The organism is Cupriavidus pampae (assembly GCF_914271485.1).
GTDB lineage: Bacteria > Pseudomonadota > Gammaproteobacteria > Burkholderiales > Burkholderiaceae > Cupriavidus > Cupriavidus pampae.
Genome location: NZ_CAJZAG010000010.1, coordinates 228,733 through 285,877 on the forward strand (window position 1 = coordinate 228,733; position 57,145 = coordinate 285,877).

The 57,145-nt window shown below is 65.7% G+C and carries 49 protein-coding genes (2 of these 49 running past the window's edge); 27 read left to right on the plus strand and 22 right to left on the minus strand.

The genetic code is table 11. From position 1 onward, the window contains the following. Window positions 1-1,587, plus strand: the 3' portion of a protein-coding gene (locus LDO41_RS25055; RefSeq protein WP_223993217.1) for a glycoside hydrolase family 2 protein. It extends 951 nt beyond the left edge of the window; only the last 1,587 of its 2,538 coding nucleotides appear in the window; its start codon lies beyond the left edge, outside the window; its stop codon occupies window positions 1,585-1,587. A gap of 405 nt (window positions 1,588-1,992) precedes the next feature. Beyond that, complete coding sequence (locus LDO41_RS25060; protein ID WP_223993219.1) at window positions 1,993-2,721, plus strand: Crp/Fnr family transcriptional regulator; 729 nt, start codon at window positions 1,993-1,995, stop codon at window positions 2,719-2,721. 60 nt (window positions 2,722-2,781) lie between these two features. Here the strand turns inward: LDO41_RS25060 and LDO41_RS25065 are convergent, their stop codons facing one another. Then, window positions 2,782-3,807 (minus strand): DUF1839 family protein, encoded by a 1,026-nt coding sequence (locus LDO41_RS25065; protein WP_223993221.1) that lies wholly within the window; start codon window positions 3,805-3,807, stop codon window positions 2,782-2,784. 368 nt (window positions 3,808-4,175) lie between these two features. Between LDO41_RS25065 and LDO41_RS25070 the strand changes: the two genes are divergently transcribed. From LDO41_RS25070 to LDO41_RS25080, 3 genes are all read left to right on the plus strand, one after another. Continuing rightward, a complete protein-coding gene (locus tag LDO41_RS25070; RefSeq protein ID WP_223993439.1) occupies window positions 4,176-5,660 on the plus strand; it encodes a mannose-1-phosphate guanylyltransferase/mannose-6-phosphate isomerase in 1,485 nt (494 codons plus the stop codon). Between the two features lie 73 nt (window positions 5,661-5,733). Then, window positions 5,734-8,100: a polysaccharide biosynthesis tyrosine autokinase gene (locus LDO41_RS25075; RefSeq protein ID WP_223993229.1), complete on the plus strand. Its 2,367-nt coding sequence runs from the start codon at window positions 5,734-5,736 to the stop codon at window positions 8,098-8,100. Window positions 8,101-8,190: 90 nt separating this feature from the next. Continuing rightward, window positions 8,191-10,065 (plus strand): serine aminopeptidase domain-containing protein, encoded by a 1,875-nt coding sequence (locus tag LDO41_RS25080; protein ID WP_223993230.1) that lies wholly within the window; start codon window positions 8,191-8,193, stop codon window positions 10,063-10,065. Between the two features lie 52 nt (window positions 10,066-10,117). Here LDO41_RS25080 and LDO41_RS25085 read toward each other — a convergent pair whose 3' ends face one another. Further along, the gene (locus LDO41_RS25085; RefSeq protein WP_223993236.1) at window positions 10,118-11,032 is read right to left on the minus strand and encodes a glycosyltransferase family 2 protein; all 915 of its coding nucleotides are present in this window, start codon (window positions 11,030-11,032) and stop codon (window positions 10,118-10,120) included. Window positions 11,033-11,257: 225 nt separating this feature from the next. Between LDO41_RS25085 and LDO41_RS25090 the strand changes: the two genes are divergently transcribed. Genes LDO41_RS25090 through LDO41_RS25105 form a run of 4 tightly spaced genes read left to right on the plus strand, consistent with a single transcriptional unit; the run spans window position 11,258 to window position 15,934 of the window. Beyond that, window positions 11,258-11,839 (plus strand): SCO family protein, encoded by a 582-nt coding sequence (locus LDO41_RS25090; RefSeq protein WP_223993237.1) that lies wholly within the window; start codon window positions 11,258-11,260, stop codon window positions 11,837-11,839. A 48-nt stretch (window positions 11,840-11,887) separates the two neighbouring features. Continuing rightward, a complete protein-coding gene (locus tag LDO41_RS25095; protein ID WP_223993238.1) occupies window positions 11,888-13,819 on the plus strand; it encodes an RICIN domain-containing protein in 1,932 nt (643 codons plus the stop codon). Beyond that, window positions 13,819-14,241, plus strand: coding sequence for a hypothetical protein (locus LDO41_RS25100; protein WP_223993239.1), 423 nt, complete (start codon window positions 13,819-13,821; stop codon window positions 14,239-14,241). Before LDO41_RS25095 ends, LDO41_RS25100 begins: the two co-directional genes overlap by 1 nt. 22 nt (window positions 14,242-14,263) lie before the next feature. After that, on the plus strand, window positions 14,264-15,934 hold the full coding sequence (locus LDO41_RS25105) for a hypothetical protein (protein ID WP_223993241.1): 1,671 nt from the start codon (window positions 14,264-14,266) through the stop codon (window positions 15,932-15,934). A 69-nt stretch (window positions 15,935-16,003) separates the two neighbouring features. Here the strand turns inward: LDO41_RS25105 and LDO41_RS25110 are convergent, their stop codons facing one another. The 3 genes from LDO41_RS25110 to LDO41_RS25120 are packed head-to-tail and all read right to left on the minus strand — an operon-like array spanning window position 16,004 to window position 19,841. Further along, entirely contained in the window at window positions 16,004-18,256 is a 2,253-nt protein-coding gene (locus tag LDO41_RS25110) for a polysaccharide biosynthesis tyrosine autokinase (RefSeq protein WP_223993442.1), read from the minus strand. Next, on the minus strand, window positions 18,256-18,741 hold the full coding sequence (locus LDO41_RS25115; RefSeq protein WP_223993243.1) for a low molecular weight protein-tyrosine-phosphatase: 486 nt from the start codon (window positions 18,739-18,741) through the stop codon (window positions 18,256-18,258). Before LDO41_RS25115 ends, LDO41_RS25110 begins: the two co-directional genes overlap by 1 nt. 11 nt (window positions 18,742-18,752) lie before the next feature. Further along, window positions 18,753-19,841, minus strand: coding sequence for a polysaccharide biosynthesis/export family protein (locus tag LDO41_RS25120; protein WP_223993444.1), 1,089 nt, complete (start codon window positions 19,839-19,841; stop codon window positions 18,753-18,755). A gap of 282 nt (window positions 19,842-20,123) precedes the next feature. Between LDO41_RS25120 and LDO41_RS25125 the strand changes: the two genes are divergently transcribed. Beyond that, window positions 20,124-20,882, plus strand: coding sequence for a ChbG/HpnK family deacetylase (locus tag LDO41_RS25125; protein WP_223993245.1), 759 nt, complete (start codon window positions 20,124-20,126; stop codon window positions 20,880-20,882). 10 nt (window positions 20,883-20,892) lie between these two features. On the opposite strand, the gene LDO41_RS25130 is transcribed toward LDO41_RS25125, so the two are convergent. The 4 genes from LDO41_RS25130 to LDO41_RS25145 all read right to left on the minus strand — a co-directional run bounded on the left by LDO41_RS25130 (window position 20,893) and on the right by LDO41_RS25145 (window position 25,278). Then, window positions 20,893-22,074, minus strand: coding sequence for a glycosyltransferase family 4 protein (locus tag LDO41_RS25130; protein ID WP_223993247.1), 1,182 nt, complete (start codon window positions 22,072-22,074; stop codon window positions 20,893-20,895). Then, window positions 22,071-23,225, minus strand: coding sequence for a glycosyltransferase family 4 protein (locus tag LDO41_RS25135; RefSeq protein ID WP_223993249.1), 1,155 nt, complete (start codon window positions 23,223-23,225; stop codon window positions 22,071-22,073). Before LDO41_RS25135 ends, LDO41_RS25130 begins: the two co-directional genes overlap by 4 nt. A 28-nt stretch (window positions 23,226-23,253) precedes the next feature. Beyond that, on the minus strand, window positions 23,254-23,877 hold the full coding sequence (locus tag LDO41_RS25140) for a WcaF family extracellular polysaccharide biosynthesis acetyltransferase (protein WP_290370915.1): 624 nt from the start codon (window positions 23,875-23,877) through the stop codon (window positions 23,254-23,256). Window positions 23,878-23,985: 108 nt separating this feature from the next. Further along, on the minus strand, window positions 23,986-25,278 hold the full coding sequence (locus LDO41_RS25145; protein ID WP_223993251.1) for a glycosyltransferase WbuB: 1,293 nt from the start codon (window positions 25,276-25,278) through the stop codon (window positions 23,986-23,988). Window positions 25,279-25,485: 207 nt separating this feature from the next. Between LDO41_RS25145 and LDO41_RS25150 the strand changes: the two genes are divergently transcribed. Further along, the gene (locus LDO41_RS25150) at window positions 25,486-26,880 is read left to right on the plus strand and encodes an oligosaccharide flippase family protein (RefSeq protein WP_223993253.1); all 1,395 of its coding nucleotides are present in this window, start codon (window positions 25,486-25,488) and stop codon (window positions 26,878-26,880) included. On the opposite strand, the gene LDO41_RS25155 is transcribed toward LDO41_RS25150, so the two are convergent. From LDO41_RS25155 to LDO41_RS25175, 5 genes are all read right to left on the minus strand, one after another. Then, complete coding sequence (locus tag LDO41_RS25155; RefSeq protein ID WP_223993255.1) at window positions 26,849-28,309, minus strand: hypothetical protein; 1,461 nt, start codon at window positions 28,307-28,309, stop codon at window positions 26,849-26,851. The genes LDO41_RS25150 and LDO41_RS25155 overlap by 32 nt on opposite strands. Before the next feature lie 10 nt (window positions 28,310-28,319). Then, window positions 28,320-29,321: a GDP-L-fucose synthase family protein gene (locus LDO41_RS25160; RefSeq protein WP_223993257.1), complete on the minus strand. Its 1,002-nt coding sequence runs from the start codon at window positions 29,319-29,321 to the stop codon at window positions 28,320-28,322. Continuing rightward, window positions 29,314-30,513 (minus strand): GDP-mannose 4,6-dehydratase, encoded by a 1,200-nt coding sequence (gmd, locus tag LDO41_RS25165; RefSeq protein ID WP_223993259.1) that lies wholly within the window; start codon window positions 30,511-30,513, stop codon window positions 29,314-29,316. The genes LDO41_RS25160 and gmd overlap by 8 nt, the downstream gene beginning before the upstream one ends. A gap of 164 nt (window positions 30,514-30,677) precedes the next feature. Continuing rightward, window positions 30,678-31,604, minus strand: coding sequence for a helix-turn-helix transcriptional regulator (locus LDO41_RS25170; protein WP_223993261.1), 927 nt, complete (start codon window positions 31,602-31,604; stop codon window positions 30,678-30,680). A 707-nt stretch (window positions 31,605-32,311) separates the two neighbouring features. Next, a complete protein-coding gene (locus LDO41_RS25175; RefSeq protein ID WP_223993267.1) occupies window positions 32,312-32,620 on the minus strand; it encodes a hypothetical protein in 309 nt (102 codons plus the stop codon). 667 nt (window positions 32,621-33,287) lie between these two features. Here LDO41_RS25175 and LDO41_RS25180 point away from each other — a divergent pair. Both LDO41_RS25180 and cynS read left to right on the plus strand, forming a co-directional pair. Beyond that, window positions 33,288-33,434 (plus strand): hypothetical protein, encoded by a 147-nt coding sequence (locus LDO41_RS25180; RefSeq protein WP_223993268.1) that lies wholly within the window; start codon window positions 33,288-33,290, stop codon window positions 33,432-33,434. Window positions 33,435-33,490: 56 nt separating this feature from the next. Next, entirely contained in the window at window positions 33,491-33,934 is a 444-nt protein-coding gene (gene cynS / locus LDO41_RS25185; RefSeq protein ID WP_223993269.1) for a cyanase, read from the plus strand. A gap of 87 nt (window positions 33,935-34,021) precedes the next feature. Here the strand turns inward: cynS and LDO41_RS25190 are convergent, their stop codons facing one another. Continuing rightward, window positions 34,022-34,186, minus strand: coding sequence for a hypothetical protein (locus LDO41_RS25190; RefSeq protein ID WP_223993270.1), 165 nt, complete (start codon window positions 34,184-34,186; stop codon window positions 34,022-34,024). A gap of 324 nt (window positions 34,187-34,510) precedes the next feature. Between LDO41_RS25190 and LDO41_RS25195 the strand changes: the two genes are divergently transcribed. Continuing rightward, window positions 34,511-35,278 (plus strand): phosphoribosyltransferase, encoded by a 768-nt coding sequence (locus LDO41_RS25195; RefSeq protein ID WP_223993447.1) that lies wholly within the window; start codon window positions 34,511-34,513, stop codon window positions 35,276-35,278. On the opposite strand, the gene LDO41_RS25200 is transcribed toward LDO41_RS25195, so the two are convergent. The 4 genes from LDO41_RS25200 to LDO41_RS25215 form a co-directional block, all read right to left on the minus strand. Beyond that, window positions 35,275-35,775 carry a LeuD/DmdB family oxidoreductase small subunit gene (locus LDO41_RS25200; protein WP_223993271.1) on the minus strand — a complete coding sequence of 167 codons (501 nt, stop codon included), beginning with the start codon at window positions 35,773-35,775 and terminating at the stop codon, window positions 35,275-35,277. The genes LDO41_RS25195 and LDO41_RS25200 overlap by 4 nt on opposite strands. Before the next feature lie 46 nt (window positions 35,776-35,821). Beyond that, entirely contained in the window at window positions 35,822-37,108 is a 1,287-nt protein-coding gene (locus tag LDO41_RS25205) for a 3-isopropylmalate dehydratase large subunit (protein WP_223993272.1), read from the minus strand. Next, window positions 37,105-38,079: a tripartite tricarboxylate transporter substrate binding protein gene (locus LDO41_RS25210; RefSeq protein ID WP_223993273.1), complete on the minus strand. Its 975-nt coding sequence runs from the start codon at window positions 38,077-38,079 to the stop codon at window positions 37,105-37,107. The genes LDO41_RS25205 and LDO41_RS25210 overlap by 4 nt, the downstream gene beginning before the upstream one ends. Window positions 38,080-38,179: 100 nt before the next feature. Continuing rightward, window positions 38,180-38,965, minus strand: a complete 786-nt coding sequence (locus LDO41_RS25215) for a GntR family transcriptional regulator (RefSeq protein ID WP_223993275.1) — start codon at window positions 38,963-38,965, stop codon at window positions 38,180-38,182. A gap of 636 nt (window positions 38,966-39,601) precedes the next feature. Here LDO41_RS25215 and LDO41_RS25220 point away from each other — a divergent pair. From LDO41_RS25220 to LDO41_RS25255, 8 genes are all read left to right on the plus strand, one after another. Continuing rightward, on the plus strand, window positions 39,602-41,116 hold the full coding sequence (locus tag LDO41_RS25220) for a hypothetical protein (RefSeq protein ID WP_223993285.1): 1,515 nt from the start codon (window positions 39,602-39,604) through the stop codon (window positions 41,114-41,116). 191 nt (window positions 41,117-41,307) lie between these two features. Beyond that, window positions 41,308-41,766 carry a hypothetical protein gene (locus LDO41_RS25225; protein ID WP_223993289.1) on the plus strand — a complete coding sequence of 153 codons (459 nt, stop codon included), beginning with the start codon at window positions 41,308-41,310 and terminating at the stop codon, window positions 41,764-41,766. Then, a complete protein-coding gene (locus LDO41_RS25230) occupies window positions 41,763-42,476 on the plus strand; it encodes a C39 family peptidase (protein WP_377742882.1) in 714 nt (237 codons plus the stop codon). Before LDO41_RS25225 ends, LDO41_RS25230 begins: the two co-directional genes overlap by 4 nt. An 11-nt stretch (window positions 42,477-42,487) precedes the next feature. Next, window positions 42,488-43,684, plus strand: coding sequence for a hypothetical protein (locus LDO41_RS25235; RefSeq protein WP_223993290.1), 1,197 nt, complete (start codon window positions 42,488-42,490; stop codon window positions 43,682-43,684). Between the two features lie 63 nt (window positions 43,685-43,747). Next, window positions 43,748-45,190 (plus strand): acetate kinase, encoded by a 1,443-nt coding sequence (locus LDO41_RS25240; RefSeq protein WP_223993291.1) that lies wholly within the window; start codon window positions 43,748-43,750, stop codon window positions 45,188-45,190. Window positions 45,191-45,383: 193 nt separating this feature from the next. Further along, window positions 45,384-45,896, plus strand: coding sequence for a DUF1269 domain-containing protein (locus tag LDO41_RS25245; RefSeq protein WP_223993292.1), 513 nt, complete (start codon window positions 45,384-45,386; stop codon window positions 45,894-45,896). Between the two features lie 254 nt (window positions 45,897-46,150). Next, complete coding sequence (locus tag LDO41_RS25250) at window positions 46,151-47,296, plus strand: ABC transporter substrate-binding protein (RefSeq protein WP_223993293.1); 1,146 nt, start codon at window positions 46,151-46,153, stop codon at window positions 47,294-47,296. A 47-nt stretch (window positions 47,297-47,343) separates the two neighbouring features. After that, the gene (locus LDO41_RS25255) at window positions 47,344-48,144 is read left to right on the plus strand and encodes an SDR family oxidoreductase (RefSeq protein WP_223993295.1); all 801 of its coding nucleotides are present in this window, start codon (window positions 47,344-47,346) and stop codon (window positions 48,142-48,144) included. Here LDO41_RS25255 and LDO41_RS25260 read toward each other — a convergent pair. Beyond that, window positions 48,126-49,010, minus strand: coding sequence for a LysR family transcriptional regulator (locus LDO41_RS25260; RefSeq protein WP_223993297.1), 885 nt, complete (start codon window positions 49,008-49,010; stop codon window positions 48,126-48,128). The genes LDO41_RS25255 and LDO41_RS25260 overlap by 19 nt on opposite strands. Window positions 49,011-49,364: 354 nt before the next feature. Here LDO41_RS25260 and LDO41_RS25265 point away from each other — a divergent pair, with 354 nt between their 5' ends. From LDO41_RS25265 to LDO41_RS25275, 3 genes are read left to right on the plus strand one after another with little or no spacing between them, the layout of a single operon-like run. Then, window positions 49,365-50,726 carry an acyclic terpene utilization AtuA family protein gene (locus LDO41_RS25265; RefSeq protein WP_223993299.1) on the plus strand — a complete coding sequence of 454 codons (1,362 nt, stop codon included), beginning with the start codon at window positions 49,365-49,367 and terminating at the stop codon, window positions 50,724-50,726. A gap of 13 nt (window positions 50,727-50,739) precedes the next feature. Beyond that, a complete protein-coding gene (locus LDO41_RS25270; protein ID WP_223993300.1) occupies window positions 50,740-51,084 on the plus strand; it encodes an AtuA-related protein in 345 nt (114 codons plus the stop codon). Window positions 51,085-51,125: 41 nt separating this feature from the next. Then, the gene (locus LDO41_RS25275; RefSeq protein ID WP_223993304.1) at window positions 51,126-52,100 is read left to right on the plus strand and encodes a Bug family tripartite tricarboxylate transporter substrate binding protein; all 975 of its coding nucleotides are present in this window, start codon (window positions 51,126-51,128) and stop codon (window positions 52,098-52,100) included. A gap of 106 nt (window positions 52,101-52,206) precedes the next feature. Here LDO41_RS25275 and LDO41_RS25280 read toward each other — a convergent pair whose 3' ends face one another. Beyond that, on the minus strand, window positions 52,207-54,264 hold the full coding sequence (locus LDO41_RS25280; RefSeq protein ID WP_223993305.1) for a ParB/Srx family N-terminal domain-containing protein: 2,058 nt from the start codon (window positions 54,262-54,264) through the stop codon (window positions 52,207-52,209). Between the two features lie 275 nt (window positions 54,265-54,539). On the opposite strand from LDO41_RS25280, the gene LDO41_RS25285 reads away from it, so the two are divergent. Next, window positions 54,540-55,256 (plus strand): NADPH-dependent F420 reductase, encoded by a 717-nt coding sequence (locus tag LDO41_RS25285; protein WP_377743180.1) that lies wholly within the window; start codon window positions 54,540-54,542, stop codon window positions 55,254-55,256. 29 nt (window positions 55,257-55,285) lie between these two features. On the opposite strand, the gene LDO41_RS25290 is transcribed toward LDO41_RS25285, so the two are convergent. After that, complete coding sequence (locus tag LDO41_RS25290) at window positions 55,286-55,675, minus strand: GNAT family N-acetyltransferase (protein ID WP_223993309.1); 390 nt, start codon at window positions 55,673-55,675, stop codon at window positions 55,286-55,288. A gap of 84 nt (window positions 55,676-55,759) precedes the next feature. On the opposite strand from LDO41_RS25290, the gene LDO41_RS25295 reads away from it, so the two are divergent. Next, a protein-coding gene (locus tag LDO41_RS25295) for an AMP nucleosidase (RefSeq protein ID WP_377743177.1) crosses the window boundary here: on the plus strand, window positions 55,760-57,145 show its 5' portion. Its footprint extends 102 nt past the window's final position; only the first 1,386 of its 1,488 coding nucleotides appear in the window; the start codon lies at window positions 55,760-55,762; its stop codon lies beyond the right edge, outside the window.

Consider the following 57,145-nt stretch of genomic DNA (forward strand, 5'->3'; position numbering starts at 1 on the left):
CGCGTCAATGGCCAACGTGTGTTCTGCCGCGGCGCATGCGTGTCGAGCCATGATCTGCCGGGTCTTGCCGATACCGACGAGGCGGTCGCGCGCTGGCTGCGGCTGGCACGCGACGCCGGGGCGAACATGGTGCGCGTGAGCGGCGTGACGTGCTATCCGGGCGAGGCGTTCTATCGCCATTGCGACGCGTTGGGTCTGATGGTCTGGCAGGACTTCATGTTCGCCAACTTCGACTACGGCAGCGCGGCCGACGCAAGCCCCGCGCTGATGGACGATGCCGCGCGCGAGGTGGCACAGTGGCTTGGCTCGACGCGCGCGCATGCCAGCCTCGCGGTGCTGTGCGGCGGCAGCGAAGCCGAGCAGCAGGCCGCGATGATGGGCGCCTCGCGCAATGACTGGCGCCAGCCGCTGTTCGATACGCTGATTCCCGCTCTGGTGGCCGAGCACCGCCCCGATCTGGTCTATGTGCGCAACTCCCCGAGCGATGGCGCGTGGCCATTCCAGCCCGATACCGGCGTGACGCATTACTACGGCGTGGGGGCCTACCAACGTCCGCTGTCGGATGCCCGTCTCGCCGGTGTGCGCTTTGCCTCCGAGTGCCTGGCGTTCGCTAACGTGCCGTGCACACGGACGCTAGCCGAGGCCGGTCTGACCCAGCCGCTGCACGATCCGCGCTGGAAAGCACGCGTGCCGCGCGATGCCGGTGCGGCGTGGGACTTCGAGGATATCCGCGACTACTACCTGCGCGCGCTCTACGACGTCGATCCGCCGCGCCTGCGCTACGAGCAGCCCGCGCGCTACCTCATGCTGTCGCGCGCGGTGGTGGCCGAACTGATGACCGAGGTGTTTGGTGAATGGCGTCGTGCGGGATCCTCCTGCGCGGGCGGATTGGTGTGGCAGTTGCAGGATCTATTGCCCGGACCCGGCTGGGGCATCGTCGATGCCCAGGCGCGGCCCAAGTCGGCCTGGCATGCATTGCGTCAGGTGTGGCAGCCGTTGCAGGTCATCCTGACGGATGAGGGGCTCAATGGGTTGCATATCCACCTGATCAACGAGGCCGACTCACCGAAACAGGTACGCCTGTCGCTGCGCTGCCTGCGCGACGGCGAGGCGATCGCGGCCCAGGCTTCGCTCGATGTCACGCTGGCACCGCGGGAGACGCGCCATCTGGCGGCCGCGGCGCTGCTCGATCATTTCTTCGATTTCACCTACGCGTATCGCTTCGGGCCGCCCGCGCACGACGTGGTGGTGGCCACGCTACGCGATGTTGCCGGCGCGCCAGTCAGCCAATCGGTCTACCTCCCCGATCGACGCGCGTCCGCTCTGCGCGATCCGGGTCTGCATGCCACCGTCACGCAAGAGGACGGAGAGTGGTGGCTCACAATCGGTACGCGGCGCTTTGCACGCTGGGTGCATGTGGATGATCACGCGATGGTGCCGGAGCAGGATTGGTTCCACCTCGGTCCCGGTGAGTCGCGTCGTGTCCGCCTGAAGCATGATGCCGCCTCGGCAGGCGGCGCACCCGTCATCCCTTCGGGCGAGATCAGTGCGCTGAACGCGCAAACGCCGGTGTTCTACCAAGGCTGATCTCAACCTTCTCCACCTCTCCCGCCAAGCCACGCCGGCATTGGCGGGACGACCCTCACACCGCTCTCCTGACACCCGCGCCCATCCTCCACGAGGATGTACCGGGCGCGCGCCGTCTCCGCCATTTATCTCCATACACCTACCAAAGCATGATCGTCCGACCTATCCGTCTGCCTACTGTCGGTTCTGTGCGGCATGACACTTAATACAGACACAGCAATAACAAATAAACCGAGCCAACAAATCGGGAAATTTGGGACAGGAAGCACGGGTGGCAGCCGCGAGGTTGCCGGGCATTTCGTCAGTCATCGAGACACGGTGGAGCGGCGGAATCGGGTCACACGTCTTGCAGGTCTTGCGGACGTGCCGATATCGCTTTTCCCAGGGTCAATGGGAGAAGGAAAAATGATCACGCATCGGTCGGACCTGCATGTCAATCATTTGCTTAACGCGCTGCCCCGCTACGAGTGGGAAGCCCTCTCGCGACACTTCGAACTGGTACGCCTGCGTGCCGGCGAACTGCTGACCGATTCGGGCCAGCGCATCGTGCACGTCTATTTCCCGACCACTTCGGTGGTGTCGCTGCTCTCGTTGCTCGAGGATGGCGCCACGGTGGAATTCTCCGCGGTGGGGAACGAAGGGCTGGTGGGCATTCCGGTGGTAACCGGCGGCGACACCATGCCAAGCCGCGTCGAGGTGCGCAGCCCCGGCTTTGCGTATCGCATTCCGGCACGTGTGCTGCGCGCAGAGCTGGCCCACTTGCCCACGCTGCAGCGCGTGACGCTGCTCTACGTGCAGGCCGTGCTTACGCAGATCGCTCAGACCGCTGCCTGCAACCGCCACCACTCGCTCAACAAGCAGTTGTGCCGCTGGCTGCTGCTGGCGATCGACCGCATGAGTTCCAATGAGCTGGTCATCACGCAGCAGGTGATTGCCAACATGCTGGGTGTGCGCCGCGAGGGTGTGACCGAGGCTGCCGGCAAGCTGGAAGACCTGGGCCTGATCCACCATAGCCGCGGGCATATCACCGTGCTGGACCGCTGCGGGCTCGAGCGCCATTCCTGCGAGTGCTACAAGCTGGTCAAGCGCGAGTACGACCGGCTGCTGCCAGCGCTGGCTGGCGTGCATGCGTGATGTGGCGTGGGGCGAAGGTGCCGCGGCTACGCGCTGCGACACTTCCGCCCGCGCGGCGCCTTACTCCCGTACGAGGTCGGCGCAACCGAACGATTGCAGCAGCCCCTGAGTGACATGCGTATAAGCGCTCTCGAGCGTGTCCAGGCATTCGCCGCACGCATCGGCACGTCCCCGCGCGACGGCGCGAGCCAGACGAAACTGCAGCACCTTGCATTCGGTGGCGATCGACGCCGCGTAGGTGAGGATCGATGCCGGCACGCGGTAGCCGTGTTCCCCGAGCCACGTCACGCCATGCGCGAGCATCTCGAAGTTGGCGCCGAGCTGGCGCGGCAGATTGAAGCCATAGTGGTGGAAGTAGGCATCGCCGCGCGCCAGAATCGCGCTCACGTGGTCGTCGAATACCTCGCGCCAGCGGGTGACCGGATTGACCTCGGGCAGCCGGCCAAGATGCCAGCGCATCTGTTCCGCCGCCGCATTGGAAAGCGCGCGCCCGGCCAGCGGTGGCCGCACGCGCTTGACGCATTCGACGTACGGAAACAGGAGCAGCGTGTTGTCGCGCAGCGCGGGCTCCAGTCGCAGCAGGCCGCGATAGTCCTCACCATCGACCGTATAGCGACCAAGATTGTGAAAGTAGGAGAGCCGCTGCGCGAGCGGATCGATGCGCTCGATGGCGATGGTGGTCTTCACATGGCTGCGGCGATAGGCGGTGGCGCGCGTGTCTGGCAGATAGAAGCTGTCGACCTCGACCAACACGGTGTGCCCACGCCCGACCTGCTCGGCGATATGCGCCTCGAGCGTGTCGTAGATCGCCATCTCCTGCACCACGGTGCCGTAGATCTGCTCGAGGTCGGCCGCCGGGTACTTGAAGAAGGTGAAGTGATCGCCTTCGAAATCCTGCATGACGGTGAATGCAAGCGCCGCACGTGGGTCGAGGCCCCAGCGATACAGCAGTTCGATCCACAGGTCCATATAGCAGTTGGTCTCCTGCCAGATGGCGTCATCGCCATGGAGGTTGCCGGGGCGTGGCGTGTTCTCTCGCGGGTCGATACCCGCGGGCTCCAGTACCGTGTCGATGGCTTGCTCCATTCTTGTCTCTCCGCAACGTTCGAGTCAGCGGCTGTCGTGTTGAGTGCATCGGATTGCAGCACCTGCGCGCGCGCGCATCTGTTCGCTGTCCAACGGATTGCACCGCACCGCGCGGCGGCAACGCGGGGCGTACGTGGCACAGGAGGGCGTGTGCGGAATCGAACAGTAGTCCGCCATGCACGTTCCTACACTGGGCTGCATCTCCCCCGCATTCGGGGCGGGGTTGCTTGGGTACCCATTTCTGCGTGCGCGCAGGAGACATCATGAGAAATCGCAGTCAGGACAGGATCGGGCCGAAGCTTGCGGTACAAGCCGTGGTGCAGGCGGCGACGCAAGTGGACGTGCAGGCATCGGTCGATCGCGCGGTGATGGCCACGCCCCTGCGCGCGGTGCTGCAGCCGGTCATCCTGGCCGGCGGGTCGGGCACGCGGTTGTGGCCGCTGTCGCGCGAGAAACATCCCAAGCAACTGCTGAACCTGGTGGCCGAAGATACGTTGCTGGAAGCCACCGCGCTGCGCCTGGAAGGCGTAGCGGCGCGCACCGGCCGGCCTGCGGGGCTCGATGCGCCGCCGATCGTCGTGTGCGGCGAGGAACATCGCTTCATGGTGGTCGATATGCTCAAGCGGCAGGGCAAGCGTGCGCGCGTGGTATCGGAGCCGTGCGGCCGCAATACCGCGCCGGCGCTCACGGTGGCCGCGCTGCAGGCGCTGGTTGCCGCAGGCGAGCATGGTGACGCGGTGCTGGTGGCCACGCCGGCCGACCATTGCGTGACCGATACCGAGGCGTTCCGCAATGCCATCGCCATAGCGGTGCAGCACGCCGAGCGAGGTGCCATCGTCACGCTCGGCGCGCGGCCCACCGCACCCGAGACCGGCTTCGGTTATATCCACGCCGGCGCGGCGGTACCGCCGGGCGGCTTCGTGATCGACCGCTTCGTCGAAAAGCCACACCTGGAGCTCGCGCAGCACTATGTCGACTCCGGCGAATACTGGTGGAACTGTGGCGTGTTCGTGGTGCTCGCATCGGTCTGGCTGGAAGCCGTCAGCAAACTGCAGCCCGACATGTATCGACAGTGCCGTGCCGCGTGCCAGGGCGAGGGCGCGAGCACGGTGTCAGGAGATGTGCTGCAGCTCGAGCGCGAGGCCTTCGATGGCTGCCCCTCCGATTCGATCGACTATGCCGTGATGGAGAAGCTGGACGCACTGCCCGGCATCACCGGCATGCTGGTGCCGCTCGATGCGGGCTGGTCCGACGTGGGCTCATGGGCCGCCATCTGGGATATCGCCGCCAAGGACAACGCCGGCAATGCGTTCCGCGGCCGCGTGCTGTTCGATGGTGCCACATCATGCCTTGCGCATTCGGAAGGACGCCTGATCGCCTGCGTTGGCGTACAGGACGTGGTGGTGGTGGAAACCGCGGACGCGGTACTGGTGGTCGACAAGCATCACGTGCAGGACGTCAAGAACGTGGTGCAGCGCCTGCGCATCGAGCACGGCGCCGAAGTGGTCAACCACCGCAAGGTGCAGCGGCCGTGGGGCTGCTATGACTCGATCGACCATGGCGAGCGCTTCCAGGTGAAGCGGATCGTCGTCGATCCGGGCGCGAGCCTGTCGCTGCAGATGCACTATCACCGCGCCGAGCACTGGGTGGTGGTGCGTGGCACCGCGCGCGTGACGTGCGGCGATACGGTCAGCATCCTGTCGGAAAACCAGTCCACCTACATTCCGATCGGCACGCTGCATCGTCTCGAGAATCCGGGCAAGACGCCGCTTGAAATCATCGAGGTGCAGTCAGGCGCGTACCTCGAAGAAGACGACATCGTGAGATTCGAAGATAACTACGGACGCAAATAGGCACCACCGCCCAGTTGCATGGCCCGTAGGGAGGGCTGGCGCGGCACGCCAGGGGGAGCATTACGTGAATACCATGTCATCTGCCGGCGCCATGCCGGCCCCGGGGGGGATAGCGCGCAGGCGCGGCATGCACGTGCGAGCGTGGATGGATCATGCGGGCTGGATCGTCGCGGCGGGTTTGCTCGGCGCGGTGATTGCCGGCGTGGCCGCCATCTCGCGTCCCTATGTCTATCGCGCGCACACGCTGATCCAGATCCGCCAGAACGAGGTTGACACCGATGCCGCCAAGCGCACCGCGCCATTCGACGCGGGCATGCTGCGCAGCCGCTCGGTGGTGGGGCCAGTGGTCGAGCGCATGCGGCTCGATGTCTCGGTCGAACCGGTGCGCGCGCCGCTGATCGGCGGCGTGGCCGCGCATCTTGCCGAGCCCGGTCGGCTCAGCGGACCGTGGCCCGAACGGCTGGGCTACGCATGGGGCGGCGAGCAGCTCGAGGTGCGCGCGTTCGACGTGCCCGACGCCATGCTCAATGTGCCGATGGTGCTAGAGGTGCTGCCCACCAATACGTATCGCATGTGGCTCGATGGCAAGCCGCTGCTGGAAGGCAGTGTGGGCGAGCGGGTACAGGCCGGTGGCGTGACGTTCCAGGTGGCGCGCATCGATGCGCATCCCGGCACACGCTTCACGGTGACGCGCCACGACACGGCGCAGACCATCGATACGATTGCGCGCGACCTTCGCATCGACAGCGACGGCAGCGATTCGAGCACGATCCGCATCGCGTGGGAGACCCCCAGCCGCACCGCGGTGGCACCGCTCGTCAATGGCATCGCGGAGTCGTATATCGGCGAACAGGCCGGACTGCGCCGTCAGGAAGGGGCCGCCGCCATGGCGTACCTGACCGGTGAATTGCCGCGCGTGCGGGACGAGCTCGAACGCGCCGAAGCGGCGCTGACGCGCTACCGCGCCAAGGAGGGTTCGATCCAGCCAAGCCAGGACGCGCAGTCCTACCTCAACGGCAGCATGGATTACCAGCGCCAGATTGCGCTGTTGAAGCTCGAGCGTACCAAGCAGCTGCAGCGCTTCACCGAGGAATCCAACGAGGTGAAGACCGTCGACAACCAGATCCAGCAGTTGACGCGTGAACGGCGCGACATGGATGCCAAGCTGCAAAATCTTTCGGTCAACGAGCGCAAGTCGGTGGCGCTCACGCGCGACGTCAAGGTGGCCGAAGATACGTATCTCGGCTTGCGCAACCGGCTCGAACAACTGTCGCTGGCGAATCTGGACCGCGCGTTGCCGATCCGCGTGGTCGATGCCGCGCTGATGCCCGCGGCGCCGCTTGGCATGGGTACCGGCCCCCTGACCGCAGGGGGTGCCTTGCTGGGCGTCTGCCTGGCAATGGGCATGGTCTCGTTCCGCCAGCGCGTGAAGCCAGTGGTTGCCAACGTGGGCGATGCGGAGGCCAGTCTCGGGCTGCCGATGCTCGGCGATATCTGCTACAGCCGCGAGCAGGTGGAACTGGAGCGCATGCTGGCCTCGCGCACGCAACAGTGGAACGCCGAAGCGCTGCGCCTTGGGCATCTGGCCTCGCCGCCGCCCGGGCGCGATCTCGTCGATGCGCTGCTGTACGACGAGGACGAGGACCTCGATGCGCTGCCGGGCATGGCGCTGCATGACCACTTCCTGCTGGCACGCAACGCGCCGCATTCGATGGCGGTGGAGGGGCTGCGTAACGTGCGGGCCGCGCTGCACTTCACCATGCTGGCGGCTGCCGGCAGTCCGCGGCCGGCACGCGCCAACGTGATGGCAGTGACCAGCCCCACCGCGGGCGCGGGCAAGACCTTTGTGTCGGTGAATCTGGCCGTGCTGTTTGCCGAGGCGGGCAAGCGTGTGCTGCTGATCGATGCGGATCTGCGTCGCGGACGTGTGGCGAGCTGGTTCGACCAGTATCCCGAACCGGGTCTGGCCGAGGTACTGGCCGGTCATGCGGAGCTGTCGGAGGCGGTACGTCCGACCATCGTCAGTGGCCTGTCGGTGCTCTCGGCCGGCGTGCCGCCGGTCAATCCGTCGGAACTGCTGATGCACCCGTCGTTTGCCGAGTGCCTCGATACCTGCGCGGGACGCTTCGACCTCGTGATGATCGATACCACGCCGGTGCTGGCCGTGGCTGACGCCATGCTGGTCGCCAACCTTGCCGGCTCCACGCTGCTGGTGCTGCGTGCGGAGTCGACGTTGCCTTCACAGGCCGAAGAAACGCTCAGGCGCCTGGCGCGCGCCGATGCGCGGTTGCTGGGCGGGATTCTGAACGGCGTGACGGCCAAGCGCAGCAATCGCGCCGCGTTCGGCACCATGAATCCGTATCTCGGCATGCCGCTCGCCGGCCCGGCCGAACCCAGGCGTATCGGCCATGCCGCCGCCGAAGAGGAAGGCAGCCACTGACACCATAAACCGGCGAGCGTACCCATTTCTGCGTACAGACCTCGTGTGCGCATCGCCGGCGGCTGCTCAGCGGCCGCACCAGGAGAGCCGATGCAACGGGTCATATTCGACGGCTGTGCAGGATGGCTGCACACCGGCAAGGGGGACACTTCCGCGTTGCGGGACACCGGCGTGGTGTTGTGCGCGCCACTGGGCCATGAAGCGATGTGGGCACACCGCGCGTGGCGCCATCTGGCCGATCAACTGGCCGCGGCGGGCGTGCCGGTCCTGCGCTTCGATTACTACGGTACCGGCGATTCGGCCGGTACCTCTGCCGAACCCGACCTGATCGCCCGCGCGGTGGTCGATATCGCGGCTGGCGCCGCACTGCTGCGCCAGCACGGCGCGGTGGAGAACGTGGTGCTGTGCGGGCTGCGCATGGGCGCGTGTCTCGCCGCCCTGGCTGCGGAGCGCACGCGCGCATCGGGTCTTGTCATGCTGGCTCCGGTCGCCTATGGCCGCGCCTATCTGCGCGAAATGCGTGCGCTCCATGCGGGCTGGCGCAACAGCGCCATCCCCGAACTGCAGCCGCCCGCGACGCCTGCCGGCGATATGGATGTGCTCAGCTTCCGCCTGCCTGCCGCGACGGTCGCCGCGATTCAGGCGCTGCGGCTCGACACACTCACCGCGGCACCCGCGCCGCGCGTCCTGATGCTCGACCCCGGACCGGAGCAGATGTCGCCCGCACCGGCGCTTGCCGGCCAATTTCGTGCATTGGGCGCGCAGGTGAAGCTGGATGGGTTTGGCGAGTACCCACTGATGATGCGATCGGCCGAGTTCGCCGAGGTACCGACGCGCGCGTGGGTATCGGTGGTCGATTGGATGAAGGATGTCTCGCGGGCCAAGGTGTTTGCCGCCGCGGCACCGTTGCCGCCGGTAGGCACATTGAGCGTTGACGGCGCGATCGAGCAGCCGGTCCAGCTTGGCAATGGACGCCTGTTTGGCATGCTGTGCACGCCTGAGCAATCCAATGCCAACACCGTGGTGATCTTTCCCAATACCGGTGGCAATCATCATGTTGGCGATGGCCGCATCTTCGTGGAGCTATCGCGGCGTCTGGCGCGCCATGGCGTGGCCGCGTTGCGTCTCGATGTCTCGCAGCTCGGTGACAGCGCGGGCGCCGCGCGCACGATGAATCTGACGGCCATCTATTCGCGTACGGCCCGACACGACGTCAGCATCGCCATCGATGGCATGCGCGCGCGGGGTTATAGGCGCATCGTGCTGGCCGGTGTCTGCTCGGGGTCCTTCCTCAGCCTCCATGCGGCGCTGGCCAACCCCGCTGTGACCGGACTCGTGCTGGCCAACCTGGTCAAATTTCGCTGGGACGCCGCCGACGAGGCCGAAGCCTCGGACGATCTCCGCTCGGCACGCGTGTATCTGGCCGCCGCCTGCAAGTGGGAAAACTGGCGTCGTCTGCTGAGCGGCCAGCTCGATATCGCGCGGATCGTGAGCGCCACCCTGCGCCGGCTCCGCCATCGCGCACGCGAGGCGGGCACCGCGGCGAGCACGCAGGGCAGCAGCGAGAGTGCGGTGTCCGATTTCGCCTGCGGCGCGGTGCGCGAGCTGAATCGACGCGGCGTGCGCACGGATTTCATCTATGGCAGCAGCGATGTAGGCCTGCGCGAAGCGCGGCTGGGTTTCGGCAGGCAGATGGAGGCGATCGCGGCCATGCCGGATATCAGTGTGCGGCTCCTGCCCATGCTCGATCACTCGCTGTTCCTCGTGGCGAGCCGCGAGGCCTTTGCCGAACAACTGCTGGCGCATGTGTTGCGCGTGCAGCAGGCACCTGTGCGGGTGGCGCGGGCGCAGGAGACGCCAGCGCGTGTGGTGCGGGAGCCATCGCGCGGCAACGTGCGGCCACCGCGCCCGGTGCGCGCGGTGGCGCAGACCGCGCGCGGTCCGGTGGCCAAGCAGAAGAGCTGAAACGGAAAACGCCGGCTAGAAGGCCGGCGTTGCCTGTAGCGCCGCGCTTTTGTCAGAGCTCGGCGCTACGCTCGGGCCGGCAGTGTCCGGACATCAGTTCGCGCAGGCCCAGCAGGTTGCCCGCGAGACGCCCGCGTCGGTCGATATGCGCTTCCGGAAAGAAAGACTTGCCGCTGTTGGCCAGCAGCGCGCGCAGGGTATTCGCGAACGCTTCGCGCGCGGACAACGCGCCTTTCTCATGCAGGTACCACACGTTGACGATCTGCGAGAAGCCAAGGCGTTTGCCGGAGGTGCGACCGCCCGAGCGTAGCCCGAGGTGCACCCCACGCGCGGCGTGCACGGCGAGGAGCTGGCCCCGGTGCCCCACGGCACGCGAAAAATCCATGTCCTCGAGCCAGCCATACAACACCAGCCGCTCGTCAAAGCGTAGCTCGCCGATCGCGGCGCAGCGATATGCCATGTTGCAGCCATAGAGCTTGCTGACCGGCACCAGCCCGCCAGCTGGCGCATGCGCGGCATCGTCGGCTAGCAGGGCGGCGGCCTGATCCCAGTCCAGTGCATCGCTTTGGCTACTGGCGCCGTCGTGGATCACCGCGCCGGTCACGCCAACCGCATTGGGACGTGCGTCGAAGCCCTCCACGCAGCGCGCCAGCCAGTCCGGCGCGGGCACAAAGTCGTCGTCGAGGAACACCACGATGTCGGTCACCGGCAGCACCCGCTCCAGGCCGCGATTGCGCTGCGCGGGCAGCCCGGCAGGGCCGAACAGATACTCGGTCGGTAACGTGGTGGACAACGTGGTGTCCACATCCTCCGTTGTGCTGGCCGAAACCACCACGAGGTCCGGTCTTCGTGTCTGCGCCTCGAGCAGCCGCAGCACATGCGGGATGGCGTCCCGACGTCCCTTGGTGGCGATGATGACGGCAATGCGATGCGCGTGCGGCGTTTCTGGTGCGTGTTGTGGATTCACGTTTGCTCCCTGGGCTCTACGTGTTATTGGACTCGTTATGCCAACTATGAGAACGATGGTTCGCCGGAATCGGTCTGTTTGACCACCTAACAGGATGTTGACAGAGCGGCATCACCCCACATGCAGGTTTTGTGCGCCAGCGCACGGATGACGCACCATCCGGCTCGCAAGATGACGCGATGGTCGGTGCTGCATGCACCGATGATTCAAGGCTGGAGCGTATCGATGAGCTGGACCCGCCGTGCTTGGCTGCGCAGCATTTCCGTCAGTGCCCTTGCCGTCGCCTCACGCGACCTCGCGGCGCATCTTGGGACGGGGCCGGTGGACCCGCTGGTAGCCGCGCCCGATGTGTGGGTGCTCGATGTCAACGGCCAGCGTCGCCGTTTGCCAGAGTTGCTGCGTGGCAAGGCGACCGCGGTGCAGACCATGTTCACCGGCTGCAGTTCGATATGTCCGCTGCAGGGCGCGATGTTCGCGGCCGTGCAGGAAGGCCTCGCAAGCAACGGCGGGCGGCGAACCAAACGCCTGCTCTCGCTGAGCATCGATCCCCTTGGCGATACCCCGAAGTCGATGCAGCAGTGGCTGCGCCAGATGAATGCCGGTCCGTCATGGGCCGGCGTAATTCCGGTCGATGACGCGCGCGACTTGCGAAGTGTGCTGGCGGGCCGACCACCGGACGCCAATCTCGATCGACATTCCACCCAGGTCTACTTCTTCAACGCGGCGGCGCAGCTGTGCTGGCGCAGTCCGTCGCTTCCCGAGCCAGGGGACGTTGTCAGTGTCCTCGATCACCTGGCCAATACCTAAAGCCAAGACACCATGACGTCCATATGGGTTCACTACAGGGGAACCATCATGAATTCTCACTCCCGCAACTGGTTGCCCCTCGTATGGCTACCGAAGTGGATCGGCGCGTGCCTGCTGCTGCTGCTGTGGGGCGCACCCGCGCACGCGCAGTCGGCGCCGGCCCCTATCAAGCTGAGCGGCACGAATCTCTGCCTCGATATCTCGGGTGGCGTGACCACCAACGATGCGCCGGCGATCATCTGGACCTGCCATGGCGATGCCAACCAGCAATGGATACTGACCCCCTTCGGGAGCCAGTATCAGATTGCGCCGTCGCATAGCGGCAAGTGCCTGGATATCCAGTACGCGAGCACGGCGAACAACGCGCCTGCGCTGCAGTGGACGTGCAGCGGCACGACCAACCAGCGCTACACGCTAAAGGCGCAGAACGGTGGCTATGCCATCGTGGCCGCGCACAGCGGCAAGTGCCTGGCGCCCGGCTCCGCGGCCGACGGTCAGGCGGTGGTGCAGAAGACCTGCAACGGCGCCGTCATACAGACCTGGACCATCACCGTCCAGCAGGCCACGGTGCTGCCGTCGAAGTGGTCCGCACCCGTCACGCTCCCGCTGGTACCGGCGGCGGCGGCGAATCTGCCCAACGGACGCATTCTGGTCTGGTCGGCATACGATCGCTTCAACTTTGGCGGCAATAGCGGACAGACCTACACCGCGATCTTCAACCCGGCCAACGGCACATCCACCGAGAAGCTGGTGACCAACACCCAGCACGACATGTTCTGCCCGGGCACCGCCAACCTCCCGGACGGCAGGATCCTGGTCAATGGCGGCAGCAGTGACAGCAAGACCAGCATCTACAACCCCACCACCAACGCCTGGACCGCAGGGGCCAATATGGTCCGCGGGCGCGGCTATCAGGGTGCCGTCACGCTCAGCAATGGCGGCGTGTTCACCGTGGGTGGATCGTGGAGCGGCAATATCGGCGACAAGGATGGCGAGACCTGGCAGCCGACCACCGGATGGCAGCTCAACAGCGCGATCTGGGACGACTACATCCTGACCGGCGATGCGGGTGGCATCTATCGTTCCGACAATCACGCCTGGCTGTTCGCGGTGTCCAACGGCCGCGTGTTCCATGCCGGTCCGAGCAAGCAGATGAACTGGATGGATACCACCGGTGCTGGTGGCGTGACGTCAGCCGGAACGCGCGCCGCCGATGGCGATGCGATGAATGGCAATGCGGTGCTGTACGACATCGGGAGGATCTTCACCGTGGGCGGCGCACCCGACTACGAGAACTCCAATGCCACCGCGAATGCGCATGTGATCGACATCCGCACCACCACCCCGGTGGTGCGCAAGGTCGCCTCGATGTCGTATGCACGCGCGTTCCACAACAGCGTGGTGTTGCCCAACGGGCAGATCGTGGTGGTCGGCGGACAGGCATGGCCGGTGACCTTCAGCGACGATGGCGCGGTGCTGGTCGCCGAGCTGTGGGATCCGGCCACCGAGAAGTTCTCGCGCCTGGCCTCGATGGTCACGCCGCGCACCTACCACAGCGTGGCGTTGCTGTTGCCAGACGGCCGTGTGCTGAGCGGCGGCGGCGGCCTGTGCGGCAGTTGCACGACCAACCATCCGAACGTCGAGATCCTGACGCCGCCGTACCTGCTCAAGGCCGACGGCACCGCGGCCACGCGGCCGACCATCACGGCGGCGCCGGCTGACGCTTATCTCGGCACCACCATCGTGGTCAATGCCACTGCCGGGATGCAGTCGTTCTCACTGGTACGGCTGTCCTCGGTGACGCATTCGGTCAACAACGAGCAACGCCGCGTGCCGCTGAACTTCACGGTCGGTACCTCGGGCGAGTACCAGCTGCAGATTCCGGCCGATCCGGGCGTCGCGGTGCCTGGCTACTACATGCTGTTCGCCATGAACGCCGCCGGGGTACCCAGCGTGGCGGCGACCGTGCGCGTGCGTTGATGCGCGTAAGCGCGCAGGTGCGCAGGCTGGCGTGGCTGCTCGCCACCGCCAGCCTGTGGGTACAGGCTCAGGCGGCGGTCGGCGCCGCGCAAGGGCAAAGGATCTTTCAGGGCGAGGTGCCGGTCGCCGCGCATATGCGCGGCGAAACGCGCCTGCTGCCGGTGGCCGCGGTGCGCTGCATCAACTGTCATGCGGCGCCACGCGGCGCCGAACCGCTCGGCCCGCGATTGACCGCGGATTTCCTGCTCACGCTGACCTCGCGCCGCGGCGGGCCGCCCACCGCCTACGATCGCAACGGCTTCTGCAACGCACTGGCCACCAGCGTCGATGTGGGCGGCGTGCTGCTGGCCAAGGCCATGCCGCAATACCAGCTCGCGGATGCCGACTGCACCGCGCTCTGGTCATTCCTGTTGACGCAGTGAACCCTATCGATAAGGACATGGCATGCGCAGTCTTCGCAGAAGTTTTCTTGCCAGGCTAGGCGTGATCGGCGGCACAGGTGCCGCGCTGGCGGCAGCGGGCACGCCGCGTGGCGTGCTGGCCCGCACCGCGGACGAGGGACCGGGTCAGCGCGTGGTATCGGTGGCCGAGTTTCCCGGTCTGGACCCGAGCGGGCGTACGCCATCGGATGGCGCCTTCAGCGGCGCATTGCGCAACATGGCCACGCAGGTGCGCCAATCCGCCTTCGGTGAGAATCCGAACCTGATCGGTGGCAAGCGCATCGTGCTGCCGCCTGGTACGTATCGTCTGACGCGGCCCGGCGCGTTGTTCGATTCCGCGCTGCTGTCCGGGCGCACGCAGGGCCTGGTCATCGAAGGCGATGGTCCACCCGGGTCGGTGGTGATCCTGTATGAGCCGCGCGGTGCAGGCGCATTGATCCGCAATCAGGACAAGGCGCTGGTCGTACGCTTTCGCAATCTGCAGTTCCACGGCAAGGCGCCCGACAACGACCTGATCGACAGTGTCAGCGCAGGCGGCGCGCAGGACTATGCCTTCGACGATTGCATCTTCACAGGCAACTGGCGTTACGGCGCAAACCTGACCGGCGAGAACTGCAACAGCGAATGGAAGTTCTGGCGCTGCGCATGGGCCGGGACGTGGAAATCGTTTCTGTACGTGGGCAAGGACAACACCTCCGACCAGTTCCTCAATTACTGGTTCGATCATTGCAAGTACTGGTCCTCGAGCAACTGGATCGACATGCAGCGTGGCGGCAATGTGAAGATTACCGATACCGACGTCAGTGGCTACGAGCCCACCAGTCAAACCTACCTGTTCAACCTGCGTGGCAACAACCATGCGCTTGGCGTGTGCTCGTTCAAGGCGGAGGGGTTGCGGGTCGAGCAGAAGTCGCGCAATGCGGCGGTCATCTACTGCGAGTGGGAGCAAGGCAATATCGGCTTCAAGGATTGCGACTTCGGCTCGCAGGCGTACCAGCCTTTCGCGGCCGGCACGATCGGGGCTGTGTTCTCGCCGGGCAATACCGCTGGCGCGCAGGTCGTGTTCGACAACTGCGCGATCATGGGCAAGCATCAGTACAACGCCGGCCAGGGTCCGGCCGGGCAGGGCCGGTCGGTGTACCGAAACTGCGACTTCCTCAACTACAAGCATCCGGACGAAGCCGTCGGTTTCTCGGAGGCAGGCAATCAGCTAGGCCGGCGCCGCGTGGTGACGATGGAAGGCTGCCGTGGCGACTCCAGCGGCGGCGTATTTGCCGATGCCGAGATTGGCTGGCATGTGTCGGCGTCCGCCACGGTCAGGACCAAGGTAGTGTCGTTCAAGAATGCATTCGGCAGACTGCCATCGGCCGCCGATGGCGCGCAGACCGTGGTGCTGCCGATGAATGCGATTGTCACGCGCGTGATTCTCGATGTGCCGCCCGGTGCGGCCTCGTCGTCGGGGGCGGGTGTCTATACGGTCCAGAGCGGCGGGAAGACGCCCACGGTGCTGGCGACGCTGCGTATGCAGACGTTCTCGGCCGGCGGGCAGACCGATCAGCGCACCGTGTTCCGCTGCAATACGCGCGAGCAATGCACGCTCACGCTGGTGGCCGGGGCCGGCACCGATCAATCGCCGGGGGGCGGTGCGGTCGCGCTGGTGGAATATATCGGCTGAAGTCGCTCGAGAAAAGGCAAAGGGGCTGAGTCTTGCGACTCAGCCCCTTGTTCATTGGCGCTTTTTGCTTTACGCGCGCTTGGCCTGCTCGCTGCCGTAGCGGTTCAGGTAGCGGTACTTGCCGAAGCGGTAGTGGGCGCGATACCAACGTCCTTCCACCTTGAGACCGTTGAACAGCACGCCCTTGATCTCGCCGCCGGCCTGTTCGATCAGGCGCCGCGCCGCAGTCAATTCGCTGGCCGTGGTGGCATCGGCGCGCGCCACCAGGAACACCGCACCGGCCTTGGGCGCCAGGATGCTGGCGTCCGACGCGGCCAGCACCGGCGGCGTGTCGATCAGCACGAGGTCGTAGCGACCGCGCAGCGTGGCCAGCAGTCGGTCCATGCCCGGGCTCTGCAGCAGGTCCGCCGCGAGCGGCGGCACCGCGCCGGTGGAGATGAAGTCGACGTTCGGTGCTACGTTTTGCTGGATTACCTCGTCGAGGTGCGCGCCGGTGGTCAGCAGCTCGGTCAGGCCCGGCTTGCGCGTCGCATGGAAGCGGCTGTTGAGCTCGCCTCGCCGCAGGTCGCCATCGACCAGCATGACCTTGCGGCCTGAGGCGGCGGCGACCACCGCGAAGTTGGCCGAGAGGAACGACTTGCCCGCGTCGGGCGCCGGCCCGGTGAACACCACCACATGGTTGTCCGGCGCGTTGAGCAGCGCGAACTGCAGCGCGGTGCGGAAACTGCGCAGGCTCTCGATTGCCGGATCGTCGGGCTGCTGCAACGCCAGCACGTCGTTCGGGGCCGCCTTGACGCGTGCGAGGCGCGCCTGCTGCGGGCTCATCGGGATGGTGGCATAGACCGTCATGCCGCATTGCGATTCGATCTCGTCAGCATCCGTCACGCCACCGTCGAGCATGCGCCGCAATGCTACAACCAGCAACGCCGCGAGGATCGCCAGCGCCGCCGACGTGCCGGCGATCAGCGCGCGATTGGGACGCACGGGCTTGAGCGGCACCTCGGCGGGATCGACCAGGCGCGCCGTACCGACCTTGCTGGCCTTGACCAGCCGCAGTTGCTGTACGTCGTTGAGCAGCGACTGGTAGAGCTCGGTATTGACCTTGACGTCGCGCATCAGGCGCAGCACGTTCTGCTCGACTTCGGGCAGACGCTGGATCTTGCCGCTCACGCCATTGAGCTGACCGGTCAGGCCGGCGATCTGGTTGTCGAGGATCTCGATGGTCGGGTGATTGCCGGTGAAGCGCGCGATCAGTTCCTGCCGCTTCTGACGCAGCTCCTGCAGCTTGGTCTGGATTTGTACCGACTGGGCCAGCATCAGCTTCGATTCCTCGCTGAGGTCGATCGTGCCGCGCTGGTTGCGCATCGCGTTGTACTGGCTCTCGGCGGATTCCACCTGCTTCTTGAGTTGCGGCAACTGAGTCTCGAGGAAGGCCACCGATTTCTCGGCCTCGGCCGCCTTGCGGCGCACGTTCTGCTCCACGTATTCATTGCCGATCTCGTTGAGGATGGCCGCGGTCTTGCCGGCCGCGTAGCCTTCCAGCGCCACGCCGATCACGCCGCTTTGCTTGCCGCGCTCGCCGATCATCAACTGGTCCTGCAACTGCGTGATCGCGGTGGCGCGGGCCACATGGCGCACCACGAACTGGGCGCCGGGCTGACCATCGAGCCGCTCGATCTGGATCGTGACGTCGCCGCTGGGCAAGGCCACCATCAGCGGTTCGCCCAGTGTGCCTTCGGCGGTCTGGTCGCTGCTGGCGAAGCTGAGCCGGTACTTCCTGTCACCGAGCGCGGTCACCACCATGCGCCGGCCATCCATCTCGGCCGGCACGTCCAGACGCGATACGCTGATCGACTCGCCGCCCCAGGCATAGCCGCCAAAGCCGAACAGGCCCGGCTTCGTCAGTTCGCGGTTATAGCTGGCGATGGCGGCGCCGATCAGCGGCAGGTACTTCGGTGCGGCCTCGATATCCAGCCGCAGCGAATCCACCGCCTTGCCGACCACCATGCGCGAGCGCAGCAGTTCGATCTCGGCCGATGCGGCCGGCTTGACGTCGAACACCGGTGAGACGTTGGCGACCAGCTTGGTGGCCGCGTTGCTGCCTGCGTTGGTGTCTTCCACCTGTACCAGCATGTCGGCGCGGTACACCGGCCTGGCGAGAAAGGCATAGAGCAGACCGATGCCGAGAATCGCCGCCGCAACGACGATGAACGTCATTCGGTAGCGGATCAACACGTCCAGGTAGGAGGTCATGTCGATCGGCTTGTCGTCTTCTTCCCATGTCTCGGGTGCCCGATCCCGGAAACTCCTAACGTTGCTCATCATGCCCCTCCGTGGTGATGGGTCGGCTCTGTGGCTTGGATTCTTGCCGACCATGATTCGACACCCAGCTTGATCAAGCCAAGTACGATGACAAACATGCTTTGCGATCCGCCGTAAGGATCCGGCACATCGGTCTGTTCTTTTTCACACAGGCGATACGTCTTGCCGCGCGCAATCGGAAACATGTCCTCCAGCAGCTCGCGCTGCTCGCTGTCCATCACCAGCACCAGGTCGGCGCAGGCAATCAGCGATGCATCCACGGCGCGTGTACGGTGCGTGCTGAGGTCGCGGCCCTGCGTGGCCAGCAGGCGCACCGCGCGCGGATCGGCCGGCAGGTCCGGCGGTGGCTCGAGCCCGGCCGAGATCACGTTGCAATCGGGCAACGCGTTCTGCAACAGGTCGGCCGCCATCGGACTGCGGCAGCGGTTGCCGAGGCATATCACGAGGATCGTGCGCACGGTGTTTGTCCCCGTCATCCAGTCCATCGAAGTTCCTGTCACGGGCGTGCGATGCTGGCCGTACCAACTACCGGCTGGATCAGCAGCGTCATCACGCGGCTCCAGCGCACCAGGTCACGCGCGTCCACATAGACGACATCCTTCGGTTCGAGCTCGAAGCTTTCCGCGATCGCCAATGCCACCGGCGTGGTGCCGTCGAGGTGGTAGACCTTCGGATTGCCGTCCGATGTCCTGCGAATCACGAAGATCTGCTCGGCGTTGGCCGACGAGGGGTTGACGCCGCCCGCATCGCCCAACGCTTCGTTCAGTGTCATGCGCCCATTGCGCATCAGCAGCGAAGACGGCTTGACCACTTCGCCGGTGACGAAGATCTTGCTGTCCTCGCGCTGTTCCACACGCACGATGTCGCCCGAGCGCAGCAGGATGCGCGACGGGTCGACTCCCTTGGCCAGCAGTGCCGGAATGTTGACGTACCAGCTGCGCTCGCCGCGCGTGACGCGCACGCGGCTGTTATCACCGGTCAGGTTGAGCACGCCGCCGGCACGGTTGAGCGCTTCCACCAGCGTCATGGCCGCGTCATCGATGGCCAGCATGCCCGGCGTCTTGACTTCGCCATCGACGTAGACGCGTTGGCTACGGAAGCCCAGCACGCGCACCGTCATCTGCGGGTCGCGCACCACGCGCGAGAGGATGCGGGCCATTTCGTCGCGCACCTCGTTGGCGGTCTTGCCGGCCACCTTCATCACGCCCGCGTACGGAAACTGGATATCGCCCGACGGACTCACCACGTAGCCGGGCATGTTCGAGCCGCCGCTCGAGGTCGGGATTTCGAACGCCGCGCCGATGCTGTAGGTCTGCGTCGGAAACACCAGTTCGGGGTGATCCCACACGACCACCGAGATGATGTCGCCCGCGCCGATGCGATACGGCTCGGCCTTGGCATACAGTTCCTCCACGCCGTCGTTGGTGGGTTTCGATTTGGCGCGTTGTTCGCGCACCAGGTCCAGCGTGATTGGCGTGACATCGGGCATCGCGTCGGGGCCGGCTGCGGTCACTGGCGCCTTGGCGTTGAACTGCATGCCAGGTGCGGTGCTGCAGGCAGCCAGCACGATGGCGGCGCCCAGCATGGCCGCAATGGCACTCAGCCTGGCGGTAATCGGGTATTCGATATGGCTCACGGCATCCTCTCCCCAGTCTCTCGTTCGACATGGCAGTGAACTGCCGCCATGGCCCGGATAAGGCGATCCTAGGAGTGCGTCATCCCCCTATCGGTGCGCTCTCGCACATTGATGCCGGAGCCCGCTGTGGCAACGTGGCGCAGCGCACCGAGCCTGGTAACCACGCCGCATAACGTGGCACACACGGCCGGTGCGTTCCGCAGGCAGGCCATGTACCGAAAGGGGAAACGGATGAAAGGCGTGATCATCAATGCCGACGATTTCGGCTACGACGACGACACATTTCGCGCGACGGTAGCCTGCTTCGACGCGGGTCTGCTCACCAGCGCCACGATCCTGGCGGGACGGCCCGCCACGGAGCAGGCCTGCGCGTACGCGCGGGAGAACGAGAAGCGCTTCTCGTTCGGCTTGCACTTCAACATCGTCGAAGGCTGGCGGCCCAAGAGCGCGGCCAGCACGCTGTGCCGCAAGGATGGCTCGCTGTTTCCCGCCAGGGTACAGCGCGCGCGCGCCATGGCGGGATTGATCGATGCGGCCGATATCCGCCGCGAGTTCCGCCTGCAGCTCGACGAACTGCGCGACCATGGCGTGAATGTCACGCACGTGGACGGACACGGACACATGCACAAGTATCCGGCGATCATGCGCGTGCTGCGCGAAGAGATGCTGCGTGCCGGCATCACGCGCGTGCGCCGTCCGCAGAACTGGTACCCGGCCCGCAATGTGCGCGGTGCGCTCAATACGATGCTGCTGCGCCATTTCGGCGGGTTGCGCTACACCGACTATTACGTTGGCGTGGATGCGCTGGACGCGGACTGGGCCGCACAGGTGCCGGCGGTGCTGGCCGAAGGCGTCACCGAGATGTCGGTGCATCCGGGCTTTACCGAAGCGTGGCGCAAGCAGGAAGGCGCGCCGCTGATGGCCCCGGCGGCGCTGGCCCAGACGCTGAAACAGGCCGGCGCCGTGCTGATGCGCTATCACGACATCTGAGTCTCCAGACTCAGGGGCGGCGGCTGATCGACGCCACGGCGTTGGTCAGCGTTGCTTCCGCGCGGATCCGATCCGCATGGAAATGCGCAAGGCGTCGCGCGCGGGTGTCCTCCTCGCTATAGTCCGACTGTCCGCGCTGGAGCAGCAATCGGTGCAGGTACGGCACCGCGGCTTCAGCGAAATCCGCATCGCATGCCACGAGCAGGCCGCTGCGGTCATCGATCATGGCGCCAATGCAGCCACGCGCGTGGGCGACCACCGGCACGCCATGACTGCGCGCTTCCAGTATCACCAGCGGTTCGGCTTCATTGTGATAGGTCGTCGGAAACAGCAACACATCGATCTCGCGGAAGAACGCCTGCTTCTGCTCGCCGTAGGCGGGACCCACATAGCGCACGCATGGCGTACGCGCGAGTTCGGCGTCGAAGCGGGCGCGGATCTCGGGCGCGACCGGGCCGGCAATGCGCGCACAGACCGGAATGTTCATCTCCTGCGCCAGGCGGACCACCTCGAAGAACGTGAAGATGCCCTTGGCCGCGGTGATGTTCGACAGGAATCCCACGTTAATGGCTTCGTTCTCGCTCTCGGCATGCTGCGATGGTGGGTCGGCAAGGTCGATCAGCCCGAGGTTGGACAGTACCTGGACATGGTCCGGCGGCAGGCGGTAGATGCGTGTCAGTTCGGTACGCATCATGTCGCATAGCACCAGATGGCGACCTTGCGGTGCGCAGCGCATGGCCAGCCGCGTGTACCAGGTCGGCTGGTTGATATACGCAAAGCTGTGGTGATGGAAAAAAATCTCCAAGCCGAAGCAGTGCGCCAGCACGATAAACGGCGTATCGAGCAATTGTCCGAAGCCACCGGAAAAGCCGAGATACAGCGTATGCGGGCGTCTGGCCACACAAGTGCTCACCATGCGTCCGAACTGGCGCAGGCGGTTGCTCAGCGTGGTGAGGCCGGCCATGGTGCCGCGGCCGCGCCGGGCCACATCCAGCACGACCACGGGCCCGCGCTCGCGAATGCGTTCGAGCATGCGCTGGCACGCGGCCGAGAAGCCGTTGTTGGGCAACCCCAGATGCCCGAGGAACACGACGGGCCGTGCCAGCTCCGCCGGAGTCGCCGCGTGGCGAGTCTTCGGGGCAGTACCTTCCGCACCCGGCTCGGCGCTCTGCTTGGCGATCGGCGTCGTCATGGACGTTTCTCCTCGATGATCTTCACGCAGCCATCCATGATGGAGCGGCCGGCACAGGCCGGGGTGTATTGGCTGGCCACATCCAGGCAGTTGCGCATGGCGGTCTCCACGTCGCCGAAGGTATCGACCGCGCGGTTCAGTGTGCGCGCCAGGTCGTCGGCATTGCGGGTGGCGAATACATGGCCGGTCACGCCTTCGTGCACGAGCTCGGGAATGCAGCCGCAGCAGTCGCTGACGACCACGGGGCAGCCATAGGCGAGTGCCTCGTTGACGACCAGTCCCCAGGCTTCGGTATGGCTGGGCAGCACCAGGCAGGTGGCTTCCGAGTACTGCACGGCCAGTTGTTCGATATCCATCGCGCCCATGAAACGGGTGGCGCCGTCGATACCGAGCGACACCGCCAGTTCTCGAAGCCCTGCGCCTTCGCTCTCGAGCACGGGCCCGGCCAGCACCAGCGTGGCCGCCGGATGCCGCGCCAGCACCTGGACGAACGCGTGCAACAGATCTTCGATGCCCTTGTTGCGGCATACCAGGCCGGCAAACAGGAACTTCGGCGCATCGGCGCGCGCGGCATTGGCCACGCGCTGCTGCGCGGCACGTTCGGGGCTGTACGCATGCGGCAATGCTGCGGCCTGACAGCGGTCGATGACGCGGGCCGGATCGGCGCCCATCGCAATCACGTACTCCGCGGAACGCTGCCCGTAGACGAAAATGCCGTCACAGCGGCGAAAGAAGAAGCGCTTGAGATACCGCTTGAGCGGGCGATCGGGCTGGTCGCGCATGGTCGAGTCGCAGAACACGCCGCGGCGCTTGCCGCGCACCATGCAGGCCAGCAGCATCGCCCAGAACTCCACACGGTGATAGCCGGGCAGGATGACCAGCTCGCTACGCGAGCGCCAGACCTCGCTGATCAGGCGCAGCGCCACGCGCCACTGAGGCAGGCGCTCGTACGGCTCGTCGAACAGGATGCGATACGGATACTGGTGATAGCTGGTATCCACGCTGCCATATGCCGAACGTCCATAGCCGGTGGCCGCGATATGGAAGAACCGAACCTCGCGTCCCGTGTCGCGCGCGCGCGAGAAGGCCTCGCTGAACACCGCGCCCTTGTACTTCGGCCACAGCATGTTGTGATAGATATCGATCATCATGAGGTCCCCGCTCCCCCGCATGGCACATCTAGTTGACGTGCACGTCTTCGCAAGCCTGCGTGGCAGGCGCTCGCGCCCGCTGGGCCATCGCCTGCGGCATCGGCGAATCGTCGGCACGCGGCCGCACCGGCCGGCACGGGCTGCCCATGCAGATCATGCCGGCCGGCATGTCGCGGAACACCGCGCTGCATGCGGCCACCACGGCACCCTGGCCGATCGTGACGCCCGGCGCGATAAAGCTGTGGCTCGCCACCCAGGCCTCGTCGGCAATCCGGATGGCCTTGCCGCGAATCGGGAAGTCGCTGTACCGGTAATCGTGGTCGCCCGCGCACAGATAACTATGCTGAGACACCACCGCGTTGTTGCCGATCTCGATCTCGGCCAGGCTATACAGTTCCACGTCCTCGCCGATCCATGCGTAGTCGCCGATCGTGACCTTCCATGGGTACGTCACCTTGACGCTGGGCCGGATCAGGACGTCACGTCCCACGCGCGCGCCAAAGCAGCGCAGTAGCCAGCGCCGCCAGCCATTGGCAAAACGTGGCGAGGGATGAAACAGGAAGCTCTGCACCCACCACCACAACTGCACCACCACCACCGAGCGACCCCGGAAGCCGGGCGGCATCCTGAACGACGACAGATCCTGAATCATGTTGTGGGTTCCTTTGTCCGGTTCCGCGGCACCGGCGCCCTTATGGCTTGCATCGTGACGCCGCGCCATGGCAAGGACCGTTCGCCAGCCCACAAACCACCGCGTGGGCTACTTGCCGACATAGTCGATATCGGCGCCCTTCTCTTCGACGCCCTTCTCTTCGACGCCCTTCCCGGGCAAGCGCGAGGCTTGCAGTTGCAATAGCGTTTCTTCGAACTTCAGCAGGACCGATTCGCGTTCGAGGTGGGTTTCGGCCCAGATCCGGCCGGCCTGTCCCAGGGCGTGCCGGTGGGTCGGGGCATCGGCCAGCGCGGTGATCGCGTCGGCCATCGCGGCGCTGTCTCCCGGCTCGACCAGAATGCCGCAGCCGATGACCAGCTTGCCCAGCTCGGTGTTGGCGTCCGCGGTGGCTACCACCGGTTTGCCGCTCGCGAGCATGGCGGCCATCTTCGATGGCAGCACCAGGTCGGCGGCGCCGGCGCGCTGCGGCATCAGGTGGATGTCGGCCGTGTTCAGCAGTGCCGGAAAATCACTGGCGGGCTGCAGCGGCAGGCAATGGACGCGTTCCAGGCCCACACAGGCTGCATGCAGGGCCGGCGCGCCGGACCCGGTGCCGCAGAAGATGAAGTGCAGATCCTTGCGCGCCTGCAGTTGCCGCGCGACATCCGCCAGAATCTCGATGCCCTGCTTGGCGCCGATGGTGCCCGAATAGAGGGCCACCACGGCATCGGCGGGAATGCCGAGCCGCGCGCGGAAGTCCACTTCGGCATGACGCATCAAGGCGCCGAGGTCGGTCCAGTTCGGCAGCATGGTGAGCCGGTCATCGCTGGCGCCCTTGCGGCGCGCGAGCGCGACCATCGCGTTCGAGATCGACGAGACGTGGTCGAAGCGCCGTAGCAGCCAGCGCTCGAACCCCTCCGCCATGCGGCGCAGCAAGCGGCCCTTGAGCAGGCCGAGTTCGAACGCGGCATCGATTTCATAGTCATGGATATGCAGCCACGCGCGCGCCCCGGTGAGCCGTGCGCAGGCGAGCGCGGCCGGGCTGCAGAACAACGGCGGCTCTACCACGAAGACCACATCGGGGCGCCAGCCCAGTTGCGTGACAAGGCAGGCAATGCTGGAGACGGCGAACGACGCGAGATGCACCACGCGCCGCAGGCCCGAAGGCTGCGCGGGAATCCAGAGCGGCGCCCGCAATACCGTTACGCCATTGCGGATCTCGCGGCTGTAACGGCTGGCACGATAGCCCTCGCCAACGTGCCAGGCCGGATAGTACGGTGGCGCCGTGACCACATGCACCTCGTGGCCGCGGGCCACGAGCCATTCCGCCTGCTCGGCCGTGTACTTGCCGATGCCGGTAAGCTCGGGCGCATAGTTGAGGCAATAAAGCAGGATCTTCATGTGTGGGCTCGACTCGACGGATCATCCAGCGGTGGAGTCTAGGCCGTGCGACCACGGGTGAATGTTCGTACGCCCACGGAAGCCGACGTTGGCAAGCGAACAGAATTCCGGGGCCGCGCGGGACTATGCTGCATCGCGGCGGAACGACTGTGCGGTCCGCCCAGATGTGGCCAATCGAGCCGCCAACCGATGCGAAGGGGAGCTTGCGTGAAGATCGTGAACGGTGAATTGCCGTCGGGCGAAGCCGAGGCGTTGGCGGCGGGCCCCGTGCCCGCCGGTGCCTCCGGCGCGGCGGAAAGGGCGAGCCAGGGCGCACGGGCGCTGCGGCTGGCGGTAGCAAGTTCGATGGTGTCGAAGGTGTGCAGCGTCACGCTGCAACTGGTCAGTATTCCGCTGTTCGCCAGGGTGCTCGATACCGATGACTTCAGCGCGCTGATGGTCTACAACGGCATCTCCGCCTGGCTCGCGCTGGTGGCAATCGGCCTCTGGCCCACGATTACGTCGATCGCGGCCGACGAGCGCAAGGCGCCGCTGCTTGCTGGCGTGGTGACGGTATCCACCGCGGCGCTGTCCGCGCTGTTCGTGGCGATGATAGTGGCGACGCTGGTACTGCGGCCGCAACTCGAGGCCAGCGGCATCAATCTGTTTTCGGCCCAGCACTTCGAGCTGTTCGTTGCCGCGCTGGTCTGCTTTGCCATGTTGACCGTGCTGTCGATCGGCGAGGCGGTCAACCAGGGGCAGCATCGCCAGCACGTCAACAACCTGATCACGGCCGGCGGCAGCGTGCTCAACGTGATCTTTATCGTGCTGATCTCGTTCGTGGCACCATCGCATGCCTCCGACGTAATGCTGTTGTTCGTGGCGAGCCAGCTCGGCTTCATCCTTGTGCGCGTGATCAACATGGCGGCCGTGCTGATGCGGGTGGGACGTCCGCGCGAGTGGCCGGGTAAGGCCTTCGCGCTCGATCTTGCGCGCAATACCAAGTCGCTGGTACAGGCCCAGCTCGCGCTCGCCTTTATCCAGCAGGGTACGGTGCTGCTTTGCTATGAAATGCACCAGCCGCGTGACGCGGCGCTGCTGGCGCTGCTCTTTCGCGCCAACCTGTTGCTGCACAGCCTGGTGTACATGATCAACCAGCCGCTCTGGCCGATCATCCATCGGCATATGCTGGCCGGCGACTGGGCCTGGGTGTCGCGCACCTATCGCAAGCTCGGCGCGATCTACGTCAGCTACGGCCTGCTTGCGGTCGCTGGCGCACCGTTCGTTGGCAGCGCCGCGGTGTCGTTGTGGACCGCTGGAGAGTTCGTGATTCCGGCGAGTCAGGCCACGTTGTGCGCCGCCTATTTCGCGGTACTGGTGGCCTCCGCCGCGAGCACACCGGTACTGATGGGTGCGCAGGCGTTCAGCAGTCTCGGCAACATCGGCACGATAGAGCTGGTAGCGGCCTCCGTGCTGTGCGCGGCGCTGTACCTCTTCGATGCGGTCAGCTTCCCGCATATCGTGATGGCACTGATCGCCGCTAACGTGATGACCGCGCTGTGGATGATGCCGGCGCGCGCGCTGGGTCTGCTCAGGCGCGGCGCGGTGGCGCCGCACGCCTGATGGGCGTGACCGGCGAGCCGGAGCTGGCAGGAGCGGTGCGCGGCACCGCGCGCTGAACGCGCCGGCGGCGGCGCGTGACGAACCAGCTGATCGTCATGAAGGCCATGGCGGCGCCGCTACCGTAGGCCACGGCAACCATCAGCGCGCCGCGCAGCACGAAGATCAGGTAGATCGAGAAGTAGATGCCAGCAGGTTTGCCGACCGGCCCGCCGGCATGGATCAGACGATCGAGAAAGCGCGTGATCAGTGCCAGTGCGATGGCGACGAACACCACGCCGAATACCGAAAAATCAATGTATCCCTCGGCGATCAGCGGCGACGACAGATTGTCGAAATCGAGCTTGTAGTAAGCCATCAGGAACTGGCCGATGTCGATGCCGGTGGCGTGCGGCTTGGCCTCCCACAGCGTATGGGGGACGAAGAACAGCAGGCTGCCGAGGATCTGCTCGCCGTAGCGCAGCCCGTCGCGGTTAACCATCTCCAGCACGGTGTGGATATTCGACCAGGCGTCGTAGTGCAGGTCCAGGAAGTGCGAGAAGTACATCCACGGGTCGAGAATCTCCGCGATGTCCCAGGCATCCATGTTGACGTGCGTGAAGATCGAGGCCAGCGGGAAGAACACGCCCGTGAGCAGCAGCAGCGTGGTGGCCTGGCGCCGCGGCGTGCGCGAGAACCATGGCACCGCCAGCAGCAGCAGGGTCAGGTACACCGGACCGATCGCATTGCGTTTTTCGATCAGCGGGTTCTGCGCCACCAGCACGCAGCCGAACAGCAGCACCGCGAGCAGCAGCCAGAATGGCTGACGCAGCAGACTGCGGCCCTTCACGCAGATCAGCATCATCAACGCCGGGATGGGCAGAAAGCAGAAGTACTTCTGCTGCAGCAGGTACTGCGGCGTGGCGTCGATCAGTTCCTCCTGCACGCGCATGTCGATCGACTGCAGCGACAGCACGGCCGCCACCGCCGCCACGCCCGCCAGCACCATTCCCTTCGGCACCGTCAGGCGCAGTATCCGCTCGCCGCCGGGTGGCGGCAGCGGGCGCGGGCTGTGATACGCGCGCCGGAGGGAGGCCTGCCGGGTGGCCACGTACACCATGATGAACAGCGTACACAGCAGGTTGGTGGCAATCGCGTAGCCTTCCTGGATGGTGGCGGTATTGACCATCTGCAGGTCGAAGTAGACCCGCTGCACGGCCGGCGCCACCACCAGGAAGAGCATCTCGAACAGGAGCACCGATGCATCCGCCAGCGACGATTCGCGTTCGCGCGTATGCAGACACCAGTGGACGATCACGGTGATGGTCAGCAACAGCGTGGAGACCAGGAGCATCGGAGAGTGGACGCTCGAGATCGCATGACAGTAGCCAACCATCAGAAGCAGCGCCGCCGCCAAGACCATGTCCCAAATAAAGCTGGGCGACAGACGCATGGCAAGTCTCCTAGACCGAGTTTTCCAATGCCTGAGGGGCTTCGACGTGAACCGCCAGGCGGCCGGTGGCGAGCGCATCGCGGTAGGCCAGATGCAGGCCGGCTTCGAGTCCGACCAGCGGGCTCCAGCCGGTGGCGGCAATGGCGCTGCAATCGAGCAGCTTGCGCGGCGTACCGTCGGGGCGTGTGGCGTCGAATACAATCTCGCCGCGATACCCGACCACCTTCGCAATCAGCCCCGCAAGCTCGCGAATCGACACCTCACTGCCGGTACCGATATTGAAGAACCCGGCCGGGTCGCTATGGGCGCGATAAGCTTCGCCGGACAAGCCCATCACATGCATGCAGGCCCGCGCGAGATCGTCGGCGTACAGGAACTCGCGCATCGGTGTTCCGGAGCCCCAGATCGCCACGGTGGGGTTGCGGTCCGCGCGTGCTTCGTGAAAGCGTCGGATCAGGGCTGGAATCACATGACTGTTCTCGGGGTGGTAGTTGTCGCCCGGCCCATAGAGGTTGGTCGGCATGATGCTGCGATAGTCCACCCCGTACTGGCGGTTGTAGCTTTCGCACAGCTTCATCCCCGCGATCTTGGCGATCGCATAGGCCGCGTTGGTTGACTCCAGCTCCCCAGTCAGGAGCGCGCTCTCATGGATTGGCTGTGGGGCCATCCGCGGATAGATGCAGCTGGAACCGAGGAACAACAGACGCGTGACATCGTGCGTCCAGGCCTCGTGAACGACATTGGCCGCGATGGCGAGGTTCTGCTGAAGGAATTCCGCGGGGTAGGTATCGTTGGCATGGATGCCACCTACGCGCGCGGCCGCCAGATAGACCTCATCGATAGACTCGGTCGCAAAAAAATCGCGCACCTTCCGCTGGTCTGTGAGGTCCAGTTCGGCATGGGTGCGACAGACGAGATCGACATCCGCGCGCTGCGATAACGCGCGCGTAATCGCGGCACCAACCATGCCGCGATGACCCGCAACGAAGACACGTTTTCGACTTTTATTCATGATGGTCATAAGCCCGGAAACCGGCCATTTTGATCAAGGCGTCGCGTCGGGCGGATACAAAGTCCGCGCCTATCATTTCTTGTACTAGTTCGGTAAAGGTGGTGCGTGGCGTCCAGCCCAGCCGCTCGCGCGCGCGCGTGGGATCTCCCAGCAGCGTCTCCACTTCGGTGGGGCGGAAATAGCGCGGATCCACACGGACGATCACATCACCGACCTTGCAGGTCGGTGACAGGCGCCGCTCGGGATCGTCGATCGCGGCAATGATGCCAACCTCGTCCACACCGGTGCCTTGGAATGCCACCGTAATGCCGAGATAACGCGCCGCCAACTCGACGAATTCGCGCACGCTGTGCTGCTCGCCGGTGGCAATGACAAAGTCTTCGGCCTCCGTCTGCTGGAGCATCAGCCACTGCATTTCCACGTAGTCGCGCGCATGACCCCAGTCGCGCAGCGCGGAAAGGTTGCCCAGATGCAGCGTGTCCTGCAGGCCCAATGCAATGCGCGCGATTGCACGCGTGATCTTTCTGGTGACGAAGGTCTCGCCGCGGACCGGGCTCTCGTGGTTGAACAGGATGCCATTGCAGGCATACATGCCGTATGCCTCGCGGTAGTTCACCGTGATCCAGTATGCGTACAGCTTGGCCGCCGCATAGGGGCTGCGCGGATAGAACGGCGTGGTTTCCTTCTGCGGAATCTCCTGCACCAGGCCATACAGTTCGGAGGTCGAGGCCTGATAGAAGCGCGTGCGCTTTTCCATGCCGAGAATGCGCACGGCCTCCAGCAGCCGGAGCGTACCCACCGCATCGGTATTGGCGGTGTATTCGGGTTCCTCGAACGAAACCTGCACGTGGCTCTGCGCCGCGAGGTTATAGATTTCGTCGGGCTGCGAGTGCTGGACCACGCGTACCAGGCTGGCGGTGTCCGTCATGTCGCCATGGTGCAGGATCAGGCGGCGGTCTTCGGCCTGCGGATCCTGATAGAGATGGTCGATGCGGTCGGTATTGAACAGGGAACTGCGACGCTTGACGCCATGAACCTCGTATCCCTTCTGCAGCAGGAATTCGGCCAGGTAAGAACCATCCTGCCCCGTGATACCGGTGATCAGCGCGCGCCGCCGGGCACCGCCTGTCGCCGATTTCGCCGCACTCTCCGAAGTGCCGAGGCCAAGGTTATCCAGGTCGTTAGCGCCCATGACAGTCCCATGTAGATTGCTGATGGACTGACTGTAGGGTCGATGGCCGTGGCGGTACGTCTGCTAGCCCACACAGGGTACGGAGGCGACCCGCCAATGGAAACGGGCGCCGCCGCATCGAAAGATGCGGCGGCGCCCGTACATGGCCGGACGCGTTGGCGACTTCAGATCGGCAGGCTGCTGCTCTCGTAGCCGGCGGCGTCGCCGCGATTGGTGATGACCGGCCGCTGCGGCGTGTCGCGTGCGACCCGCTCATCGCCGCTGACCCACTCCAGCGTCGCGCCGCGCTGTAACGCGGCATAGACCGCTTCGCCCTTGTTGCGGACCTTGAGCCGCTGATACAACGTGCAGGCATGGCTCTTCACGGTCGCCACCGAGATATTGAGCATGCGGCTGACGGTCTTGATCGGATAGCCGCGCGCCAGCAGCACGAGCACTTCGTACTGACGCGGCGTAATCCTGAGCATCTCGGCTTCGTCGTAGCTCGGTTCGTCTTCGACACCAGGCTGCGGCAGCACCGACTGGCTGACCGCGCCGCGCAGTGCCGCGCGCGGCGTGCTGGCACAGGCCGCCAGCGCATGCGGATCCGTCGGCACCGCGGGCACGAGCGGCAGCGGCGCGGCGGAGGCGAGCGATGGCGTGGCCGGCAGCGCGGAACGCGATGCGGCGGGGGCCGTGGTCAGCGCGGTGGTTGACGCTGCGGATTCACCGGAGAACACCAGACCGTGCACGCTCGAGATCGCGAGCCGGATCGCGGCTTCGATCACCGCGAGGGAGGCCGACTTCGGCAGGCATCCGCAGATGCCACGCGCGGCTTCCGCGCAGGGCAGATGCAAGGGCAGCGTGTCGGTCAGGACGAGGATGCGCTGTGGCGCGAGTCGATCGCGCGCCAATTCGAGCTGTTGCCAGCCCGCGGCGGTATCGGCGGGCATGCCAAACACCAGGAGGTCCGGATTGCCATGCTGCGCATCCAGTCGCCCCACATCCGCCGGCGCGATCGCCAGCACGTGTCCCCATTCCTGAATACTTTCGAGCATCTGCAGGAGGCCCAGTCGCAAAAGCGGGTGCTCCTCGATCAGCAAGGCGTTCATTTTTGTTCACTCCCCGTTGACGGGCAGGTGTGCGGGGCGCTTTGCGTGAGGGAGATGTCTTCAGACGCGACGGACGCATTGAGCCTCCGCCGTTTCAGTTGATAACCCCGTGCTTCCGTGGCAGGCGATGTCCAGTTGTGTGGAAGGACTTACTCGCTAAGACCGGAAGTATGACCCGAACCCGAACCCGGAAAATCTCGCTCCTAAATCGGATTAAATTCATCTTATGGGCTGGTGGGACTGAAAGCAAGCGACCGGATTTGCGGAGGAGTCAGGGCTGAATGAACTAAAACTCATTATTCCCGGAAGCTCTCCTATTGTTCTCGGTCTTTTGGTTGCCAGTGTCTGTCCGACAGCATCTGTCGGCGTCTGCGCAGTCGGTTTCACTAATGAAACAGGCTTTTGTAACAAGTGCCGAAATGGCAACCAATTTAAATTCCAAAGGCACAATGAATTACCAATTCTCACCCCTTCGGGGCGGGGATTTCGATATTCAGTCGAGACATGACGCAGTTATGAAACCCGACGCGAAAATCACTGCGGAGGGATTCTGAATGAATGTCGGAGTTGGGGATACTTGCGGCTTAATCCGTAAGGATGAGCTATGCATCGTTCGCTGGGATGAGGCGCGGCGCGCGCGGTTACCGGCGCGCCGCTTGGCGCAGTTCATCGCTGCCTTGCCTCAACCCTCGTCGCGCCTCAACCTGTCAGCGGACCCAGCGGCCCGGGCGCATCACCCAGCCACGCGGTGTCTGCACCCAGCGGTCCGGCACGAAGCGATAGCCCGGACGCGCGTTCTGCCAGTAGCCGCCGCGCCAGGCGTACCCGCCGCGCCCACCTTCATAGTGGCCGGGCACCCAGACCTGGCCGGGGCGGTTCATCGGCCGTCCCTCGGCGCGCGGCGGCGGCGGTGCGTCGCGATAGCCGCCTGGGCCGTAGGCTTCCGCCGGGGCGATCAGTCCAAAGGCGCCGCCAGCGGCAAGTACGGCGGCGGCAAGCATAAGCTGGCGTTTCATGATGTGGCTCCTGTCGATTGACGATGGCAGATCGGCTTCACTGTGGACTTAATAGCGGTAACGGTCGTGGTGGTAGTGCGGGCCGCCGGCCGGCACGACGATGCATGCCGACAGAAGGGTCGTGGCGGCGGTCAGCAGGACCACCAGGGCAATGGCGCGTTTCATATGGACTCCTTGTGCGGGACGCGTTGAACACGGCTTCAATGTAGCGAGGCGAACCCTGCCCGCGCGGTTGCACTTGTAAGGCCGTCTCTCAAGATATCTGACCCGACAGAGGCTTTTCGGCAGCTCCGCGCGCAGGCCCCCAACCCTTGTGCGACAAGGGCTGGCGGGTTTGTGATGTAACCGTTGCGGGGGTGGTGTGACGTGTGTGCGCCAATAATGTGGCGTTACATCGGAAATGACTGCTGCAAAGGTTTAGACGCGCGCAGGGCCTCGCGAGCCGACCGCACGCAAGAAAACGCATCCGCACTGTCACGCAGAAACGGGTACGCAAACGCCCGTTGCGGACGCGCGGCGAGGGCTTCGTTCCCCGCGCCGGTGCGCCGGAATGGTGGCATCATCACCGTTACGCCCCACAGCGCGTCATCGCGCGTGCCGGGCGGCTCTCCGGCGATGGCATGAAGCTTGCGCCATCGTGACCGCCGTATTCCCGAGGGAGGACGTCATGCCGGTCATGTTCATCGTGCTGATCCTGCAGGCGCTCGAAGGGCTTAATCCACTGACCGTGCCGCAGTTTGCACGTGCTCACATTGGCGACAGCACTGCTCGCGCCGACTATGTGGCGCCCATCGACCAGGCACAGGGACCGTAGCGTCGCTGCCTCGGTCTTCCCCCGGCAATCGACTTCCAACGACAACCGGAGAGACCATGAACCGCAGTGATGTGACAGACCTCATCATCGAGGCCAAGGTGAAGCGTGGCATCAGCTGGGCCCATGTGGCCGAGCGCGTGGGCAAGAGCAAGGAATGGACGACCGCCGCGTGCCTCGGGCAAATGACCTTTGACGAGGCCGGCGCGCGCGCCGTGATGGAAGTCTTTGGCCTGCCCGCGGAGTGCGAGCCCTGGCTGCGCACGACACCGTACAAGGGCTCGTTGCCGACGCAAGTGCCCACTGACCCGCTCATCTACCGCTTCTACGAGCTCGTCAGCATCTACGGGACCACGTTCAAGGCGTTGATCCATGAGGAGTTCGGTGACGGTATCATGAGCGCCATCGACTTCCGTATGGACCTCACGCGCGAGCCCGACCCCAACGGCGATCGGGTGCGCATCGAGATGTCCGGCAAATTTTTGCCCTACAAGACTTACTGACAGGGCGCCGGGGCGGCTGGCCGCGCGATGGGCGGCCGCCCTGGAAATTTCGATCCCATTACGATCCGACCACGCGGATCGAGAGCATCAGCCGAAATACTCGTTGTAGTAGCGCGCGCACGTGCCGGACTGGCTGAACGTGTACGGCAGCTCGGCCATCGCGGCGGCTTCCAGCGAGCCGAAGGGGATGTCGAGTTCCTGATCGAAACGGTTGGCTTCTGCGTCGGTCCGGTTGTGGGCTTGCGGATTCACGATAAGGCTCTCTACGGTTGCGGACCTGGTGGGTCCGGTTGTCGCGGGGTTGCGGGATTTCTGCTCGGCGGTGATATCCGCCACGCCTTCATCCTAATGAACCCCGGCGCCGGAATCAGCGCCCTCTCGCTGAAAACACTGTTCCAGTTCGCTTATCAATCGTGTTTGCCTATCGCCCCGATAGTGCATTCTGCGCAATAACACGCAATAACACGCAATAACGCGCTTCCGCAGCCATATGCCTGACACATGCATGCCGCATGCGCCTGTCGCAGGTCTATAGTGGCTGGGTGACACCGTCGGGGGACCGCCATGACGTCATCAATGATGTTGCCGCCTTGCTTTGCCGATCGGCGCGAGGCGGGGGTCTACCTGGGCCGGCGGCTCGTGGAGCTTGGCTGTGCCAGTCCCGACGACCTGTCCACGCGGGCGCCGGTGCTGGTGCTCGCCCTGCCGCGCGGTGGTGTGCCGGTGGGATTCGAGGTGGCGCGCGCGCTCGACGCCGCGCTCGACGTGCTGCTAGTGCGCAAGATCGGCGCGCCCGGCTATCCCGAACTCGCGCTGGGCGCGGTGGTGGAGGGCAGCACCGAAGGGCTTGCGCCTTATACGGTGACCAACGATGACGCGTGGGCGCGCCGTGCGGTCGAGAGCGGCGCGTTCGCGGCCGAGCGCGGCCGCCAGCTCGACGAGATCTGCCGTCGGCAGCAGCGCTATCGCCAGGGGCGACCCGTCGCGATGCTCGCGCAACGGCGCGTGATCGTGGTGGACGACGGCGTGGCCACCGGGGCCACGATGCGCGCGGCGCTCGCGAGCGTACGCGCGGCCGGCGCGGCCGAAGTGGTGGCGGCGCTACCGGTCGGCGCCGCGCAAGGCCTGGCCTCGCTGGCCACCGTTGCCGATCGCGTGATTTGTCTGAACACCCCGCCCGAGTTTGGCGCTGTGGGTGCCTACTATCTGGATTTCACGCAGACCAGCGATGAAGAGGCGATGGCGTTGATGCGCGAGGCGGCCACATGGCAACACGCGCCGTTGCCGCCATTGACCACCACGACATCGACCTCGACACCCGCCTGGGCGCGTGCTAATCGCTAATCGCGTGGGCCCAGGCGGTCCTTGAGGTAGGGCAAAAGCCCCCCTGCGGCGAGCATGGCGCGCAGGAATTCGGGCACCGGCTCGCACGGCACGACCGTCCCGTCCGCCAGCCGCAGCGTGGCGCACTCGAGGTCGAATGCGGCCGTCAGACCGTCGGCGAGCGGTGCCGTGTGCGCGCACACGAGCACCGGTAGCCCGAGGTTGAGCGCGTTGCGATAGAACAGGCCGGCGAACGAGGGCGCGATGACGGCTGCTACGCCGAGATGCCGCAAGGCCTGGGGTGCCTGTTCGCGCGAGGATCCCATACCGAAATTCGTTCCGCCGACGACGATATCGCCACGACGGACCGTGCCGGGAAACTCCGGCCGCAGGATTGCGAGGCAGTGGCGCGCAAGCGCATCGATGCCGCCCTTCATGTGGGCGCCAGGTGCCATCGCGTCGGTATCGACGTTGTCGCCGAAGCGCCAGATGCGGCCGGTTGAGGTGGGGGCGGTCATGCGAGTCCGGGGGTAACCTGTCGGCAAGTGTCGATGGATAGACCGCTCACGCGAGCAGGGTACGCGGATCGGTAATGCGGCCGGTCACTGCGGTTGCGGCTACCGTCAGCGGCGACGCCAGCCACACCGCGCTGCCGGCGTCGCCCATGCGTCCGGCGAAATTGCGTGCGGTGGAGGCGATCGCGCGGCTGTGCGCGGGAAAGCGTGTGGCGCCGTAGCCCGCGCAGGCATTGCACGCATTCGGCAGCAACTCGGCACCGGCGTCCAGCAGCACCGCGAGTGTGCCTTCGCTGGCAGCGTGCTGCTGGTCACGCGCGGAGGCCGGCGCAACGCGCAGCGACACGCCCGGCGCGACCCGGCGCCCGCGCAGTACACGCGCCGCCATGCGCAGATCCTCGAGCTTCGCGCCCGTGCACGCGCCCAGATAGGCGATCTCGATCGGCGTGCCCGCCGCGCCGTCCACTGCGGCGCTGTTGGCCGGCGAATGCGGCGCCGCCACCTGCGGCGCAAGCTGCGCGGCATCGAAGCGATGATGCGCGAGCAGCGCGGCCCCGTCATCGCCGCGCCAGCGCAATACGTCAAGCGCGGCCAGCGTATCGCCAGCGACGCCAGCCTGCGCGAGCCAGGCGAGCGTGGTGGCATCGGGGGCGATCAGCCCGGTCTGCGCGCCGAGTTCGGTGCTCATGTTGGTGAGCGTCATGCGTTCCTGCATCGGCAGCGCGCTCACCGCTTCACCGGTGTACTCGATGGCCTCGTAGCGGCCGCCGGCCAGGCCGAGCTCCGCGCACAGGAACAACATCATGTCCTTGGCGCAGACACCGTCCGCGAGCCGGCCATGCCAGTCGAGGCGAATGGTCTGCGGCACACGCAGCCAGATCTCGCCGGTAGCCAGCACGCCGGCCATCTCGGTTGCGCCGATGCCGAACATATACGCGCCGAACGCGCCGCCGGTGGGGCTGTGACTGTCGCCGCCGACGATGAATCGTCCGGGCAAAACATGTCCGCGCTCGGGCAGCACGACGTGGCAGATACCTTCGCCATCGATGAAATGCTTCAGCCCGGCCTCGTGTACCCAGTCACGCGTAAAGCGCACGATCTGCTCGGCTTCCGCGTCGCCGGCGGGCACGTAGTGATCGGTCACCACGACGTACTTGTCGGGATCCCAAACGCGGGCGCCCAGCTCGCGCAGCATCGGCGCCACGCGGCGCGGTCCGCTCGAGTCGTGCGACATTGCCAGATCGACCTTGCACATCACCACCGTACCCGGCGTGACATGCGGCACGCCGGCCGCGCGGGCCACGAGTTTCTGTGCCAGCGTGGCGGGCGCATTCATTCGGGCACGGCTCCAGAGTATCGGACCACCGTGGCCCAGCGCTTGACGTCCTGCCGCACGAAATTGCCAAACGCTTCAGGCGGCATCGCCTGCGGCTGCGCGCCATCCTGCTCGAGTCTCTTGCGCACTTCGGGCGCGTCCAGACCATGGCGCGCGGCCTGGTAGATCGCCTGCGTGAGTTCGGGCGGCAGGTTGGCCGGGCCGAACAGGCCGAACCATGCGCTCGACTCGAAACCTTTCACAGTAGCGCCTATCGGTTGCGCGCCCGGGAACTGCGGCAGGGGCGTGGGGCTCGTCACGCCGAGTACCTTCAGGCGACCAGCCTTGACGTGGCCCGCCACATTCAGCGTGCTCGCGAACATCAGGTCCACCTGGCCCGCGAGCAGGTCGGTGAGCGCGGGCGTGGTCCCCTTGTAGGGAATATTCACGATGTACGTGCCGGTCATCATCTTGAACATGTCGCCGGCCAGATGCACCGACGATCCGACCGAGCCGATGCCGAAGTTGAGCTTGCCCGGTTCAGTGCGCGCCAGGCGAATCAGTTCGGGAATGTTGTTGGCGGGCAGCTTCGGCGTGGCCACCAGCACGCTGGGCACCGTGGCCACCAGCGTGATCGGCGTGAAGTCCTGGATCGGATCGAACGGCAGCTTCTTGTAGAGCGTGGCGTTGATGGTATGGCTGGTGAAACTCATCAGCAGCGTGGTGCCATCGGCCGGACTCTTGGCCACGAGATCCGCGGCAATATTGCCGCCCGCACCAGGGCGGTTGTCGACCACGACGGGCTGGTCGAGCTCGCGGGACATTTCCTGCGCGATCGTGCGGGCCAGCGTGTCGGTGGTGCCGCCGGCGGGTGCGCCGACCAGAATGCGGATGGGTTTGCCACCGGCCACAGCCGCATGCGCGGACGATGCGAGTGGGATCAGCGAGACCAGGGCAATGCAGGCAATGCGGCCCGGACGAACGAACGGCATGACGATGGCTCCTCGATTGCGATCAGGGAGTGCACAGTATCTCGCGATATCTCGCAAAAAGCGGCCGCGGCATGATGGCGCGCGGCGGCGCGCGCCCGTATCAGTCGCGCAGACCCGTGCGCGCTTCGTTCTCGACCCACACGTTGGCGCTGTCGCCGCCCATCGGCGACAACTCCATGCGGTATTCGTAGCGATCCGGCCGATACTGTCCGAGCAGAAACTGCACCGGTCGTCCCGCCTTGTCGAGCACCACGCGGCGCACCGCGAGCAGCGCGCCGCCTACGGGCACGTCGAGCAGCGGGGCCACCACCACATCGGCCAGGCGCGCGCTCAGGACCTGCGTCGCGCGGCCGAGCTCGACGCCGGCGTTCTGGAGCAGACGCAGCATCGGCGTGGACTCGAGGTCCTTGCGCGTCAGCGAGCGGCCGAGTTCGGCGGGGAGGTAGGCGGTGATGTGGGAGAGCGGACGATTGCGGTAATGGCGCACGCGCACGACCTTCACCACGGCGTCGCCGACCTGCAGCTGCAGGGCTTCGGCAACGTCGGGCGTGGCATGGACTTCATCGACAGATACGACCTTGACAGAGGTCTTCTCACCCATGTCGATGATATTGCCGAGCAGGCTGCTGGTGGAACGTTCTTCGGCCGCTACCGCCGGCTTGACCGGATGCGGATTCACGAACGTGCCAAGGCCGCGATGACGGCGCACGAGGCCTTCCTGAACGAGGCGATCGAACACGCGGCGCATGGTCACGCGCGAGGCGTGAAACTGCTTGGCAAGATCGATTTCACCAGGCAGCGGGCCCTGGCCAAAACGGCCTTCCACGATCTGCTGGCGGAGCACCACGTAAATCTGGTGATACAGGGGAACGACGGCTTCACTCATGGTATGCCTTGACGATCAGCGCTGACATGTCCGAACGTCACTAATGTACTTTAAATCAGACATAGAGCCTAGCATGAATCGGCCGCGCCGTTAGGCTCGCCTTGCATGCCGGCCCGCGTTTCTGTTGCAACGTCGCATCGGGATGATTTCCGTGTCCGCGTTTATTCCTCCTCCCTGCCGTGATGCGCCCCTCGCATTTTCCCGGCTCGTCGCGACCGCTACCGATGCGGTCGACTGCACATCGCCATAGCCGCTGTTTCACGGTCGAAACCGCAGCGGATGCTGCGGGCTTTCCCCTAAACATTTCGCTAACCCATTGAATCGGCGGCATTTTCAGATTTTCCTCGCGGCCGACTGCGGGCGCTTGGCAAAAGCGCTGTCACAGCGGTGTGACATGTCTAGTCGGGCTCACAGACATTGGCATCGCGGATCGCGGAATTTGGGGGGTGCGATCACGGTGTGACCACTCAGTACCCCTTGTATTTCAAGGCATTACAAGCGTGTTAGCGAGTACTGGCATTGATTATGCGCAAGGGGAGGCTGGTTTGGCGTCGTGCCGGACCGCAACCTTCAGCGATCGTTCTCGAGAGCGTTCGCCGGAGGTGAGCCGCTGAACAAACTTCCTGGGAGCATCGTATGAAAAAGACTTTACTCGCGTCAGCGATTGCACTGACCTTCTTCGGGGGACAGGCCTTCGCTCAGTCGAACAGCAATGAGTCGGGCGATGGCAGCAATACACAGACCGCAACGGACAGCAGCACTCACACGAGCACCAGGACCAACACCAACACCAATACGGAAACCAAGAGCAACACGGAAACCAAGACCAACACCGTGTCGCTGACGTCCACCAAGACGAACACGAACGCCAGCACCCGCACGTCGACCAAGACGAACAACTTCGCCAAGCTTGACACCGAAGGCTACGGCACAGCCGCAGCCGCCAACGGCAGCACGGCCACGGCGAACTTCAGCAACGCGTTCAACAGCAGCAAGGCGATCGCGCTGTCGAAGCTCAGCGGCACTGTTACCGGCAACACCGTCAGCAATATCGGCAACTACGCCACCAATAGCGGCAACGCCAACGGTGCCACGGGCGGCGCGGGCGGCAAGGGCTACGGCGGCACCGGCAACGGCGGCAGCGGCGGCAATGGCGGCAACGGTGGCGCCAGCGGCAATGGCGGTGCGGGCGGCAACGGCGGATCGGCCAGCAATGGCAGCGCCAGCGCCGGTGACGTGACCAACGGCAGCGCGCGTGCCGGCAGTGGCGGCGACGGCGGTCGTGCCAGCGGCTACGGCGGCGACAGCGGCAACGCTTCGGGGAAGGGTGGCAGCGCGCTCACGGCTAGCCTTGGCGCCGGCGGGAATGGCGGCTGGGCGAAGGGCAGCGGTGGCAGCGGCCTGTCCGGCGCGGCTGGCGGCGATGGCGGCAACGGTGGCAGCGCTCGTGCTGGCGGCGGCAGCGCCCTCGGTGCAAGCGGAGCCCTGGGCGGCTTGAGCGCGAACGGCGGCAGCCGTGGCAGCGAGCGCGGCGATGGCGCTGGCGGTGCCACGACGTCTACCTCGGGCGCAGGCGGTGCAGCGACTACCGGCGCCACCACGGCGACGGCGGGCACGGGCACGGGCACGGGCGGCGCGGGCGGTGCGGGTGCCAGCGGTACGGCCACTGCAACTGGCGGCACTGGCACGGGCACGGGCGGTGCCGGCGGCGCGGCCACCTCGACGGCCGGCGCGGCCACGGGCGGCAGCGGCACGGCCACCACTGGAGCAGGCGGCGCGCAAACCAGCCTTGCAGGGGCTGGCGGTGCGGGCGGCGCGGCGACCAACGGCAGCGCAACGTCAACTGCCACGAACGGTAGCGCCACGGCCGGTAACGGCGCAGTGGGCGCCGCGTCGGGCACGGGCGGTGCGGGTGGTGCCGGTGGTGTGGGCAATGGTGGCACGGGCGGCGCCGGCAACGGTGCTGTAGGTGGCGCTGGTGGCAATGGCGGCTACAACGTCGTCGATGCCGGCACGTTCAACCTGTCCAACACCATGACCAGCGTCGGGCAGTCGGCGGCGGGCATCATGATCGCCAACCAAAACAGCGGTATCTCTTCGCTGGTGCAACAAAGCGTCAACGTCCAGGCCAACCTGAACGTCGGTCGCTAAAGCGCGACGGCATCGACCGGCCCGCGTCCGCAGGGACGCCACCGGCCGGTGCCGCTGCGATGGCGACCGGCAGGTCCGTCATGCAAGCGCGCTCGCGCGCGGGCATGACGGTACCTCCTGGGAATGCCTGAACGTTCCATCGCGTGATGGTCCGGATGGGAGCCGAGCGCGAGGAAACAAGGAGACGCACCATGCGATCGCATCGCCTTGCCGTCATGAGTGTGACGGTCCTGCTGGCCTGGCCAGCGTTGCATGCCACTGCCGGTCCGCCGGATGCGGCTGCACCCCAGGCGACGACTGTTGTCGCGGCCACCGCCAGTGCGAGTGCCGAAAGTGACAGCGCGCGCGCCACGGCGAGCGCGACAGCCATTGCGACATCCTCTGCCAAACCGAATGTGTTCGGCTCGACCGCGCGCGCGGTCACGAGCGAGAAGCTCGATGGCGTGCGGGGTGGCGCGGAGACGGTCGTCAATGACATGAAGCTGCACGGCACCGTTGCCGATAACGCCGCGATCAATGTGAGAACCGGCAGCAACGTGATTGCCGAAGGTTCATTTTCCAATTCAGCGGGTCTGCCGACCGTGATCCAGAACACCGGGTCCAACGTGCTGATCCAGAACGCAACGATCCTCAACGTCCAGTTCAAATGAAGACGCTCGCGCGCCGCATGGTGTTGTTCGCGGCCACGGCCGCGGCTATCGGGGGAACGTTTGTCACCGCGCCCATGGCGCGCGCCGACACGATCCAGCTTCCGGGGCAGAACGGCAACGTCTATACGGTGCCGGTGACGAGCCTGCGCGAGGCGCGCTTTCGCACCACCATCCGGCAGCAGTTCGACTTCAGTTGCGGCTCGGCTGCCGTCGCCACGCTGCTGACGTACCAGTATGGCTATCCGGTGACCGAGCAGATCGTCTTCGCCAACATGTACGTCAATGGCGACCAGGCCAAGATACGCGCCGAGGGATTCTCGCTGCTGGACATGAAACGCTTTCTCGAGTCGCGCGGCTTTCTGGCGGATGGCTATGAGGTGCCGCTGTCGAAGCTCGAGGAAACGCAGGTTCCGGCGATCGTGCTGATCGTCGAGAACGGGTATCACCACTTCGTCGTGGTGAAGGGAGTCAGGGGAAATCGCGTGCTGATCGGAGATCCTGCACGCGGCACGCGCGCGCTCGAGCGAGAGCATTTCGAGCGGATCTGGGACAGCAACCTGCTGTTCGTGATCCACAACCGCACCGAGAACGCCCGCTTCAATCTCGCGTCCGACTGGCGTGTCGCGCCAACGGGACCATACTCAATGGGAGTCAACCGCGACAGTCTGTTCTTCACCGTCATGCCCAAGCATGGCGCCAGTGATTTCTGAGGAACATCATCATGGTTCAGACAACCGCAACACACGCGCCGCGCCGCGCGGCGCTTCCTGCCGCCGCGGCGATGCTGCTGGGCGCGGGACTCGCCTGCGCCGGCAACGCGCAGGCGACTGTGGCCGAAGAGGCCGTGGCCGCGCCGATCGATGTTGCCATGCCCGTCGCGAAGGCGTTGGCGGAGCCTGTCGCCACGTCTGTGGCAACGACGACAACGACGACGACAACGCCCATCATCACTTCAACCATCGCCGAGGCCAGGGCACAGGCGGCATCTGTCGCATCGAACATCGCGTCGAAGGCGGCGCCGTCAACAAAATCTGCATCGTCAGCTGCACCGATCACCGCAAAACCCGTCGAGCGATCTGACGCGCTGGCACTGCTGGCCGCCGTGGCCGCGGCCGAACCACCGCCGCCCAATGTCGCGCGCCGCGCGCCGGACGAGCTTGCCAAAGCGATCGATCTCGCGGCACCGGAGCCCGCGCGCGTGGCCCATGCGCGAGGCGACATGTCCAAATGGAAGAAGGTCGCCAGCGCCAAGCTCGACGAGGCGCGGGGCGGCTTCGACGTCGGCGGCTTGCAGGTCGGCTTCGGTATCGACCGCGCGGTGTACGTCAACGGCGCGCTTGCCGTGGCCACGAGCATTTCGATCCCCGACGTGACCCGCATCACCGCAGCGCAGGCCGCGCAGTTGCAGCAGGCGCTCGGCGGAGTGGCCGCTGCCGTGTCGCAGGCCAATGGCGCGGCCAACAGCGCCGTGGCGGCAGCCAACGCGGCGGCTGCCGATGCGCGCGCGCAGGGCGGGCAGGCTGGTGCGGCTGCCCAGGCCACCGCGGCGGGCGCGGTCGCCACCGCGCAGGGGGCCGCTGGCGCCAACGCCTCGGCCAGCAGTGGCACGGCCACGGGCGCGTCTGCCACTGCCACGGGCGCGAACGGACTGCCGACCAGCACCGTTGCCACGGCCACCGGCGCGGTCACGACCAATGGGTTGATGAACCTCGTGCAGAACGGGCCGGGCAATTCAAGCAACTCAGCGGCGAACGTAGGTGCGATGCCGAACATGCCATCCACCGTGATCCAGAATACGCTCAATAACCAGAGCATTCAGAGCCTGATGACGATCAGTGCCAGCGTGAATACGCTCGCGGCGTTCCGCTCGCAAGTCGCCAATACAGCTTTAAACAGTGTCATCCAGCGCATGAGGTAAGCATCGAGTACAGGTTGCGGGCTCCTGTCAAATCAGCCCGCCGTCCCGGGGGAGGAAGACGTCATGAAGAAGCGTTCGCTGCAGGGCATCGGCTATGCCGGATGCTCGACGATGCTGCTGCTCGCCGGCCTGGGCCAAGCCCAGACGTTGCCGGACAGCGGGCCACCAGGCGTGGCCAAGCTCGAGAACCTGCAGAAGGAACTGGCGGAACAAGCCAGACAGCTCGAGCAGATGAAACGCGCGCTCGCGGAGCAGGAGGCCACCATCCGCGAATTGCGCAGCGTGATGACCAACGACTCGCTCGCGCGCAAGCGTGGCGGCCAGCGTACCGGCGGCGACGTGGCAACCAATGCCGCCGCAGCGGGTGCGGGCGCCAGCGCGACCCAGATCAACAACACCGTGCAGCAGGGCATGCAGGCGCAGCAGGACGCGCCACCGCAGGCCGTGCAACCGGGTGGACAGGGCAGTGCGCAGGGCGCGCAGGCCGGCGAGTCGCTGGCGGGGCCCGCGGTAGAGGAACCTGTCGGTCGTCCGCCCGAATCCGATGGCCGTCCGCCCGAGATCGCGCCGATCTTCGATCAGCCTGGCGTGCTCACGCCGCAGGGCAAGATCGTGCTCGAGCCGAGCTTCCAGTACGGCTACTCATCAAACAATCGGGTGGCGCTGGTCGGGTACTCGGTGATCCCAGCCGTGCTGATCGGCCTGATCGACGTGCGCGAGGTCAAGACCACCACGTACCTGGGCGCGTTGGCGCTGCGCTACGGCATCACCAAGCGGCTCGAGATCGAAGCCAAGGTGCCGTACGTGCATACCAGCGGCCAGACCGTCAGCCGCGAGGTCTTCACCGGAACGGCTTTCGACAACGTGTTCAATGCCAGCGGCAGCGGGCTCGGCGACGTCGAGGCAACGTTGCGCTATCAGCTCAACTACGGCAACGAGAAGATGCCGTACTTCATCGGCTGGTTCCGCTACAAGTCGAACACCGGCAAAGATCCGTTCGAAGTGGTCACTGACTGCGTGACACGCTGCGTGAGCAATACCACCGGCACCGGCCTGCCGCTCGGCATGCCGACCGGCACCGGCTTCCAGGCGGTTCAGCCTGGCGTGACGTGGCTGCTGCCGACCGACCCCGCGGTGTTCTTCGGTACCTTCAGCTACCTGCACAACTTCGCGCGCGACAACATCAGCCGCACGGTGCTCAACGGCGAGAAGGAATTCCTTGGCAAAATCTCGCCGGGCGATATCTTCCAGTTCAACTTCGGCATGGGCCTTTCGCTGAACGAACACGCGTCGTTCAGTATCGGCTACGACCAGAGCATCATCTGGCCGACCAAGCTGAACGGGCAGACCATTCCCGGCTCGGTCAAGATCACGCAGGGCACGCTGCTGGTGGGCTATTCGTATCGCTTCAATCAGCGCTACACGCTCAACCTGTCGGTGGGCGCGGGCCTCACGCGGGATACGCCGGACCTGACTGTCACGATGCGTCTGCCAATCACGTTCTGACCGCCTGTGACGTGCGAGGGGTGATGCGTGCCACGCTTCGGTGGGATGCATCACCCCTCGGTTCGTTTACGCGCTTGCACTCGGCGAATCGGCGGCGTACAACGGATCTAACCGTCCTGATCTGTGAGATCACGCTGCACGGCGGCGACGGATGACCTCATGCAAGAGGGCGGACTGACCAAGGAGGATAGCCATGCGCAAACGGATCTTCTGGTTACTGCCTGACCTGCCCAGTGCGCGCCGAACGATGGATGATCTGTTGGTCGCGCGCATCGAAAATCGCCATATCCACTTTGTCGCGCGCGATGGCACCGACATGACCGGGCTGCACGAGGCGAACCTGTTCCAGACTTCCGATATCGTGCATGCGGCCGAGATGGGCCTGATGCTCGGCGGTGCCGTCGGCATCGTTGCGGGCGTGGTGGTCGCGATGTTCCCGATCGTCAGTGACACCCCCCAGTGGGGCCTGGTCGGCGTGCTCGCCGTGCTGGGCGCGGTGTTCGGCGCGTGGGCTTCCAGCATGATCGGCAGTTCCGCGCCGAACAGCCGGCTGCGCGCGTTCGAGAGCGACATCGAGGCAGGCCGGTTCCTGCTGATGGTCGATGTGCCGCGCGGCCGTGTGGAGGAAATCGAAGCGCTGCTGCGTACCACGCATCCGGAAGCGCAGTTCGGCGGTCTCGACCCCGCAGTCCCCGCATTCCCCTGAACGGGTGGCGCTTTCCTTCTGAATGCCGGTTCGGGCGTCGATGTTGCGGTGCGGTGTGCCGCGACTGCAACATCGCGCTCGCCTGTATCGCGTCGTTTGTGCACATTCGTTTGCACTTTCCTACTCGTTTGCGTTAATTTCGGACTCATTGGCGCGCGTCACGCGAGGTAACTCGTGATGCGCCGCCGCACGCAGCGGAAAACAATTAATCACGCAGGCGATTCGTGCCATCACGGCACGGGAGGGGTCAGACAATGAGCGCAACAGGGATGGCGCGGGGCATGCTTGCCGCCGCGCTGGGGTTTGCCGTGTGTATGTCCAGCGCGGCCAACGCGGAACCCGGCATCGGCCGGAACACCATTCGCATCGGCCAGTCCGCGGGGGTCACCGGTCCGGTGGCAGGTTCGGTCAAGGAGCAGATCGCGGGTGCGCAGGTGTACCTGAGCACCGTCAATGCCGCGGGCGGCATCAATGGCCGCAAGATCGAGCTGGTCACCTACGACGACGGCTTCGACGCCAAGCGCACGCCCGACAACGTACGCAAGCTGATCCAGGAAGAGAAGGTGTTCGCGCTGTTCATGGTGCGCGGCACGCCGCAGAACGAAAGCATCCTCCCCATGATCTCGGCCGAGAAGGTGCCGCTGGTCGCACCGCTGACGGGCGCGATCACGCTGCATCGCCCGGTCAACCGCTACGTGTTCAACGTGCGCGCGAAATATCAGGATGAAGTCGCGCGCGCGATCAATCATCTGGCCACCTCGGGCATGAACCGCATCGCGATCTTCTATGCGAACGACGGCTTTGGCCAGGATGTGTACGAAGGCTTTACCACCGCGCTGCAGGCGCGTGGCGTGCAGCCCGCGGGCGTGGCCTCCTATGCGCGGCCGATGGGCGATATCAGCCAGGGCGTCGTGACGATCAACAAGGCCAATCCGCAGGCCGTGCTCGTGATCGGTTCGGGCGCCGAGGCGGCGCGCGTGATTCGCGATATGAAGCGTGGTGGCAGCCAGGCGCAGTTCGTGACGCTGTCGAACAACGCGGCGGACTCGTTTATCAAGGACCTTGGCGAGGATGGTCGCGGGCTCATCATCACGCAGGTGGTGCCGGGTACGAACTCGAGCCAGATGACGTTGGCCAGCGAATATCGCAGTCTGGCGCGGCAGCAAGGCGTGGAGCCGAGCAACGCGGGCATGGAAGGCTTTATGTCGGCCAAGGTGCTGGTCGAGGGTTTGCGTCGGGCCGGGCCCGAGCCGACCCGCGAGAAGCTCGTCACGGCGCTCGAAGCCCTGCGCGACTACGATCTCGGCGGCATCCTGATCAGCTACAGTCCGGCGCGACATACCGGCTCGTCGTTCGTGGAGATGTCGATCGTGTCGTCGACGGGCAAGCTCATTCGCTAGCGCGTGGCGCGCGGGGGGGCGCCAGTTTGCTGCGGTATAGTTGCCCGATGGCGAATCTCGACGCAGCAAACTTCCGCACTCCTTCTTCCTCTCCGTTCTCGCTGAACGGTCGCGTGGCGCTGGTCACCGGCGGCGCGCAGGGCTTGGGGCAGGCCATCGCAACTGGCCTCGCGGCGGCGGGCGCGCACGTACTCGTGTGTGCGCGCAATGCGGAGCGCGTGGCGCAGGCCGTGGCGCAACTGCATGCAGACGGTCTCGCAGCCGAGGCGCTCGTGCTCGACATCACCGACGAAGCGGCGGTGGCCGCCGCGTTCGCGCGCATCGAGGCTACGCACGGGCGGCTCGACATTCTGGTCAACAATGCGGGCGCGCGGCATCGCGATTCGATGATGCAGCTCGATGCCGACGACCTGCGCGCGATGCTCGAGACCAATCTGATCGCCCCCTACGCGCTATGCCGTCACGCGGCCGTGCTGATGCAGCGCCATGCATATGGCCGCATCGTCAATGTCACGTCGATTGCGGGACAGATTGCGCGCGCGAATGACGTGCTCTATCCCGCCACCAAGGGCGGCCTCGACGCGCTCACGCGTGCGATGGCCGCGGACCTCGGTCGGCATGGCATCACCGTCAATGCGATCGCGCCGGGCTACTTTGCCACGGAGCCGAACCAGCCGATGGTTGCCGATGCATCGGTCTCCAGCTGGCTGCAGCAGCGCACGTCGCTGGGCCGCTGGGGCCAGCCGTCCGAGCTCGCCGGCGCGGCGGTGTTTCTCGCCTCGCCGTCGGCGTCGTACGTGACCGGACAGGTCATTGCGGTGGACGGCGGCTACCTCGGCCACTTCTGACGCAGCATCTCGATCATCGCCGTGGCGGCCGCGGAATCGCCGCGTTCGCGCAGGCGCACGAGGCAGATGTCACGCACGAGCTGCGGCATCTGCAGTGGGCGGATGGCCAGTGCGTCGCGGCGGAACTGGAATAGCGCGAGCGCGGGCACCACGGAGATGCCGAGGCCCGCTTCGACCAGCGCGGCCACCGTGGCCAGATGCTCGACCTCCATCACGCCATTGAGCCGCAGCGGATGCAGTGCGGCATCGAGGTGCTGGCGCACGCTGCTGGTCCGTGACAGCTGAATGAATGGCAGCCCCGCCAGCGCGGTGGGCGCGATGCGTCGTTTGCGCGCGAGCGGATGGTCCGCGCGGCATACGAGGTGAAAGTTGTCGTGCACGAGCGGTTCCACGCGCAGGTCGGTGTCCTGCGCGGGCGTGGGGGCCAACGCGAAGTCCACTTGGCCGCGCCGGACCATGTCGATGCAGCCGTCGGCAAGCTGGTCATGCAACTCGAGCGCGATACCGGGATAGCGCGCGCGATACGTGGCGAGCAGTGGCGGCAGATCGCCGCCGGCGAGCGACGGCAATGCCGCGATGGCGACCCGTCCCTTGCGCCGCTCGGCGTGATCGCGCAGATCGGCAAACGCGGCCTCGAAGTCCTCGAGCAGCCGCCGCGCCACCTCCTCGAAACGACGCCCGTCCGCACTCAGCTCCACGTGGCGCGTGGTGCGTTCGAACAAGCGGCTACCGGCCTGCTCCTCGAGCGTCTGCACCAGCGTGCTGAACGCCGACTGCGAAAGATGACACGCCTGCGCCGCGCGCGTGAAATTGCGATGCGTCGCCAGCGCAACGAATGCCCGAAGATGCCTGACCGAGACGTTCATGTTTTCAGTTTTGCTCCGCTCCCACACACCGTCTGATTGCCGCTCTCCCCTTCGGGGAGAGCGCCGCGCAGGCGCAACGCACACCCACGGTTTGCCCCCCGTCGCGGGAGAAAGCGCCGCGCAGGTGTAACGCACACCCACGGTTTGCTCCCCTCTCCCTTGAGGGAGAGGGGCCGGGGGAGTGGGTGAAAGGTTAAATAACCAATTGTGTTCTCCCCTCTCCCTCGGGGAGAGGGGCTGGGGGAGAGGGCGCACACTCATCTAACAAACCAATAGATTAATCCAAATAATCCATTTTTTGGAATACGGGCGCAGGCCTAGAATGCAATCGCCACTACTCCACAAATGCCCACCATGACTGTCCCTCTGCTGATCGGCTCAGGCGCCGGCTTCTCCGGCGACCGCACCGACGCGGCGCTGCCCGTGGTGCGCACCATGATCGCCGCCGGTGGCCCCGCCGCCCTGATCTTCGAAACGCTGGCCGAACGTACCCTCGCGCTGGCGCAACTCGCCCGCCGGCAGGATCCGGAGCATGGCTACGAGCCGCTGCTCGATCAATTGCTGGCGCCGGTGCTGGCCCTTTGCCTGAAGCACCGCATTCCAATCATCGGCAACTTCGGCGCCGCCAACCCGCGCGCAGCGGCGCGACGCATCGGCGTGCTCGCAACCGAGCTCGGCCTGCCCGCGCCGCGCGTAGCCGTGGTCGAGGGCGATGACCTGTCCGACGACGCCGGCCGCGCATTGCTGCGCGAGCGCCTCGGCGAGAGCTTCCCCGAAGCACGCTTCGTCTGCGCCAACGCGTATATCGGCGCACGCGGCATCGCCGATGCGCTGCGCGATGGCGCGCAGATCGTCGTCTGCGGTCGCGTGGCCGATCCCGCGCTGGCCGTCGGCCCGGCCATGGCGCATTTCGGCTGGGCCTGGGACGACTGGAACCGCCTGGCGGCAGCAACCATGGCGGGCCATCTGCTCGAGTGCGGTGCGCAGGTCAGCGGCGGCTATTTCGCCGACCCGGGCATGAAGGACGTTCCCGACGTGCACGCAGTAGGTTTTCCCATCGCCAAACTCGGCGACGACGGCGCCATCGAAATCTTCAAGGCCGATCACACCGGCGGCTGCGTCGATCTGCGCACAGTCAAGGAACAGTTGCTGTACGAGGTACACGATCCGCGCGCGTACCTGACGCCCGACGTGGTGGCCGATATCGGCGACGTCACGGTGGAGCAGATCGGCCCCGATCGCGTCGCGGTCCGCAATATTCGCGGCCATGCGCGCACGGATACGCTCAAGGCCAACCTGTTCTCTCATGGCGGCTGGATTGCCGAAGGCGAGATCTCCTACGCGGGCTTCAATGCCGCGGCACGCGCCAGACTCGCCGCGGATATCGTGCGCAAGCGCATGACGATGCTCGGCTTCGATGCGCATATCCGCTTCGACCTGATCGGCGTGCTGAGCGTATTCGCCGACGATGCCGGCACCATGCTCGCCGCCACGCAATCCAATGAAGCCGATGCGCAGGACGTGCGGCTGCGCGCGGCCATCGTGCACGAGGACCAGGCCGTTGCTCAGGCGCTGCTGCGCGAGGTCAACACGCTGTACACCTGTGGCCCGGCCGGCGGCGGCGGCGTGCGCACCGCGCTGCGCAGCCGCCTGAACGCGATGTCTTGCCTGGTGCCGCGCACGGCGGTGTCGCCGAGCCATACCTTCGTTGCCTGATCGAGAGCCCGTCATGACCGCGCCGACCATTCCCCTGTATTCGCTCGCCCACGGCCGCACCGGCGACAAGGGCGACCGCTCCAACATCAGTGTCATTGCCTACGATGCGCGTGATTTCGACCACCTTGTCACACACGTCACCGAGGACGCGGTACGCGCATTGTTCGCGCATCGCCGTCCGACCACGGTCACGCGCTATCTGGTGCCGTCGCTGCAGGCCATGAACTTCGTCATCGATGGCGTGCTCGACGGCGGCGTCAACGATTCGCTCAACCTGGACACGCACGGCAAGGCGCTGGCGTTTCTGTTGCTGAGCATGCCGATACCGACGCCTTCGCGTCTGGCGGCCGTACCCTGAACCCTGCTGCTCATAAAACGAATTCACCCGAGGAGACCAAGATGTACGCAATTTGCAGGCCGCTAGCATTCGCGGCTGTCACGTTCGTTTCGCTGGCGTTGCCCATGGGTAGCGCGTGGGCCGATTATCCCGACAAGCCGATCCGCTTCGTCGTGCCGTTCGCGGCCGGCAGCGCCACCGACCAGCTCGCCCGCGCGATCGGCCAGGCGGTGACGCTCGACACCAAGGTCACCGTGGTGGTCGACAACAAGCCCGGCGCAGCCGGCTTTATCGCGGCCTCCGACGTGGCCAAGGCCAGCCCGGACGGCTACACGGTGCTCATCACCACCAACACCACGCACGCCGCCAACGAGCATCTGTTCAAGAAACTGCCTTACGATCCGGTCAAGGACTATTCGCCGATCACCGCGCTCGGCCGCGGCGGCCAGATCATGGTCGTGAACCCGGCGGTGCCGGCGAAGACCGTCGGCGAGTTCATCGCGCTGGCGAAGAAAGAGCCGGGCAAGCTGAGCTTTGGCAGCGGCAGCTCGTCGTCGCGTATCGCCGGTGAACTGTTCCAGCAGATGGCCCATGTAGAACTGCTGCACGTGCCGTACAAGAGCAACCCGCTGGCCATCACGGATCTGCTGGGCAACCAGATCCAGATGATGATCACCGACACCGCGACGGGCCTGCCGCAAGTCAAGACCGGCAAGCTGCGCGCGCTGGGCGTCTCGAGCAAGAGCCGTTCGCCGCTGGCGCCGGACGTGCCGACCATCGACGAAGCTGGCGTCAAGGGCTACGAGATGAGCTACTGGTTCGCGGCGTACGCGCCCGCCAAGACGCCGCAGGCCGTGGTGGACAAGCTCAACGCGATGCTGGTCAAGGCCGCGAAGAGCGAGACCGCGGCAAACTTCTACCAGTCCACCGGCACCGAGGTGTTCACGAGCACGCCGGCGGAACTGGCGAAGTTCCAGAATCAAGAGTCGGCCAAGTGGGGCCGCATCATCAAGTCCGCCAATATTCAGCCGGAATAAGTTCGGCCGAAACAAGCCAGCGATAAAAAAACCGCCGGATTTCTCACGAAATCCGGCGGTTTTTGCTTACGCAGAAACGGGTACGCTCACCCGTTTCCGCCAAGACTCAAGGCTTCAGCTTCAGCCGGTAATCCACCGCGTACGGCAGCTTGCCCGGGCTCGCCTCCGTAACCGGTACCGACAGTTTCGTGAACTCCGATTCGCCGAGCGCGCTCAGGCGGCCCAGCTGCGCGGCGGTCTTGCCGTTGCTGACCGGTGCGTCCGCTGCCAGCGCCACCATGGCCTCCGACGCCTTGCGCACTGCCGCGAGGTAGCTCGTGGTGTCGTCGAGGTTCACCTTGGACAGATCGATCACCGTACGGAGCCAGTCGCCCCAGTAGAACTCCGTGAACTCGGTGGCGTCCGACAGTTGCGAGTAACCGATGTCACGCGTGAAGTAGACCAGCGAGCGATACGGATCGTTGCCCAGGCCATTGGAGAGCCCCAGTGCGCGCGGCAGATCGGCCGGGTAGACCGGGCGGTTGTCGGGATCCTTCAGCCAGATGAGCTTGCGCTCGCGCAGCGTGCGGAAGAACGTCGCGCGGTTCAGGTTCGACAGGTTGTCCTGCACCTTGATGTACGCCTTCGACTGCGGGCCGCCGGTCGGGGCTTCGGTCATGGTCGTGAACGCGTGATGGCCGTCGGTCAGATAGGGCTCGCCGTACGGACCTACCACGAGCGTCTTCATGTCCTGCGGCTTGTTGCCGACGACCTGCGTGCAGCCGAACGAGCTCAGGTTGTCGATGCGCGCGGTGGTCAGGTTCAGGTTCTTGTCGCTCTTGTTCTGGCCATTGTTCTCGCAGGCGTCGTCGAAGTTCTTGACCGGATCCTTCGCATAGCGGCCGAGCTTGTAGTAGATCTGGTCGCGGCCGATCGCGGGCTGCGTCGGGCGCAGGTCGCGCAGCGTCACGAGGATGTTATCGCTGGCCTTCGCGCCGAGGTACGTCGAGATGGCTGCCGGCGCCGGCAGCGGCGTGCATACCGCGGGGAGCAGATGCTTGCTGCCCGGTTCCTGACGAACCTGATAGGCCAGCTTCGTGCTCACTGGCAGCAATGTCAGGCTTCCATTGGCAGGCTGACTGGCTACCGTGGCCTGCCACGTGCCGCCGATCAGGCCATTGGCCTTGATGCCCGCCACCGTGTTGTAGGTGAGCGGCACATCGACCGGCACGTTGTCCGCGGCCAGCGTGCTGCCGCTGACGGAGACGATATTGCGGCGCGTGCGGCCGGTGGGGACGTCGGCCGTGTCGAGCTCGGGCTCGGCGCAGACCCAGTCGCCATCGATCGCATTGGCCGGCAGCGCCTGCGCGGTACGCACCACCCAGTTGCCGGCCGTGTTGACCACACCCGTGCCGGGCTCATCGACGAACAGGGCCACCTGTGCGGTCTGGCGGCCCACAAACACGCGGCCGACCTTTGCACCCGCCAGCGTCAGCGTGTAGGCCCCGGGGTAACGCGTCTGGTCCGCATCGGCAGTCAGGCTGCCGGTCTGGCCACCCGCGCAATCCGCGGCAAAGCCCTGGCCCGCACAGACGCGCACGCCGCCGTCCGCGGCGATGTTGAGTTGTCCGGCCGAGGCGTTGGCGCCGGTCTGGCGCAGGAATGCATAGGTGCCGACGATGTCCGCAAGCTGCGCGCCACGGTTGGCGGCGCTGATGTAGCCCTGCAGCAGCGAGCCATCGGCCAGTTTCACGTTGGGCACCTTGCCCAGCGCGCCCGACAGCACGCCCTCGTCGAGCGAGAACGTGAACGTGATATTCGACGCGGCGGCGGCCAGTGCGGCCGGCACGTCGGTGCCAGAAGCGGTCAGCCCCGACACGCGATAGACGCCGCTGGCTTCGTCCAGCACGTATTGGCCGACCAGGCTGCCGGCGAGGCCGACGCGCGAGTCGAGGAAGCGCAGCGTGAGCTGACCCGCCGCGGGCTGGTCGAGCGTCACCGAGACGGTGTCGCCGAAGCTGACGGCGCCCACATATTGCGTGCCGCCAGCCAGCGGCTTGACCGTGACGGTCTGGCCTGGCTGATTGCCGTTGCCACCGTTATTGCCGCCGCTCGGGTTGGCATTCGACGCGCCATCGCCGTCGCCACCACAGGCGGTCAGGGCAAAAGTGGCCAGCGTCAACATGGCCAGACGTGTCAGGGGAAGCGGTTTCCTCGATTCGCGTGTCATTGTTGTCCTTGTGGTCGTGCGGGCGGCCAGCACGTGTGGCGTGCGTGCCGCGCGCCAGTCTAGGGACGCGTGATGACGGCGGCGTGACAGCCTGAGCACCTGGAGAGACAGCCGGCACCGGAAACCCGGCACGTTTTGGCCTAGAGTGACTAGGTCGAAACTATGCGGAGACACCCATGACACCCACCAGAACGTCCGCCAGTTACGCCCATGACGCCCAAGATGGCCGCATGCCGAGGCGTGTGTCGCGCCGTACAGTGCTGCTGGCCGGCGTGGCGCTGGCCGCTGCCGCCGGCCTGACGCGTGCGCAGGCGCCGGCCGGCAAGCTGCGCATTGGCGTGATCGGCTCCGGCCGCATCGGCGGCACGATCGGCGGGCTGTGGGTCAAAGCGGGTCATCCCGTGATGTTTTCCTCGCGGCATCCGGAGGAACTGAAGTCGCTCGCGGAACGGCTCGGCCCGCTCGCGCAGACCGGCACGGTGGCGCAGGCGCTGTCGTTCGCCGATGTGCTGCTGCTGGCGGTACCTTACAGCGCGGTGCCGGCCATCGGCGAGCAGAACGCGGCCGCGTGGCGCGGCAAGACCGTGCTGGACGCCACCAATGCGATCGCGGCGCGTGACGGTGCGGTAGCGGAAGAGGTGCAGCGCAACGGCATCGGCGCGACGACGTCGAAGTACCTGCGCGGCGCGAAGATCGTCCGCGCGTTCAATTTCACGGGTGCCACCGAGTTTGCGCGCGAGAGCCATCGCAGCGGGGCGCCGCTGGCCGTGCCGATCGCTGGGGACGATGCCAAGGCGCTGGAGCAGGCGTCGCAACTGGTGCGCGAGGCGGGGTTCGAACCGGTGGTGGTGGGCGGCCTCTCCACGGCCGATCGCTTTGCGCCGGGCGGCAAGCTGTTCCGTCAGATGGGGACCGCGGAGGAATTCCGGCGCGCGATGGCGCAGTAATGGGTGAAGCCGTAGCGGCCGGGCAAGCCTTACAGCGGCCGCCGCTCCATCGCGACCATCGATGGGGAAAAGCCGAGCTGGCCGAAGAATGCCGCTTCCGATGAGCGCGCGGCCCGCAGTACCCACGTGATATCGGGATCGGCGCCCATGATATGGCGCATCAGCGCGCGGCCGACGCCGCGGCGGCGATGCTGCGGGGCGACCGCGATCATCGAGATATAGCCATTTGAGATATCGTCGCAGAGCGCGCGCACAAAGCCGATGACCTCGCCGTCTTCCACTGCAACCGCCACCCGTTGCGAGTTGGCGATCGATTGCGCGAAGCGTTCGGCATTGCCAACCCGGTGATCCCACCCGTTCGCCGCCAGCAGACGCCTGACAGCTTCGATTTCCTCGGGCAACGGATTCCGGATTTCCATCAGCACTCCTTCTGAATGGCGACAGAGTGTAGCGAGCGCTAGCCATCGCGTCAAACTGGCGCGGGAGCGATCTCGCGCGGTATGATGGCTCGCATGAACGCTGCCATCTTCTCCTCCGCCCATCCGGCCGATCAGTTGGCCGAGTTCTCCGACGCCGAGAGCGCGCTGGCGCGCATTCGCGAGATCTACGACAGTTCCGTCGCGGCCGTGCGCGCGCGGTTCGAAGCCTTCGCGCGCGGCGAACCGCTGCCGTCGGCCGCGCACGCGTGTTATCCGTACCTTGGTATCTCGGTCAATCTCGAGACGATGGTCACGGACAGCCGTCCCGCCTGGGGCACGGTCGCGTACCCGGGCGTCTATGGCACCACGGTCACGCGGCCCGATCTGCTGGCCGATTACTATCGCGACCAGATCGAACGCCTGATCCGCTATCACCGCGTGCCGGTGGTGGTGGGCCTGTCGCGGCGACCGATCCCGCTGCCGTTCGTGATCGAAGCCTCGACCACCGATATCAGCTTCACGCAGGCGCGCGAACTCGAAGCGTCGTTTGTCTTGCCCGAGCTGTCGCGCATCGACGATTCGATTGCCAATGGCACCTACGAACCGGTGGCGGGCGAGGCGTGGCCGCTATCGCTGTTCCCGGGGGAACGCGTCGACCTCGCGCTACAGAGGCTGTACCACTACACAGGCACTGCGCCGCATCATTTCCAGCGCTTCGTGCTGTTCACCAACTACCAGCGCTACGTCGATGAATTCGTCGCGCTCGGCCGCTCGCTGATGGCCAGCGACGGCGGCGACGGCTACGTGCGTTTCGTCGAGCCCGGCGATATCACGCAGGAACTCGGCGCGAGCGATCCCGACGAAGCCACGCGTCCGCGCGCGTTGCCGCAGATGCCCGCGTACCACCTCGTGCGCGAGGACAAGCTCGGCGTGACGTTGGTGAATATCGGTGTGGGCCCTTCGAACGCGAAGACCATGACCGACCATCTTGCGGTACTGCGTCCGCACTGCTGGCTGATGATCGGCCATTGCGGCGGCCTGCGCCGCTCGCAGCAGCTCGGCGACTATGTGCTGGCCCACGCGTACGTGCGCGACGACCATGTGCTCGACCACGACCTGCCGCCATGGGTACCGGTGCCGCCGATCGCGGAGATCCAGGTGGCGCTGCAGGAGGCGGTGGCGCGCGTGACGGGGTTATCCGGCAACGAGATGAAGACGCGCATGCGCACCGGCACCGTGGTGTCGACGGACGATCGTAACTGGGAACTCAAGTCGAAGGCGCTCTACGCGCGCTTCAACCAGTCGCGCGCGATTGCCATCGACATGGAGAGCGCGACGGTTGCGGCCAACGGCTTCCGTCTGCGCGTGCCGTACGGCACGCTGCTGTGCGTCTCCGACAAGCCGCTGCACGGCGAGTTGAAGCTGCGCGGCATGGCCAACGCGTTCTATCGCCAGCGCGTGAGCCAGCAC

Excerpts from the sequence above, each read along its gene's own strand:
- LDO41_RS25240 (WP_223993291.1), top strand. The coding sequence starts at position 43,748 with ATGAAGAAGCGTTCGCTGCAGGGCATCGGCTATGCCGGATGCTCGACG.
- LDO41_RS25175 (WP_223993267.1), bottom strand. The coding sequence starts at position 32,620 with ATGAAACGCCAGCTTATGCTTGCCGCCGCCGTACTTGCCGCTGGCGGC.
- LDO41_RS25070 (WP_223993439.1), top strand. The coding sequence starts at position 4,176 with ATGGCCACGCCCCTGCGCGCGGTGCTGCAGCCGGTCATCCTGGCCGGC.
- LDO41_RS25230 (WP_377742882.1), top strand. The coding sequence starts at position 41,763 with ATGAAGACGCTCGCGCGCCGCATGGTGTTGTTCGCGGCCACGGCCGCG.
- LDO41_RS25250 (WP_223993293.1), top strand. The coding sequence starts at position 46,151 with ATGAGCGCAACAGGGATGGCGCGGGGCATGCTTGCCGCCGCGCTGGGG.
- LDO41_RS25170 (WP_223993261.1), bottom strand. The coding sequence starts at position 31,604 with ATGAACGCCTTGCTGATCGAGGAGCACCCGCTTTTGCGACTGGGCCTC.
- LDO41_RS25285 (WP_377743180.1), top strand. The coding sequence starts at position 54,540 with ATGCCGAGGCGTGTGTCGCGCCGTACAGTGCTGCTGGCCGGCGTGGCG.
- LDO41_RS25100 (WP_223993239.1), top strand. The coding sequence starts at position 13,819 with ATGCGCGTAAGCGCGCAGGTGCGCAGGCTGGCGTGGCTGCTCGCCACC.
- LDO41_RS25280 (WP_223993305.1), bottom strand. The coding sequence starts at position 54,264 with ATGTTGACGCTGGCCACTTTTGCCCTGACCGCCTGTGGTGGCGACGGC.
- LDO41_RS25135 (WP_223993249.1), bottom strand. The coding sequence starts at position 23,225 with ATGATGATCGATATCTATCACAACATGCTGTGGCCGAAGTACAAGGGC.
- LDO41_RS25210 (WP_223993273.1), bottom strand. The coding sequence starts at position 38,079 with ATGCCGTTCGTTCGTCCGGGCCGCATTGCCTGCATTGCCCTGGTCTCG.
- LDO41_RS25125 (WP_223993245.1), top strand. The coding sequence starts at position 20,124 with ATGAAAGGCGTGATCATCAATGCCGACGATTTCGGCTACGACGACGAC.
- LDO41_RS25205 (WP_223993272.1), bottom strand. The coding sequence starts at position 37,108 with ATGAATGCGCCCGCCACGCTGGCACAGAAACTCGTGGCCCGCGCGGCC.
- LDO41_RS25290 (WP_223993309.1), bottom strand. The coding sequence starts at position 55,675 with ATGGAAATCCGGAATCCGTTGCCCGAGGAAATCGAAGCTGTCAGGCGT.
- LDO41_RS25200 (WP_223993271.1), bottom strand. The coding sequence starts at position 35,775 with ATGACCGCCCCCACCTCAACCGGCCGCATCTGGCGCTTCGGCGACAAC.
- LDO41_RS25265 (WP_223993299.1), top strand. The coding sequence starts at position 49,365 with ATGACTGTCCCTCTGCTGATCGGCTCAGGCGCCGGCTTCTCCGGCGAC.
- LDO41_RS25195 (WP_223993447.1), top strand. The coding sequence starts at position 34,511 with ATGATGTTGCCGCCTTGCTTTGCCGATCGGCGCGAGGCGGGGGTCTAC.
- LDO41_RS25120 (WP_223993444.1), bottom strand. The coding sequence starts at position 19,841 with ATGCTGGGCGCCGCCATCGTGCTGGCTGCCTGCAGCACCGCACCTGGC.
- LDO41_RS25220 (WP_223993285.1), top strand. The coding sequence starts at position 39,602 with ATGAAAAAGACTTTACTCGCGTCAGCGATTGCACTGACCTTCTTCGGG.
- LDO41_RS25105 (WP_223993241.1), top strand. The coding sequence starts at position 14,264 with ATGCGCAGTCTTCGCAGAAGTTTTCTTGCCAGGCTAGGCGTGATCGGC.
- gmd (WP_223993259.1), bottom strand. The coding sequence starts at position 30,513 with ATGGGCGCTAACGACCTGGATAACCTTGGCCTCGGCACTTCGGAGAGT.
- LDO41_RS25180 (WP_223993268.1), top strand. The coding sequence starts at position 33,288 with ATGCCGGTCATGTTCATCGTGCTGATCCTGCAGGCGCTCGAAGGGCTT.
- LDO41_RS25275 (WP_223993304.1), top strand. The coding sequence starts at position 51,126 with ATGTACGCAATTTGCAGGCCGCTAGCATTCGCGGCTGTCACGTTCGTT.
- LDO41_RS25080 (WP_223993230.1), top strand. The coding sequence starts at position 8,191 with ATGCAACGGGTCATATTCGACGGCTGTGCAGGATGGCTGCACACCGGC.
- LDO41_RS25225 (WP_223993289.1), top strand. The coding sequence starts at position 41,308 with ATGCGATCGCATCGCCTTGCCGTCATGAGTGTGACGGTCCTGCTGGCC.
- LDO41_RS25065 (WP_223993221.1), bottom strand. The coding sequence starts at position 3,807 with ATGGAGCAAGCCATCGACACGGTACTGGAGCCCGCGGGTATCGACCCG.
- LDO41_RS25270 (WP_223993300.1), top strand. The coding sequence starts at position 50,740 with ATGACCGCGCCGACCATTCCCCTGTATTCGCTCGCCCACGGCCGCACC.
- LDO41_RS25255 (WP_223993295.1), top strand. The coding sequence starts at position 47,344 with ATGGCGAATCTCGACGCAGCAAACTTCCGCACTCCTTCTTCCTCTCCG.
- LDO41_RS25245 (WP_223993292.1), top strand. The coding sequence starts at position 45,384 with ATGCGCAAACGGATCTTCTGGTTACTGCCTGACCTGCCCAGTGCGCGC.
- LDO41_RS25235 (WP_223993290.1), top strand. The coding sequence starts at position 42,488 with ATGGTTCAGACAACCGCAACACACGCGCCGCGCCGCGCGGCGCTTCCT.
- LDO41_RS25090 (WP_223993237.1), top strand. The coding sequence starts at position 11,258 with ATGAGCTGGACCCGCCGTGCTTGGCTGCGCAGCATTTCCGTCAGTGCC.
- LDO41_RS25095 (WP_223993238.1), top strand. The coding sequence starts at position 11,888 with ATGAATTCTCACTCCCGCAACTGGTTGCCCCTCGTATGGCTACCGAAG.
- LDO41_RS25160 (WP_223993257.1), bottom strand. The coding sequence starts at position 29,321 with ATGAATAAAAGTCGAAAACGTGTCTTCGTTGCGGGTCATCGCGGCATG.
- cynS (WP_223993269.1), top strand. The coding sequence starts at position 33,491 with ATGAACCGCAGTGATGTGACAGACCTCATCATCGAGGCCAAGGTGAAG.
- LDO41_RS25110 (WP_223993442.1), bottom strand. The coding sequence starts at position 18,256 with ATGAGCAACGTTAGGAGTTTCCGGGATCGGGCACCCGAGACATGGGAA.
- LDO41_RS25130 (WP_223993247.1), bottom strand. The coding sequence starts at position 22,074 with ATGACGACGCCGATCGCCAAGCAGAGCGCCGAGCCGGGTGCGGAAGGT.
- LDO41_RS25060 (WP_223993219.1), top strand. The coding sequence starts at position 1,993 with ATGATCACGCATCGGTCGGACCTGCATGTCAATCATTTGCTTAACGCG.
- LDO41_RS25145 (WP_223993251.1), bottom strand. The coding sequence starts at position 25,278 with ATGAAGATCCTGCTTTATTGCCTCAACTATGCGCCCGAGCTTACCGGC.
- LDO41_RS25140 (WP_290370915.1), bottom strand. The coding sequence starts at position 23,877 with ATGATTCAGGATCTGTCGTCGTTCAGGATGCCGCCCGGCTTCCGGGGT.
- LDO41_RS25075 (WP_223993229.1), top strand. The coding sequence starts at position 5,734 with ATGTCATCTGCCGGCGCCATGCCGGCCCCGGGGGGGATAGCGCGCAGG.
- LDO41_RS25215 (WP_223993275.1), bottom strand. The coding sequence starts at position 38,965 with ATGAGTGAAGCCGTCGTTCCCCTGTATCACCAGATTTACGTGGTGCTC.
- LDO41_RS25155 (WP_223993255.1), bottom strand. The coding sequence starts at position 28,309 with ATGCGTCTGTCGCCCAGCTTTATTTGGGACATGGTCTTGGCGGCGGCG.
- LDO41_RS25260 (WP_223993297.1), bottom strand. The coding sequence starts at position 49,010 with ATGAACGTCTCGGTCAGGCATCTTCGGGCATTCGTTGCGCTGGCGACG.
- LDO41_RS25115 (WP_223993243.1), bottom strand. The coding sequence starts at position 18,741 with ATGGACTGGATGACGGGGACAAACACCGTGCGCACGATCCTCGTGATA.